This window comes from Rhodococcus gannanensis (assembly GCF_042681175.1).
Classification (GTDB): Bacteria; Actinomycetota; Actinomycetes; order Mycobacteriales; family Mycobacteriaceae; genus Rhodococcus_G; species Rhodococcus_G gannanensis.
In genome coordinates, this window is the sequence record NZ_JBHUFB010000004.1 from 1 (window position 1) to 49,217 (window position 49,217).

A 49,217-nucleotide genomic window follows, 5' to 3' on the forward strand; every position below is an offset into this window, starting at 1 on the left:
TCTTCGGTGCGGAGCCAGGATCCTTTGGCGGAGGTGAAGACGGTGGGCCAGGATCGGCTGTAGCTGCGGACCTCGGATTCGCGTTCGGTGAAGATGTCGGTGTCCGGAGCGGTGGATGTCAGGGTGGTCATCGGGTTCCGTTCTGGTGGATCGGGCCTACGGTGTACAGGTCCTCGGCGGCGTGGCCGTCCGGAAAGTGGCTCTCGGAGAACAGGGGTCGCGCGTAGATGTCGGTGCCGCGACTGTTCGCGAGCGCCGTGAACATCGCGAGCGATGCCGGGTTGTCGGCGGTGATCGTGGTCTCCAGGAATCGGACCGCGAAAGGCGTTGCCCGGCAGAGCATGTGGTCCAGCATGCTGACCCCGACGCCACGTCCGCGGGCCGCGGAATCGACGGCGACCTGCCAGACGAAGAGTGTGTCGGGGGACTCGGGCCTGATGAACCCGGTGGCGAAACCGGCGACTGTGGTGCCGATCTCGGCGACCACCGAGGTGGCGGCGAAGTCCCGGCACCACAACAGGTAGGCGTAGCTGGAATTCACGTCGAGGACGCCGGTGTCCTTCGCGATCCGCCACATGTGGCCCGCGTCGGACAGTCTCGGCCGGCGCAGGAAGACGGGATCGTCGCGCAGCTGTGCTGTGTTCCGGACTCCGGTGGTGGATCGGGAGGTGACGCGGTCGCGGACAGGGTCGTCGACGAGCTCGGGCACGAAGGCTCCTTCGGCTGTCCCGGGTACGGCGCATCCGTCCCCGGCGGCTGGGAACACCACCCTGCCCGAGCGATGTTGAGGTGATCCTGCCGACTGCTTTGCGATCCTGTTACGACAGTCGTCGGCTTCGTAACCGTGGCAGACGCAGCGTGAATCGGGCGCCACCACCAGGTCGATCACCACAGGTCACGGTGCCGCCGTGCGCGGAAACGGTCTCCGCGACCAGCGCCAGCCCGAGCCCGGTACCGGACCCGCCCGCGGTGCGGCGGGCGGGTCGACCGGTGGTGAACCGCTCGAATATCCGCTCCCGATCCTCCGGGGCGACACCCGGCCCGGCGTCGTCGACGTCGATCGCCACGAACTCACCGTCGCGGCGGACCGTCACGGCGACGAGCCCGCCGCCGTGACGGTCGGCGTTGTCCATCAGATTCACCAGCGCCCGTTCCAGGGACAGCTTGCGCGCGGCGACGCGGTCCTCGGTGGCCACCGTCAACAGGTCCGCCGAGCGTTTCGATCGGGTGAGGGTGTGGCTCAGCAGCGTCTCGACCGACACCGGTTCGAGGTCTCCGGGGTGCAGGCCCGCCTCCGACCTCGCGAGGGCGAGCAGGTCGTCGAGCAGTCTGCGGGTGTGGTCGAGTTCGGCGCTGATCAGGTCGAGTGCCCGCACCGACCGCTCCGGAAGGTCCCGGCGCTGACGCTCCAGAACGGACACGCTGGTCACCAGGGTGGTCAGTGGCGTCCGCAGTTCGTGACTGACGTCGCCGAAGAATCGCCGCTCGTGGTCGATCCGACGTTGCAGCGAGTCGACCATCGCGTTGAACGACGTGGTGATGGTGTCGAGGTCCCGGTCCTGGGAGCGGGCCAGCCGGGTGTCGAGGTCGCCGCCGGAGATCCGCGCGGCGGTGCCCGCCAGCTCGTGCAGGGGCCGTAGCACCCGGCGGCTGGCCCAGAACCCCATCGCGGCTCCGGCGGCCGTGGTGACCAGCGCCCACGAGAAGAGGGTGATGCGCAGGATGCGCAGTGTCGACTGCAGCTCGAGCACCGGTGACAACTCGTACAGGATGTCGCCGGCGTCGTTGAGGACCATCCGGGAGCCGATGTACGGATTACCCGCGACCGTGATGTACATGGTCGCGCTGCCGCCGTCGGTTCCGGATTCCTGCAACTCCGCCGGAATCGCTGACGGGATGAAGGCCACCGCCGGATCGGACGCCGACCACTTGCCGTTCTGATCGAGGAACAAGGTCGTGCCCACGGGGATGTCGAGAGCCTGCAGGACGAGGGCGGGTTTGGTGTCGGACGAATAGAGCACGCTCCGGACGAAGTCGGCGTGGCTCGCGGTCTGTCGCTCCGCGGACCGCTCCCGTTGCCCGACCAGGTACTCGCGGCTGGTGGCGAAGACCGCCGTGGACAGGGCCAGGGAGAGCAGCGCCGCGCCGAGCGCGAACGTCAGGATCACCCGGCCGCGCAGCCCGAGACGGCCCCGTAGGGACCGGAAAGTCGGGACCCTAACGCGGCGCATCGAACCGGTAGCCGAGGCCCCGCACCGTGACCACGATGCGTGGATCGGAGGAGTCCCGCTCGATCTTCGTGCGCAGTCGCCGGACGTGGACGTCGACGATCCGCTCGTCGCCGAAGAACCCGCGGTCCCACACCCGTTCGAGCAGGACGGCGCGGCTGAGGACCATCCCTGGTGACTGTGCGAGTTCGCACAGCAGTCGGAACTCGGTGAGCGTCAGGTGCACCTGCTTGTCGCCGCGGCGGACCACACCGCCCGCCGGGGAGAGCACCAGCGGTGCCTTCGGGTCGTCGTCGAGCACGATGTCGACCGGTGCGCTCGGTTCCCCTGCGACCCCGGCGCGTCGCCGCAACGCTCGCATCCGCGCGGTGATCTCCTTGATCTCGAACGGCTTGGTCACGTAGTCGTCCGCGCCTGCCTCGAGTGCGGCCACCACGTCGTGCGTGTCGTCGCGCGCGCTCACCACGATGATCGGGACGTCGTGGTCGCGGCGGACCTGGCGGATGCAGGTGAACCCGTCCATGTCCCCGAGCACCAGATCGACGATCATCACGTCGGGCGGACCGCACCGCTTGAGGTGGTCGAGGGCGGTTTCCGCGTCCGGGGCCTCGTCGACCTCGTAGCCCTCGTCCTCCAGTGCCATGCGGAGCGCTGCGCGCACCCGGTCGTCGTCCTCGACGATCAGCAGAGTTGCACCCATGCGCCCCATACTGGCAAATCGTGGCGGGGCGCCCCTCAGCCCCAGTCGAAAGCGCTGGTGACGGCCGAGACGGCGGCGGGGACGGCGTCGCTCTTGTCGGGTGCCAGGTCGTGGCCCCGGCCCTCGACGAGGACGAGCGTGTGCGGTGCGGTGACCAGTTCCATCGCCGCGCGCATCTCGTCGGGGTTGCCGAACGGGTCGCGGGTGCCGTGGACGAACACGGACGGGCATCGGAGGTCCGGCAGGTGTTCGGTGCGGGCGCGGTCCGGCTTGCCCGGTGGGTGCAGCGGGTAGGAGAAGAGCAGCAGTCCGTCGCAGATCTCGGGACGCTCGGCCGCGAGCATCGACGACTGCCTGCCGCCGTACGAGTGGCCGGCGAGAAGCAGTGGCGCGGAGGACAGTCCGCGCACCGCAGCGGCTGCGGCGGCGATGCCGTCACGGTCCTGCCCGGCGGTCGACGGACTCGGTGGGCCCTTCGGGCGGCGCTGCCGGAACGGGAGGTCGTATCGCAGGACCAGTAGGCCCGCGGCTGTGAACTCGGCGGCGGCGCGGCGCAGAATCGCGGCGTCGCGGTTGCCGCCCGCTCCGTGTGTCAACACCAGGGAGCCGACCGGCTCGCCGTCCGGCCGGTGCAGGTCGCCGATCACGCCGTCGCGCTCGAACAGCTCGCCCATGCCCCGAACCTACGCGATGGATCGGCTCGCCTCCCGATTGCTACATCGCGACGGTCAGCAGGAAGGCGACGTCCTCGACGGCCTCGACGCTGTGACGCATCGCGGGAATGACGAGGTGGTCACCGGTCGAGCCCTTCCACGAGTCCTCCCCGGCGATCAGCGTCAACGTGCCGGTCAACACCAGCAGTGTCGCCTCGCCGGGTGACGCATGTTCGGCGAGCTGCGACCCGGCGGTGAGCGCGACCACCGTCTGCCGCAGGCTGCGCTGGTGGCCACCGTAGACCGTCTGGGAACTGCGTCCGCTGGTGGCGGTTTTCGCCAGCTTGAGCTGTTGTCGCGCAAGTGCGGTCAGCGACTTCTTCTCCATGGGCGTGCCTCTCGCTGGGCCAGACCGGATCGTCGAACGTCGTGCCCCTGAAGTATGGCCCACTCCGAGCCTTCCGGCGCCGCACTTGCCTAACCGGGTCGCGTCCGGTTACGGCTTCGGCGCCGCGAACGAGGTCAGCTGCGGGGCGGTGTACGCCGCACGAAGCCGCTCGTACCGGTACCTGTTGTAGGCCAACGGTTCGAGCAGTGCCCACTTCGGCAGGTACTTCCGCCCCGCGCGAATCATCGCGGTGTAGACGCGGAACTCCAACGCGCGGCGCGAATTCCACTCGACACCCAGCAGTTCGCGCATGCGAGGGTGCGCGGCGGCCTCGGCGCAGATCCGTGCCGGTCGGGAGAGCAGTGGGGTGGCGACCCGCCACATCGGGGTGATGAGTACGTGCAGCCAGTGCGGGCCGAACAACGTCGGGACGGGCATCGCGTCGAAGCTCGCATTCGCCCACTGGAGGAAATCGTTGTCGGCGAGGTCGGTGGTGGCCACCGATTCGTAGTACTCCTCCATCTCGGCGACGGTCGCGGGAACGGCGGCCTGGTCGCTGTTGAGGTCGTAGTCGCTCATCGCCAGGATCGTCCGGTAGACGACCTCGCGCTGCTCGGCGTCGAGGCGCGCGCCGTAAGTGGAGACGTAGCCGGTGTAGAAGACGAGCAGGCTGCTGGTCCCGACCCACTTCCACAGTGCGGGCTTGAGCGCGCTGTACCTCTCGCCCTCGAAGTGCCCCCGGCCCCGGCCTCGCACCTGACCGTGCATGTCCTTGAGGCGGGTCGCCGTGGCCCGGCGGTCGCTGTCGTCGCCGAACAGCATGAGGGGTCCCCACATGTAGCTGCGGATGCCGCGATTGGTGAAGTTCTCGGCGAATCGTCCGCTGGCGTCGACGGCCGCCGCGACCTCACGGTAGGCGACCTGGTCGAGCGCGAGCCTGCCGTACAGGCCGAAGGCGAGCGGCATGCCCATCCACCACCGGACGTCGGCGGCGAGCTCGTGATGAGGCTGACCCGGATGCCACGGGGGGACCGTCGTCGTGCTGTCGGTGCCGGTCTCGGGTGGCTGAACGACGGAGCTGCTCACGGTTTCCCCCTCGATACGAATTGTGCAAACGCCTGTTGTCAGATTAACAGCGAGCCAATCTGATCACACGCGTATTCAGATCATTGTCGAGGGGTGCTCAACCGGATGCCGAGGCTGTTTCAGCGACGCGTGAAGGTGACGAAGCGGAACCGCACGTCGTCCCGGATCGACGTCTGCCAGTCGCCGGTGTCCGCGGCGACCCACTCGGGTCCGAGAGCGGGGGCGTATGCGTCACCGTCCACGTCGAGGTCCACCTCGGTCACCACCAGGCGGTCGGCGCGGTCGAGGGTGGCGGCGTAGATCTCGCCTCCGCCCATCACCCACGTCTCCCCGGTGCCGGCGAGGGCGAGGGCGTCGTCGACGGAGTGCACGACCTCGGCGCCGTCCGCCGACCACTCGCGGTCGCGGGTGACGACGATGTTGCGGCGGTCGGAGAGCGGCCGGAACCGGGGCGGCAGCGAATCCCAGGTGCGGCGGCCCATGATCACCGGGTGCCCACTGGTCACGGCCTTGAAGGCCGCCATGTCCTCCGGGATCCGCCACGGGATCGCGTTGTCGCGGCCGATGACGCCGTTGTTCGCCTGGGCCCAGATCAGACCGAGCATGAGGGTATGCCTCCTGAATTCTCGTGGATGCCACTGGTGAAGCGATCGCTGTCCCGCAAGGCGGAGGAGGAGTCGATACCGGGGTTGTATCGGCGACGACGACAACGCAGCGAGGCGGTGATCGAGCGCCGGGGGCGCTGCGCCCAGGATTCGGGAGGCATGCCCTAAATTGCGACCGGTGCCTTGATGCCGGGGTGGTGGAGGTAGCCGGTGATCTCGACGTCCTCGAAGGTGTAGTCGAAGATCGAGTCCCGCTTGTGCAGCGTCAACGTCGGGTACGGGTACGGCTCGCGGGACAGCTGCTCGGTGACCTGGTCGACGTGGTTGTCGTAGACGTGGCAGTCGCCGCCCGTCCAGATGAACTCGCCCACCTCGAGGCCCGTCTGCTGCGCGACCATGTGGGTGAGCAGCGCGTAGCTGGCGATGTTGAACGGCACGCCGAGGAACAGGTCCGCGCTGCGCTGGTACAGCTGGCAGCTGAGCCGGCCGTCGGCGACGTAGAACTGGAAGAAGGCGTGGCACGGCTGTAGCGCCATCGCGTCGAGCTCGGCGACGTTCCACGCCGAGACGATCATCCGGCGCGAGTCCGGGTTGGTCCTGAGTGTCTCGATCACGTTGGTGATCTGGTCGATGTGCTCGCCGTCCGGGGTCGGCCACGACCGCCACTGCACGCCGTAGACGGGACCGAGCTCGCCGTCCGCGTCGGCCCACTCGTCCCAGATCGTGACGCCGTGCTCGCGCAGCCAGCCGACGTTGGAGTCGCCGCGCAGGAACCACAGCAACTCGTAGACGATCGACTTGAGGTGCACCTTCTTGGTGGTGACCAGCGGGAAGCCCTCGCGCAGGTCGAAGCGCATCTGGTGGCCGAACACACTGCGGGTGCCGGTGCCGGTGCGGTCCGCCTTGGGGGTCCCGGTCTCCATGACCAGCCGCAGCAGGTCCTCGTACGGGGTGTGCACGGGGGCAGGCGTCGGGGAAGTCACGCCCCGATTCTAGGCCCGTGACCGCGGTCACCCACCTCACCGGGGCGGGAGCCGTGTCGGCGGACGGACTAGCCTGCGCTCATGCGTGAACTCCTCGTGATCGGCGTCGGTGCCGGCGACCCCGACCAGGTGACGGTGCAGGCGATCAAGGCGATGAACCGGGCCGAGGTGTTCTTCGTCATCGGCAAGGGGGAGCAGAAGCAGGACCTCGTCGACCTGCGCACCGGAATCCTCGATGAGCACGTCCGCGGCGACCACCGCGTCGTCGACATCGTCGACCCGCCGCGGGACCGCACGCCGTCGGATTACGAGGGTGTCGTCGACGACTGGCACGACCGCCGCGCCCAGGTGTTCGAGGAGGCGTTCGCGGCCGTCGACGGCGTCGGCGCGATCCTCGTCTGGGGTGACCCGTCGCTGTACGACAGCACCCTGCGGATCGTGGAGCGGGTGCTCGGCCGTGGTGTCGTCGACTTCGAGTACACGGTGATCCCGGGCGTGACGAGTGTGTCGTCGCTGGCCGCGCAGCACCGCATCGTGCTCAACCGGATCGGTGAGCCCGTGCTCACGACGACCGGGCGCCGGCTGCGTGAGGAGGGTCTCCCGGACGGCGTCCGGGACGCGGTCGTGATGCTCGACGCGGAGAACAGCTTCACCACCCTGACCGGGGACTGGGACATCTGGTGGGGCGCGTACCTCGGCACCCCCGACGAGACCCTGATCGCCGGCGACCTGCACAGCGTCGAGGACGAGATCGTCCGGACCCGCGCCGACCTGCGCGAACGCAAAGGTTGGATCATGGACACCTACCTGATCCGCAGGCGCTGACGCACTCCACCGGATCCGGTGCCCGGGGGCGTGCCCACTCCGAAGTCTGCTTGGGATCAAGGGACCAGCGGTCAAGAGACGGGCAACGCATTTCGCCGCAACGCTGAGTGCGCAGTGACTATCGCAATTAACGTCATAATATTTGTTATCGGTGGTTGACAATTATGCAATCGTGTTATTCCACGTAGGAGGGGAGGAGGAGGTCCTGACATTCCCTTGAAGATGCGCGGGCGCCCGACCTTTACGATTGTTCCTCCGTACTGGTCTAGTCTCATGGCCCATGACAAGCAGCGACGTCGGGACGGCTTCGACGCCCGCGAGTACGCCACGGTTGGGGCGTGCCCTGTTCTTCATTCATCAGCAAGTCCCAGTCATCTCCGATGCCGTGATCAAGGCCAAGCTCGAACAGCTCATCAGCGCAGGCGATGCGATGATTTATGCCGTTGCTCTCAAAGGCCACGGGAATGTGAGCCGCGAGATGGCGGTCGAGTTCGCAGCTCATGCCGGCATCGGACAGGGAAGGCTCTACAGGGAGATCTTGCCCAAACTGCAAGAAGCTGATCTCATTTCCTGGACTTTAGACCCCAGTGGCGACCTCGCGTGGATCGACGAGTTCGTCGGATTGTCGGGCCGAGTCATCGACCAGGCGATGAGGGTGGTTGAGAAGTACGGACCTACCCCTGTTGAGAGTGCGGTGCTGCATTGCACCGAAATTGCCAGTTGGGCGCCGCTCACGTGGGATCAGCACGCTGAGCAGTTGCATTCCCGTGGTTTTCCCGACGCGGTCATCGACGAAGCAATGAAACTCACTCTCGCAGCCGGGGTGAACCAGCGTGTGAAGTCGAGGGACCTCGGGGAGTACGTGATCTATAACCCGAATGTGTGGTCGGCGCAACACATCTCAATCGCGGCGTTCATCAAGGGCCTTCCGCCCGCCGAACGGGACTCATATCTTGGGTTGTGCGAACAGGCCGCGGCCAGCCCCGGATTGGTTCTGAACTCCTACGGGGGCCTTCAGTCCGGGATCTTGGCTTCGGCACGAAAAGTGGGACTGGTCCAGGCCGCAACTGTGAAGAGCAGCGTCACCGGTGGACAGCAGACCTACGTTTTCTCGCCAATGATGGAGTCCGAAGACGACAAGCTTCAGACGACCGAGGTCCTGCATCAGCGGAAGTTGTTCGTCGCCCATATCCTGTACGGGCACGAGATGGCCGTTGCTGGACGTGGCCGCATCATGGATCCGGGAGTCCTCGTTCGTGCCCTCCTGCGCAAAGGCAGCGTCGGGCCCGCCTCGAACATCGCCTCGGATTACCATCTGCTCGAAGCCAGTGGAATTGTGGCAGTGCGTCCATCCGACAGTGAACCCGGCCGGGCTTACCTTGAGCTCGTGAAGAAGGAGATCGTCGAAGGTGGCCTTGGTTGGATCGAAGCCTCACTCGGTGGCAGCGGAAACGGTGACGGCGCCGACCTGAGTTCGCTCAAGCCCCCACAGCTGTGGACCTCCCCGGAAGTTGACCGAGCGCACCTACCAGATACGGGAGCTGCGATGGAGATCGCAGACTCCGCGATCCTGCGGCTCCGCGAAGCGCGAAAGGAGGCGGCAAGTGCAGCGCGATACGACGCCCCCTGAGTCGAGTAGCGACGAGGCACTCTTCGAGCACCCGGCGCCCGCACCGGCGAGAGACTCGGCCCGAAGCCAGCCAGTTCGGCCTCCGCGGAATTCCTCCGAATCTCGTTCGTCAGTGGCCGGGAAAACTGGTTCGGACCGTCTAGACCCTGGTGACGAGCTAGAGATCCGGTTGGCGAGGATGCAGTTCTTCAAGGGTGCCTTCACCCGGCGAGGAATCAATCTTCAGCGACACTTTCACCCCGAGCCGCTTCTGGTCACAGATCTCGACTTGCTGTCCTTCGACATCACCGCGCGCCTTACTCTGTCCAAGACGATCGGTGAGGCGAAGAGCGGGACTGGAAAGAACGCTCCGAAGCCCCTCGATCGAGCCATCTGGGTTGCCGGCCTTATGCAACTCGTCGACGCAGATGGCGGCATCATCATCACGGCTCTACGCCCGTCCTCCACCGTCCGGGACACCGTGCGCAGCCTCGGCGTCACTGCGATGAGTGTTGACGAGCTCGACCGGTGGGAGGCGACCCACCTCCACAAGGACCTAGAAGACGTGGGCGCTCACGGCCCGGGCGCCTTCGCGGAGGATGCCCACACGCGCAAGTCTGTGAAGGGTGAACCGAGTTTGGAGCGCATCTATTGGTTTCTTCGTGCCGAGGTCTGGTTCCTCGACACGTGGCAGGCCACCAAACGTCTCATCGGGGCGCTCGGTGAACTACGCCGGTACTGGACCCCCGAAATCGACGATGACCAAGCTGCAGCTCTGCGCTGGATGTACGCCGAAGCGCTGTCCACCCTGACCCTCCAACTCGTAGTCCTCGTTGGCCGCTACCAAGCCACCGACCTTCGTGACTGGCGCACACTCGTGAATGATCGACTTGCGGAAGGTCCAGTCCCGGCCAACAATCAGCGTGCGCTCGCTGATGCATTCGACAAGTACCTGGCCCACATCCTCCGAGAGCTGAGAGCGCCGTCAGCTATGACTGTGGAATCGATGGGCGCGTTCCATCCGATCCCGCCGGAATGGACTGATGGGCTCATTGAACTCATCAGCAGACTCGAAGCATTGACCGGCCTTGCTGATCTACCGAGGCAATCTGACCTTGTCATGACTGAGCGGCTTGTTCGTCGCCGCCACGAGAATGAGGCGGCACTCGCTGCGGTCAGTAGTCGTGCGCCTGAAGAGTTCGCTCGAATGCGCCGCCAGATCGCAGCCTTTCTCCGTGGCGCCGTAGAGCTTCCGGAAGCGGTTGACAGGGCTCTCACGACTTGACCTGGCACCCCGCGGGGTGGGGGTGCCAGGTCATTGGTGCATCGGTATCAGCAGGTCGGGCTAGTTGTTGCGATAGATTCGACCGAAATCCTTCGCGGTCGTATGGGTAATCGCTTCAGTGGCCGCCCGAGCCGCATCGTCCGAGCCCCAGACGTCCGCCATGAATGCGGCGTCGAAGCTCCGACGTCGGCGTCGACTTCGCAGCGCCAGTATGTACAGACACACCGCCAGTGTCGCGGCGAGCCCGGATAGTTCTATGTGGGTGGAACCTCGCCTCGCTGCGCGTCGCCTCCACCGATTCGCTGACCGTGAGGTGCCGTTGACAGCGATCTGCGGCCGGCGGATCAGTCGACTCGGCGGACGCGGCCCAACCTGACACTTCCGTGGTCCGTAACTCGTCCGTGACCTACCCCGTCCGAACCTCCCCAGATGCTTGATCGGTGATGTCGACGCGGTTCAACGTCCCGTAAACCGCGCACGAGCGGCGAAGCCGCCTACCCTGGACCCATGCCCGAACTGCCCGAGGTGGAGGCCCTGGCCCAGTTCCTGCGCGACCACGCCGTGGGTGCGGTGATAGGCCGCGTGGACGTCGCTGCGCTCAGCGTCCTCAAGACGTTCGATCCGCCGATCGACGTGCTCGCCGGTCGCGACATCACCGGCGCCGCCCGGTTCGGCAAACATCTCGGACTGCGCTGCGGCCAGGAGGACGGACTGTGGCTGATCACTCACCTGTCCCGGGCCGGGTGGCTGCGCTGGCAGGACAACCCGAGCCAGACCCCGCCGAAGCCGGGCAAGGGACCGCTGGCGCTGCGCCTGCACCTGTTCGCGCCCGACGGCACCACACCTGCCATCGACCTGACCGAGGCGGGCACCCAGAAGCGGCTCGCGGTGTGGTTGGTGCGGATGCCGGCGGAGGTCCCGGGCATCGCGAAACTGGGACCCGACGCGCTGACGGTGCCCGAACCGGTGTTCGCGGAACTGCTCGCGAAGTCGTCGGCGCGGATCAAGACCGTGCTCACCGATCAGGCCGTGCTCGCAGGAATCGGCAACGCGTACTCCGACGAGATCCTGCACACGGCGCGGCTGTCGCCGTTCGCGACGTCGAACAAGCTGACACCGGAACAGGTTTCGGAGCTGCACGAGGTGATGCGGTCGGTACTCACCGATGCCGTCGAGAGGTCGTTGGGACAGGACGCGGCACGGCTGAAGGGGGAGAAGCGGTCCGGTATGCGGGTGCACGCCCGCACCGGGATGCCGTGCCCCGTCTGCGGAGACACCGTGCGAGAGGTGTCCTTCGCCGACCGCTCCTTCCAGTACTGCGCGACCTGCCAGACCGGTGGGAAGGTGCTCGCCGACCGTCGGATGTCGAGGCTGCTGAAGTAGTCCCGTCAGCGCCGGTGCCGGTACCCGATCCAGGCGCGGCGCGTGTCGCCGTCGGGATCGTTCTCGACCCGCGTCGGCGTGTCGATGATCAGGGTCTCGCGCTGTTCGGTGTCGTACGTCGGCCATCCGTCCCGGGGACGCCCGTGGCGCGCGAAGTGCAGCCAGTGCGACTGGACGACGTTCGTCGTGCCGCGCAACCCGTCGCGCCCGCCGAGTGCGGTTGCGGCTCTGCCGAGCGGGTGGTCGGACGATCCGAACACCGCGAACAGTTCGGTGGCGTGCGTCGCGCCGAAACCCGTCCAGCGCAGTAGGTTCGGCGCGAAGTCGTAGCGGTACGCATAGGTGGGCGCAATGCCCGAGTGACCCTGCGCGACGAGCACCGACGGCTCCCAGAACGAGATGTCGCCACCGAGTTGGACGGCTGCGCGACGGTCGGGGTAGCGCGGGTACGCCGCGAGCACCCGCGACTTCACCACGGGATCGGTCTCGGCGAACATCTTCTCGATCCGGACCCGATCGGTCGGGATGATGTCGAGGAATCGCGGAAAGATCGTCCCTTCGCGCGCGTTGGTGCCGACGATCAACGGGACGGGGTGCGACCGTCCCGTGGCGAAGGCGTCGAGGGGGTGGACCGGGAGCAGGTCGCCGTCGACGGTCGGTGCGAACGCCCTGGTGCCGGGCTCCTCGTCGGCGCCGCGGGCCGCGAGTGCGTCGCCGACCCGAACCAACTCGTCGGCGGACACCGTTCCGAGCGCCCGGACCGGGTCGGCCTCGTTCAGCATCTCGAGGAACTCGGCCGACCACGCGCGGGCGCGGTCGCGGCCGTAGACCGATGCGGCAGGCGGACTCTGGGCTATCGCCTGCCGGAACAGTCCGGCAGCGGCAGGAACGCACATCAGGGTGGTGACCGCATTCGCGCCCGACGACTCGCCGAACAGCGTCACGTTGTCGGGGTCGCCGCCGAAGGCCGCGATGTTGCGCTGTACCCACTGCAGCGCGGAGATCTGATCACGCAGACCGAGATTGGAGTCGAACTGGCGATCTGCGCTGGAGTACGCGGAGAAGTCGAGGTATCCGAGCGCGCCGAGTCGGTAGTTGAACGACACGTACACGATGTCGCCGCGCCGGACCAGGGCGTCGCCGCGGTACAGCGGAGTCGCCGGTGACCCGCCGCTGTAGGCGCCGCCGTGAACGAACACCATCACCGGCCGCGGTTCCGGCGACGGGCGTGCGGGCGCGAGGACGTTGACGGTCAGACAGTCCTCGGAGGTGCCGGTACGCGCGAGGCGGCCCGACTGTGGTGCCGCCGCACCGAACTCGGTGGCGACTCGAACACCGGACCAGGAATCCACCGGATCCGGCGCGCGGAGACGACGCTCACCGACGGGCGGAGCAGCGTAGGGGAGTCCGCGCCAGGTCCGCAGTCCGCCCAGTTCGCGCCCCAGTACCGCGCCGTCGGCGGTGTCGACGACGAGCGGATCAACCACGCCGGGCTTCCAGCAGTCGCAGCCAGAACTCGGACACCGTGGGGTAGGCGGGGACCGCGTGCCACAGTGCGCTCAGCGGCACCGAACCCGCCACCGCGACGGTGGCGGCGTGCAGCTGATCCGCGACCTCGGTGCCCACGAAGGTGGCGCCGAGCACGGTGTCGCGGGCGCGGTCGATCACGAGTTTCGCGTGCCCGGTGAAGTCGTCGCGTGACAGCGACGAGCCGGCGACGGCGATGTCGACCTCCACGGTGTCCACGTCGAACCCCTGTGCGCGAGCGACGGATTCGGTCAGGCCCACCGCCGCGACCTCCGGCGACGTGAAGACCACCTGGGGTACGGCCGTCCGGTCGGCGTCCGCCGAGAACCGGGCGCCGTCGAGGGCCCGGGACTCGGCGCGAGCCGCGATGACGTCGCCGCAGACCCGGCCGTGGTACTTGCCCATGTGGGTCAGCGGGGTCCGCCCGCTGACGTCGCCGACGGCGTACAGCCAATTGCCGTCCACCCCGGTGACGGTGAGCTGGTCGTCGGTGTGGACGGCGTCCAGGCCGACGTTGCCGAGGCCGAGTGCCGCGGTCGCGGGCCGTCGTCCGGCGGCGACGATCACCTCGTCGACCGTCAGCTCCGCACCGCTGTCGAGGGAGAGCGTGACCGTACCGCCGTGGATCGTGCCGATCCCGGAATCCTCGGGGGAGTCCCGCCGGACCGTGGTCGCCGTGGTGCCGGTGAGCACGGTCGCGCCGCGGTCGCGCAGTCCCGCTGCGACGGCGTCACTCGCGAACGGCTCGGCGGACGCGAGCAGTCGGGGACCGCGCACGAGCAGCGTCACCTCGGCGCCGAAGTCGAGCAGCCAGTTCGCGGCCTCGCAGGCGACCACTCCGCCGCCGACGATCGCGACCCGGCCGGGCACCTCCTGCAGGTTGGTCGCGTCCCGCGACGTCCAGGGCAGGGCCTCCCGCAGTCCTGGCGTCGGGGGGACTGTCGCGGTCGACCCGGTCGCGAGGACGACGGCGTGCCGGGCCCGCAGCGTCCGGGTCCCGCCGGCGTCGGTCACCTCGACGACGCGCTCACCGGCCAGCCTTCCCGATCCACGGATCACGTCGATTCCGACGCCTTCTGCCCACTCCACCTGTCCTACATCGGAGTGGTGCGCGGTGAACGAGTCGCGGCGCTGCAGGATCGCGGGGACGTCGAGCGCGCGGTCACCGACAGCCTCCCGCACCCCGGGCATCGCCCGGGCCGCCCCGAGGACGGTTCCGGGCCGCAGCAGCGCCTTGCTGGGCATGCAGGCCCAGTAGGAGCATTCGCCGCCGAGCAGCTCGTGCTCCACGATCGCGGCGGTGCGGTCCGAGCCGGCGATCGCGTACCGCGCCGCGTTCTCGCCTGCGGGTCCGCCGCCGATCACGACGACGTCGTACTCACTGTCCGCTGCCGCAGGGGCGTTGGTGGGAGCCATGGGACCACCGTAGAGCGGAAGGCGCTCGCGCGCCGCTATTGGAGATACCCCTCCACCTGTGTGGCCGGACTGACCGGTACCTCGTCGGCGGGCAGACCGGAGTCGATGCGGGCGCGGCGTTGCCGGAGCAGATCCCAGCACTGGTCGAGTGTCTGCTCGAGTGCGGCGAGCTGCGCCTGTTCCGTGGCGGGATCGAGGTCGCCGGATTCGGTTCTCGCACGCAGGGCGTGCTCCGCGTCGACGAGTTCGCGGATGCGGGCCAGAATGTCCTGTTCGCTCATCGGTGGACTCCACTCGTGTCGGATCGGACGGCGGGTCTGACCGCTCCACCCTATGCCGGGTCGTCCCAGCCGTGCGCGGTGATGCCGTGCGCGGCGAGCACCGCCGTCGTGCGTTCACGCAGTCCGAGATCCTTGGAGACCAGGGACAGGGTGTAGCGGTCGCCCAGGCGGCAGAGGTAGACGGACAGCCGGTTCGCGGACTCCGCGAGTTGTCGCGAATCGATGCCGGGATGCACGGCCCGGGCCGCGATCGCATCCGCGCTCGCCCCACCGAGAGTGGCGAGCCCGGCGGGGATCGCCCCGATGTTCGAGCACAGGACGTCGCGCTCGCCGGGATCGGGCGCGAGGCGGTACGCGACCCGGTCGGGGACCAGTTGGAGCAGCTCCGGAGGGAATCCGGCGGGACTCGACATCGGTGGCCGCAGGTAGGCCTCGCGAAGAAGGACCCGCGTGACGTCGGGGGTGTCGCCCAGACGGACCGTCAACTCCGTCATGTCGATGGCGTTCGACTCACCGTGCGCGCCGGTTCGCCGGCTGACGGGCACGCTGACCTGCACCGCGGCGCCGTCCCGGCGGGCGATCGCCGCTGCGACGACCACCAGCAGCGAATTGGGGGTGCCTCCGGCGCGGGCGGCCTCCGCATCCCACTGCGCGCCGTCGACGTCGACGATCAGCGCCTCAGGCACCTGTGCGCACTTTTGGTAGCCAGAGCTACCAAAAGTGCGCACAGGTGCGGAGCGCAGTTCGGTGCGGCGGGAGGGGTGCCTGATCAGGCCGGCGACGGCGCGGAGCGTGCGGCCACCGACGCCGGTGACCATCCGGGTCGCGTCGCGGAGGTCGTCGACGACGGGGTGCGTCGCATCCGGTGGGGGAGGCAGTGCACTGTCCGACATCGCGGCCGCGAGGATCGCGGCGAGCCCCTGGGCGTCGGCGATCACGTGCGAGCACACGAGCGAGACCACCGTCCCACCGTCGTGCAGCCGGGCCGCCGCGATCCGCCAGCCCGCACCCGCAGTCGGGTCGACGCTGCGCGCCGCGACGTCGTCCGCCCAGTCGACGATCGCCTCCCGGGCGATCGGCTGCGCCGCCCACTCCACCGACCAGGGTGCGGCTCCGGGCCTACGCCGGGGTCGTGCGCCGGGCACCCGGGGCCGAACGACGGTGTGCGAGAGGGGGCCTCGTGCCAGGATGTCGCACACGCGGGCGAGGTCGGCGGGGTCGACGACACCACCGCGCCACAGCCCCTGCATCACGACCGGGGTGCCGAACCCGCGGTGGGTGCGCAGGAACATCTCGTCGACCACGCTCAGACGTTCGGCGCGGGGTCGAGACACCCGCTCAGTCCGGGTCGGCGAAGTTGGCGGGGCGCTTCGTCATTCCCGCGCTGACGGCCTCCAGCTGGTTCGGCGAGCCCATGAGGGAAACCTGGAGTTCGCTCTCCAACAGCAGTGCGGCCGCCGGATCGTTGCCGGCCCACGTCTCGTCGTAGAGGCGCTTGGCCGCCTGGACCGCGTGCGGCGACTTCCCGGCGATCTCGCGGGCCAGGTCGAGCGCCGCCGCGAGCGGATCCTCGACGGTGCGGGTGACGATCCCGAGCGACTGGGCCTCGGTGCCGGACAGGATGCGTCCCGTGAACGTCAGTTCCTTCGCGACGTCGATTCCGACCAGGCGCGGCAGGCTCTGCGTGATCCCCATGTCGGGGACGAGACCCCACTTGACCTCCATGACCGACAGCTTCGCGTCCGGGGTCGCGTAGCGGATGTCGGCACCGAGCGCGATCTGCAGGCCACCGCCGAAGCAGTTGCCGGTGATCGCGGCGATCACGGGTGCGGCGACACGGCTCCAGTCGACGGACACCCGCTGCGCGAGGTTGGCGAGGTGGCCGTCCTCCCGGGCGAGCAGCTCGCTCGGGCCACCGTTCTCGCCGAGGCTGGAGATGTCGAGGCCGGAGCAGAAGCTCTTTCCGTCGCCGTGCAGCACGACGGCGCGTACCCGGCGGTCCCGTGCGAGCCGGTCCGCGGCGTCGACGATCGCGTCGAACATCGCGCGGTCCAGCGCGTTGTGCTTCTCGGCCCGGTCCAGGGTGACGGTGGCGACTCCGGCGTCGTCGACGTCGACGCGAATCCTGTGCTCGCTCATGGGTTCCGGTTCTCCTCGGGTGTCTCGGCCGTCGTCGGCGCGTGCCCACGCGGGTCGGGTGCGACTGTACAAGACGCCCGCGCCCCCGACGGCGGGGCGCGTCTCCACCCGAAGGTGGACAAAACTCACAGACCGTCCACAGGAAACGGGCGCATACTGGAGATTCACAAGCCGTTGACCAGCGGAGTCGGCGTTCGAGTTCGTTGTGGAGTGTCGTCATGACCCCGAGCACACAGTGGAACACCTGGGGAAGCGAGATAGAGGTGCGGGTCACCGAGTGGGCCGCCCTCGGTGAGGCCGCCGAGATCGTGCGATCGGCGCTGGAGCGGGCGCGCGACGTCTGTGACCTGGGGCGGGGCGATGCCGAGATCCACGAGGTCAACCAGGCGCAGGGAACTCCGGTCCGCGTGAGCCCCGAACTGGGCGGTCTGATCCGGGCCTCGCTGTGGGCGGCGCGGATGACCGGTGGCGCGGTGTCCCCACTCGCCGCACTGGACCCCGACGGCGTGCTCGGGTTCGAGGCGGGGACTCAGCCCGAACCGTCCTACACCGATGTGCGCGTCCACGGGGACACCGTGTTTGCCCCGTTCGGGGCCTTCCTCGACCTCACCGACCCCGCGAAGTCCGTCGCGGCGCACCGGGCCGCCCGGCGCGCCGCGGACACCCTCGAATGCGGCGTGTGCGTGCGCGTCGGAACGTCGGCGCCCGTGCCCGGCGGTGTCGACCTCGTCGCGACGTGGGGGCACTGCCCGATCGGGGGCTGGCAGGTGGACCTCGCGGGCCCGCCGGCAGCGGCCGAGGATCGGGTCGAGGTCCGGGCGGGCGGCGCGATCGCCACGGTGCGGACCGAGGCCGGCAGCGCCGAATCGGGTCTGGACAGCGTCACCGTCGCCGCCGACGACGGTCTGCTGGCGTACGCGGCCGCGGCGGCCGCTCTGGGGCAGGGGGTTGCGGCGTTGCGCTGGCTCACCGAACGTGACCTCGCTGCGCGCGTCGTCTATCGCCGCGGCAGCGTCCGGACCACTGACGCCTGGCTGCACCTGCCGCCGCACGACCACGCGGCGTGAGACCGCGGCCGGAATCGGAAACCGTTGTTCCTCACAGGATTTCCGATGCTCCAGCCAGCGGTGACCATCCGGCGGCGGTTCCGTTGCCCTGCGTCGTCGACGTGAAACGGGCCGGCCCCCGCCGACATGGGTCGACAGGGGCCGGTGCTTCAGTGGTGGCGTCTAGCTGGACCCGAAGAGTCCTGCAGCGGAGCTGTTCCCGTCGCCCGGGTCACCCGGATCGACGGGCGGTGCGCCCACTCCGACGACCTTGGTGAGGGTGATCGGGTTGCCGCCCGAGGTCACCTCGGCGGTCAGCGTGTGCGTGCCCTCGGTCGGCGTCCAGGTGCACGTGGCCGTGCCGCTGGCGTCGGCGTTCGCGGTGCAGAGGGTGTCGGCGCCGTTCTTGAGGACGACGTGCGAGTTCGCGTCCGCTCCGACGACTGCGACGGTCGTCGGGGAGCCTGCCGTCGGGCTGGCGGGATCGATGACGATGCTCGCGTTGCCGACCGGCGGTGCGGTGACCGTCACGGTCACCGGCGCCGAGGCGGGAGACGACCCGACGGCGTTGGTCGCTACGGCGGTCACGGTCAGCGTGCCGGTCGTGGTGGTGATGACGTTGCAGTGAAAGTCTCCGGTCGGGCCGGCGGTCGCCGTGCAGGTCTTGTCGCCCGCGGTGACCTTGACGCTCGAGCCCGGTTCCGCGTTACCTGCGACGGACACCCAGTTGCCCGCGATGACGGAGGTCGGGGTGACCGTGACGCCCGTCGGCGCGGCGGGCGGAGCCGGTGCGGCGGCGATGATTCCGGTCTGGGCGGCCGAGACCGAGGCTGCGCGAACGGAATCCCCGAGGTACTTGGCCGTGATCGCGAACGTCGCTCCGCCCTCGCCGGCCGCGGGCGTCCACGAGTAGACGGCGGTGCCGTTCGACACGTTGCCGGTGCCGAGGACGGTGCCGTTGTTCGCGAACTCGACCACACCGGTCGCGGCGACGGGGACCGTCGCCGTCAGCGTGCTGGCGCGGTTCGCCTGGGGTGCGGGGTTGACGCCGAGGGTGGTCTGGGTGGCGTCCTTGGTCACCGACACGTTGGGGCCGGTGTTGGTATTGGTGGAGCCGAGACCCTGGTTGGCGTTCACTCCGGCGCCGGTGGTCAGGGCGGTGTCACGGGCGCAGTCCGCGCCGACGATGTACTGGACCGAGTAGCTGATGTTGCGGTCGACGGCGCTGCGGATCCAGGAGCCGTTCATGCTCACCGTGGTCGCGTCGGGGTTGGTGGTTCCGACACCGTTCCCGTTGACCCGCGACGAGTCGGGGACGTAGGCCAGGCAGGCGGGGTGGATGTCCTTGAGCGCGCTGATGGTCGGGGCGAGGCCGCCGTTCCATCGGATGTTGTTGGTGACGGTGATCGTCTCGCCCGGGGCAGGGGTGCCGTTGCTGATCGTCCGGTTGAACGTCCACTGGCCGGAGTTCGCGGACTGGGACACCGGCGCGGCGGTCGCTTCGGTGACGCCGAATGCTGCGGCGAATCCCACGGCCATGATCGCCGTGCCCGTGCCGGCCGCGAGCCGTCGTAAGTTGCTGTTCCTCGACACTGTCGAACTCCTCCTCGGGTACCCGGGTCGTTAGCTGGACAAATGTCCAGATCAGTGCTACCTCGGGTACGGTACGGCATCGACCGCCCTGGTCGCGGGCGATTTGCCAGACCCGTTCGATAAAGGGTCGAGCCCGAGCTCAGACTGCGCGGCCCCGATGGCCGCGGTACCACCTGACGAGAGCGTCGGTGGACGAATCGCCGAGCTGCGCAGGCGGTTCCGGATCGGTGAGCGCGGGCTCGAGCTCGAGTGCCTGCACCTTCCCGAGTTCGACACCCCACTGGTCGAACGAGTCGATCCCGAACACGACTCCCTCCACGAACACCTGGTGCTCGTAGAGCGCGATCAGCTGGCCGAGTACCGACGGGGTGATCTTCGGTGCCAGGATCGTCGTGGTCGGCCTGTTGCCCGGCATCACCTTGTGCGACACCAGTTCCGGAGCCGTGCCCTCGGCGGCGATCTCCTCGGCGGTCTTGCCGAACGCGAGGACCTTGGTCTGCGCGAACAGGTTGCTCATCAGGATGTCGTGCATCGAGCCGGCGCCGTCGATCGTCGCGAGGTCGTCGGTGGGTTCGGCGAACCCGATGAAGTCGGCGGGCACGAGCCGGGTGCCCTGGTGGAGCAGTTGGTAGAAGGCGTGCTGGCCGTTGGTGCCCGGCTCGCCCCAGAAGATCTCGCCCGTCGGAGTGGTGACGGGGCTGCCGTCCGCGCGGACCGATTTGCCGTTGGACTCCATCGTCAACTGCTGCAGGTAGGCGGCGAACCGGCCGAGGTCGTTCGAATATGGCAGCACCGCACGGGAATCCGAGTCGAAGAAGCTCGAGTACCACAGACCGATCATGCCGAGCAGGACCGGAGCGTTCGATTCGAGCGGCTGCTCCGCGAAGTGCCGGTCCACGGTGTGGAACCCGGAGAGGAACTCGCCGAACGCCTCCCGGCCGATCACGCACATCAGCGACAGTCCGATCGCGGAGTCGACGGAGTAGCGGCCGCCGACCCAGTCCCAGAACCCGAACATGTGCGCGGTGTCGATACCGAACGCGGCGACCCGCTCCTCATTGGTGGACACGGCGACGAAGTGCTTCGCGACGGCGTCCTCGCCGAGCGCGTCGACGAGCCAGCGCCGCGCGGCGGTGGCGTTGGTGAGGGTCTCCAGCGTGGAGAACGTCTTCGACGCGACGATGAACAGCGTCGTCGCCGGGTCGAGACCGGCGAGCTTGCCGACCAGGTCGGCCGGGTCGACGTTCGAGACGAACCGGGCGGTGATCCCGCTGTCGACGTAGTGCCGCAGGGCCCGGAAGGCCATGACCGGGCCGAGATCGGAGCCGCCGATACCGATGTTGAGGACGGTGGTGATCCGTTCGCCGGTGGCACCTCGCCACTCGCCGGACCGGAGTCGGTCCGTGAAGGCGCCCATCTGGTCGAGCACCGCGTGCACGTCGGCGACGACGTCCTGGCCGTCCACGATCAGGCTCGCGTCCCGGGGGAGCCGCAGTGCGGTGTGCAGGACCGCGCGGTCCTCGGACGTGTTGACGTGTTCGCCGCGCAGCATCGCGTCCCGACGCTCCTCGACACCCGCCACCCGCGCCACCTCGACCAGGAGCCGCATCGTCTCCTGGTCCACGCGGTGCTTGCTGTAGTCGACGTACAGGTCACCGGCGGTGACGGTGAGCTCGTGTCCACGCGCCGGGTCCTCGGCGAACAGCTCTCGCAGGTGCCGCGCGCCCACCACGTCGTGGTGGGCGCGCAGCTTCTGCCAGGCGGAGGTCGTGGTGATGTCGAAGCTCATGCCTCGACCCTAATCGCAGCGGACCACGACCGCTGGAGTGCCGGGTACGGATTCGATCGAGCGTTCAGTTGAGTGCGACCAGCTCGTGGAGGGTCCGGCCGCGGCGCACGTCGGTGGTCCCGTCGCGGACGACCGACAGCTCGAACGACGACAGGAATCGGAAGTAGCCGGGATGACCGACGAACCGGTGCGCGAGTGGCCGGACCAGCCGGGTCCGGGCCACCGGGACGTCGTCGAGCAAGTCGTGCGCGTGCACCACGTCCTCGACGTCCAGCCGCAGGGACAGCCGGTCGGGAACCTCGATCGTCAGCCATTCCGGCCGGGTGCGTCCGGCTCGCTCGTCGAAGACGGGCGGCCCCTCGGTGAGCACGACCTTGCCGGTGCTCATGACGACCTCGCCCTGATACGCGAGCATCAGTGGCTGGCTGCGGTGCCGTCCCTGCTCCTCCTGGGTGAGAACGGAGGCGAACAGTAGCGAGTAGTCGTCGTCGTACAGGCGACCCCAGTGCCAGTGGTCGATCACCTTCGTCATGTCGCCGAAGCCCCAGTTGTGATCGGCGTAGCCGCGGCCGGTGACGTCGGTGCGGACGCCGTCGACGGTGACGCTGCCCGTCACCGTGGCGCGGGGCGCGCCCACGCACCAGCCGAACACCTCGGTGTTGCCGAAGCGGGTCTCGCCGCCACCCGGCATCCAACTGGGCAGCTCGTTGACGAACGTCAGGTCGAGGGTGATGCCGTCCTCGGAGACGTACACGCGGTGCACCGGTAGGCCGCCGTCGGGGAACTCGGCGTGTGCATGGTTGCCGCCGATCCGTACGTCGCACTTGCGGATCGACGCGCTCGCCTGCGACCGCGGGTACCGCCTGCGCACCTGCCTTCGGGTGCCGTCCGGCTGGTAGACGAGGATCTCGACGTTCGGCCGGGCCACGAGCGCCGGTTCCTCGGGGCGCCGCATGTTGAGGAAAGCGATGACGGTGCGCCCGTCGGCCAGGGTGGCGTCGAAGTACCAGTGCTCGAACGCCAGGTTTCGCGGCACCGGATGTGCCGCGTTGTGCCGGGGCAGCACGGTGGTGAGGACGTCGTCCTCGCCATCGATGCCGTTCCAGGCCTCGGTGATCTCCAGATCCGTTCCCGCGCTGGGGGACATGGGGGTGTTCCTCTCGGTGACGGTCATCTGCTCACAACCCCGTGTAGCCGATGTGGACGGTCTTCTCCTCGGTGTCGGCCTCGATGCCGGACTTACCGAGCTCGCGGCCGATGCCGCTGCCACCGCGACCACCCCAGGGGAGCGCCGGGTCGGGCACACCCCAGCCGTTCACCCACACCATGCCGACGCGCAGCTTCTCGACGACGGAGTGGATGCGGGAGATGTCGGAGGAGTAGATCATCGCGTTGAGGCCGAACTCGGTGGCGTTCGCGAGGGTCACCGCTTCCTCGGCGGTCTTGAAGGTCATCACCGTCGCGACGGGGCCGAAGATCTCCTCGCGGGCGATGGTGAGGCCGTTGTGGCCGCGGAAGACGGTGGGCTGCACGAAGAGTCCGGGTCCGTCGAGACGGTTGCCGCCGGTGACGAGGTCGGCGCCCTCGGCGCGGCCCTTCTCGATGTACCCCATCACCCGGTCCAACTGCTTCTGGTTGACGATCGTGCCCATCGTGCTGGCCTCGTCGAAGGGATCGCCGATGACAGCCTGCTCGGCGAAGGCGACGAGGCCGTCGACGACCTCGTTCGCGATGGACTCGTGCACGATGACCCGCGTGCCCGCGGCGCACACCTGGCCCTGGTGGTAGAAGTTGCCCATCGCGATCCACGGCATCGCCTCCTCCAGGTTGGCGTCCGGGAAGATCAGCTGCGGCGACTTGCCACCGAGTTCGAGCGTCACCTTGCGGAAGGTGCTGCCCGCGTAGCTCTGGATGCCGCGGCCGACGGCCGGGCTGCCGGTGAACGAGACCTTGTCGACGCCGCCGTGTCCGGCCAACGCCGCACCCGCGACGGAGCCGAGGCCGGTGACGACGTTGACCACACCGTCCGGGAGTCCGGCCTCACCGAGCAGGTCCACGAGATGCAGCGTGGACAGGGAGGCGTCCTCGGCCGGCTTGACGACCGCGGTATTGCCCGCGGCGAGCGCGGGCGCGAGCTTCCAGGCGGCGATGACGGCGGGGTTGTTCCACGGCGTGATCGCCGCGACGACACCGAGCGGCTGACGCATGGTGAAACCGAACCGCTTCTGCGGGCCGATGTCGCACAGGGACGCGGACTGCCCCGTCAGCTTGTCCGACCAGCCGGCGAAGTGCCGGAACACCGCGGCGGTGGCGGGGATGTCGCCGGCGACGGAATCCTTGTAGAGCTTGCCCATCTCGACGGCCTCGAGTGCGGCGAGTGTTTCGGCGTCCCGCTCGATGAGGTCGGCGGCGCGGTTCAGGATCTTGCCGCGCTCGGCCGCGGGCAGACGCGACCACTCGCCGTCCTCGAACTGTGCGCGGGCGGCGGCGACCGCGTCGTCGACGTCATGCGCGGAGCCCGCGGCCAGCTCGGCGACGACCTCGCCGGTGGTCGGGTCGGTGGAGGTGAACGTCTCGGCGCCTGCGCCCGCGGTGACGAGGCCGCCGATCCGGTGCGCCGGAGCGGGCAGGGTGAACTCAGGGGTGTTGCGCACGGTGGTGGTCATCGGCAGTCCTCTCGGTCGGGTCGAGCGGTGGTGTCGGGAGTGCGAGACGAGCTGTGGTGCAGGGTGTTCGGTCTGTCAGGGGACACGGAAGTGCCGGCGCAGGTCACGCCAGGAGGAGTCGTAGTCGGACTGCCGGTGATCGGACGCGTGCGCGAAGTCGGTGACGTGCAACGGTCGGCGCGTCTCGAACATGAACGGCAGCGACCCGTCCAGCTTCTGGGGCTTCAGATCCGCCGCGACCGCGAGCTCGTACGTCTCGGCGTCGGGTCCGTGCGGCGCCCACATGTTGTGCAGGCTCGCTCCGCCGGGGACGAATCCTTCCGCCTTCGCGTCGTGCACGCCGGTGACCAGGCCCATGAACTCGGTCATCGTGTTGCGGTGGAAATACGGTGGGCGGAAGGAGTGTTCGATGACGTTCCAGCGCGGCGGGAACACCACGACGTCGACGTTCGCGACGCCGGGCCGCTCCGACGGCGAGCTCAGCAGCGTGAAGATCGACGGGTCGGGGTGGTCCCAGGTCACCGAACTCATCACGTGGAACCGTGCGGTGTCGTACTTGTACACACCGTGGGTTCCGTGCCAGGCGACGACGTCGAGCGGCGAGTGGTCCAGTTCCGTCGCCCACAGGTGGCCGCCGAACTTGCGGACCACCTCGACGGTCTCGTCCCGGTCCTCGTACGCGGCAACGGGATACACGAAGTCGCGCGGGTGTGCGAGACCGTTGGCCCCGATCGGCCCGAGTTCCGGCAGGGCGAGGTAGGCGCCGTAGTTCTCCAGGACGTAGCCGCGGGCGGTGCCGTCCGGCACCGCGACGCGGAAGCCGATGGCCCGGCCGACGACCGCGATCTCGCCGGGTGCGACGTCGAGGATCCCGACCTCGCTGTGGATTCGGAGCGTCCCCGACTGCGGGACGATCAGCAGTTCACCGTCGAGGTCGAAGAAGTAGCGCGAGTCCATCGACAGGTTGCAGTGGTAGGTGTGAATCGCGATGCCCGACTGTTCGACGACGTCGCCGTTGGCGGCGAGAGTGTAGAGGCCGTCGAGGAAGTCGGTGCCGGGCGCGGGGTCCGGCATCGGGTTCCACCGCAACCGGTTGACGTCGAGGACACCGTCGGTGAGCGGAGCGGACCGCAGGTGCCCGTCGTCGATGCGCCGGAACGCGCCGTGCCGTGCCGACGGCAGGATCCGGTACACCCAGGTGCGCCGGTTGTGCACGCGGGACTCGGTGAACGCCGTCGCGGAGAGTTGCTCGGCGTACAGGCCGTGCGGCGCGCGCTGCGGTCCGTTCTGGCCCCACGGCAGGGTGCCCGGGACCGCTTCGCTATGGTGCTCGTTGCCGAAGCCGTGCAGGTACTCGAGCCCGGTCGTGGCGGTCATCGGCGCAGCCCTCCGTGCGCGTCGAATTCGGCCTGCCTGCCTGCCATCTGGGCGCGGTACCAGCTCTCCCGATGCCGGGTGGTGATCCGCTCCCACAGCCGGTTGACCCTCGGTGAGAGACGGCGCGCGTACTCCGCGACCGTCAGTAGCGGCCACCGCGCGATCACCAGCAGGATGCCGGGGAACGGCGACGGCATGTCGTGCTTGGCGCGGGTCGCCGGGCTCATGAACAGCGTGGTGTAGGCGGCGTACATGGCGTGCGTGTACCGGGCGCGCAGCCGTTCGAGGCCACGTTGGTCGGGTCGGGGTGCGAAGGCGGCGGGGAACGACTCGATCAGCTCACGGCCGGGGTCGCCCGCGTCGTAACTGCGGGAACACACCACCATGGCGTTCAGCCGCATCGAGTCGGCGATGGTCTCCGGGAACAGGGAGATGTCCACGCCCAGGAGGTAGCCCATGTACTTCTGGAAGTGCAGCAGCGCGTTCATGTCCGAGCGACTGGTGTGGATGCCGACGAGCCGCAGTGCCAGTGCAGGGACGGTGCTGCCGCCGAGCAGGGTGAGCATCTGGTAGCCCTGGCTGATCGGGTACCCCCACCGCGGGGTGTCCCACTCGGGGTGCCCGTCGACCTTGCGGCGCACCGCCACGTGCATCACCCGCACCCGCATGGCGGTCGCGCGGCCGGCGGACCCGGGAGTGAGCAGCGCACCCGGCTCGGAGACGTCGATCCAGAATCGGGAGGTCTCGAGGTACCGGCGCAGAGCGTTGTCGCCGGCGTAGCCGCCCGCCAGCGACAGCGGCGTCGCGACCGCGGCCTCCGTGTACATCTCCAGGGTGATGCCGCCCGCGACCGCGAACAGCATCGTGCCCCACCGTCGCCACACCGAGGCTCCGCGTTCGACGAGTTCCGGGTTCACCCAGTCCGGGACGGTCTCGAACTCGTCGAACAGGGCCTGCATGCTCGGCGCCGGATCCTCGATCGAGCCGAGACCCTGGGTCAGTGCCCGGTCGAGGAGTGCGCGGCCGGTCTTCGGGTCGCTCTTGTACACCTCGTCGACGAAGTCCTCTGCGAGCGGATCGCCGTGGAAGAGGCTCTCGCAGAAGCGTTCCGCGACGTCGTCCGGTGGGAACAGTTCCGTGCGCAGGGTGCGGCGCAGCAGCCGTTCGGCGCGCCGGACACGGGGCTGCTCCCGGGTCTCCCAGTACCGGAACCCCGTCGGGCAGTGCCGGTCGCCGGTCGGGTCGACGGGCACCGCACCGTCCGGGTCGGTGGTGGGCTGGATGGCCATGATGTGTTCTCCCCCAGGATGGTCGATGAGGATCGGTCGGGTCACGCGGCGAGCGCGTGGCCCGCCAGCCAGGTGCGGACCTCTCCGGTGACGTGCGAGACGCCGTGCGGCTGGTCGACGAGATAGTGGTTCAGCTCGGGCACCTCGACGAGGGTCGCGGGCGCGTTGGTGAGGGCGGCGTGCATGGCGCGGGACTCGGATGCGAACGCCGCCTGGTCCCCGAGCAACGGCATCACCAGCGTCGGGCAGGTGACGCCGGGGAGGTTGCGCAGGGCGTCGGCGTTGGTGTGGTCGATGCTCCAGGTGCTCAGCCAACTACGGACGGTGACGAACCGGGCGAGCCCGCCTGCGGCGGTGTTGGCGCGGGCCGGGTCGCCGTACATGCTGCCCGGCTTGCGATCGCTCGGGTCCAGGGTGACGTCGACGAACCGCGGGTCCGCGACGGTGCGGTGGACGACGAAGCCGTGGTCCGAGTCGCCGGTGCGGTTCAGTTCGTCGAGTCGCTCCAGTGCGAACGCGTCGATGCGCCGCATCCTGTCCAGCTGCGCCTGCCGGTACTCGAGCACCCAGTCGCGGTCCAGCGGTGTCGTGCGGCCCGGCGCGTACAGGTCGAGGCGGGCGTCGAGACGGTCCGGCTCGGATTCGTCGAGCGGGGAGGGGTCGATCCAGTGCCGCAGGACGTTCGCCCGGCCGGGATGGGCACCGATCAGCATCAGCGCGTCGGCCGGGGGCAGGTCCGCGTCGGCGAACCCGGTGGGGTCCCCGGCGGGGGTGTGGGTGACGCCGCGGTTCTCGGCCATGTCCTGGTAGAACGCGGCCAGGGATCCGCCGCCGCTGAACCCGAGCAGAATGACGCGCTCGAAACCGAGCCGGTCCTTCATCCAGCGCACGGCCGCGGCGACGTCGAGGGCGGCGCGTTCCATGATCAGTGCCGGCTCGTTGGACGTGTAGCGCGTGTTGACGCCCATCGCGGGAATCCCGGCCTCGGCGAACCCGCGAAGCAGGAAGTGGGACAGGAAGTCCGACGCCGGGTGCATCATCACGACCCCGACCGAGCGGTCGCCGTCGCGGGGACCGACGAGGTTCGCGTGCAGCGTGGGGTAGTGGCGGGACAGGCCGGAATGCATCTCGACACGGCCGTCGCGAGCGGGCTCGTACGGGATGCGCTGGAACTGGTCGACGATCACGGTCACACCTTCCGGAAGGACGGTAGAACACGGTGGGCGGCGCGCTGACAAGCAAACCGTACCGTACTCGATGGTATGGAGATAGGTTTTCACGATTCCCGCGGCTCCGCCGATGTGCGCGATTCTCACCCTCACCGGGGTGAAGATCACTCACAGGCGCGTCAGCGAGGTTCGGCGCCTGCCGCCTCCCGGCACATCTGCACCGTCGCCGCGCGCAGGCCCGGGTATTCGAGGCACGGAAGGTTGCGCGAGCCCCGAACGGACCTCGGATCCTCCGGCGCGACACTGCAGTACAGCCCTGGTGGTGTAGGGACCGTGTCCATCTCGGTCGGCGGGCGCCGCTCCGCCGCGGGCAGGAAGCCCGTCGTGCACGGCGGGGGATCGTTGAGCTGCGCGAGAAAGAAGGTGTTCTGGCCCGGGTCGTCGGCGTTCACCAGGCCCGCGCTCTGGGTGGACGCGAGTATCGGCGGATACAGCACCAGCAGCTGCTCGATCGCCGGGTTGTACACCTGCGCGACCTGCGCGACGCTCGTCAGGTTCGCGAGCAGCACCGGCAGGGTCGGGCGCAGTCGCTCGATCAGCGCGCGGGTCTCGTCCGCCGCGGGCGCGCCGCCTGCCAGCAGCGACCGCAGCGCCGGGTCCACGGACGCGACCTCGCCGGTCACGGTCGCCAGCGACGACGCCCACGACCGGATCGTGTCGCTGCTCGCCGCGAGCGGGTCGAGGACGGGCACGGCATCGGTCACCAGCGCCGCGAGCGGATCGCGGTCTGCCGCGGCGGCCTCGGCCAGATCGCCGGTCGAGGTCACGAGGTCGGCGAGGGTGGGCCCGGAACCGTCCACCGCGGTGAAGGATTCGTCGAGCACCCGCCGGAGTGCTTCCGGGTCCACCGACGACAGCGCCGCGTACAACCGGTCGAGGGTGGGCCCGACGCGCTGCGGCACCGACGTCCGGTCGCGCGGGATCACCGATCCCTCCACCAGGTACGGTTCGCCCGCCGAGGAGGGGATCAGGTCGACGAACTGCTCGCCGATCGCCGACATGCTGTGCGCCTCCGCGTCCACGTCGGCGGGCACCGGGACGTCGGAGTCGAGCGAGAGGACGGCGCGGGCGCCACCGGGGACGGCGTCGAGATCGGTGACCCGGCCGATCTCGGTGCCGCGGTAGGTGACGTTGGCCTGCGGGTACAGGCCCGCACCGTCCGGCAGTTCCAGCGTCACCGCGTACCGGCCGACGCCCGCCTGCTGGGGCAGCTGCGCGTACCGCACCGCGACCCAGACGACCGCGATCAGCCCCACGAGCCCGAACACCGTCAGGCGCAGGCGAAGTGAACGGGTCACGGTGTTCCTCCCGGAGTCACGGCGGGGAAGAGCATCCGGCCGAGGTCGGGCAGAGCGATCTCGGTGGTCGTCGCGGTGGCGGGAGCGAGCGCGCCGACCACGCCCTCCGGCCCGGCGAGCCTGCCCTGCAAGGGGGTCCCGAGGAGCAGTGCCCGGTCCAGGGTGGCGTTTCGTAGGTCGAGGGTGACCTCACCGTTGGCGTAGTCGCCGCGGACCGCGTTCTGGTACGTGTCGATCGGGAACGGGTACGTGAGCAGGTACCTCAGCGACTCGGTCAGCGACGGGCCCGAGTCGGCCAGGGCCTCCAGGACCGGTTGCAGGGAACGCAGGTTCGCTGTCAGGTCGTCGCCGGTGCTCGTCACCACCGCGGACGCCGACTCGCCGAGACGTCCGAGCGAGTCGAGAGCGCGAACCAGATCGGCGCGTCGCGTCGCGATGGTGTCGAGCGCGGGCGTGATCCCGTTGATCGCGCGGACCACGTCGTCGCGCCCTTCGGCGACCTCTCCGGCGAGCACGTCCAGTCCGTCGATGGTCCGGGTGATGTCGGACTTCTGGTCGTCGAGGGTGGCCAGCATGGTGTCGAGGCGGGCGAGCAGGCGGCGCACCGTGTCCTCGCGGCCACCGAGTGCCGCGTTCAGTTCACCCATGATCTCCTCCACCTGTGCCAAACCGCTGCCGCCGAGCACCAGCGACAGCGACGACAGGGTCTCCTCGGTGGTGGGGTAGGCGCCGGCCCGGTCGAGAGTGATGCGGGACCCGTCGGTGAGCCGGCCGGTGGGTGGTTCGTCGGCGGGCGCGGACAGCTCGACATGGGTCGATCCGAGGAGGCTGGTCTGACCGATCCGCGCGGTCGCGTTGGCGGGCAGATCGACGTCACCGTTCAGTCCGACGGTGAGGACGGCGTGGCCCGGGCCGAGCCCGATGTCGGTGACCGATCCGACGGTCACGTCGTCGACCATCACCCGCGAGTTCGGGGTGATCGTGGAGACGTCGGGCAGTTCGACTGTCACGGTGAACGCGTCGTCGCCGCGTCCCTCCGTGGCGGGCAGCGGCAGTGACTCCACACCGCGCCAGCCGCAGCCGGAGACGGCGACGGCGACGGCGAGCAGTGCCGCGGCCGCGCCGCCCCTCACCGGGGTTCTCCGCTCTGCACGACCTGCCCGGGCAGTGCGGTCACCCCGCGCGTCGGATTCGCCTGCAGCGGTAGGTAGTCCACCGCGAGGTTCGCGAGGACCGGGCCGAGGTACTGCACGCACAGTTCGGCGCCGCGCTGCGCGTCCACCTGCTCGGCCGCGGCGAGCGCCGAACAGATGAAATCGACGGGATTGGCGAAGTTGTTGGGAGCCAACGCGGAGACGACGGCGTTCTGCGCGGGCTGGTAGATGTTGCTCATGTTCGCGAGCGCGGTCGGCGCGACGTGCAGGATCTGCGCGATGCCGTCGCGCTGGGCGGCGAGGTTCGCGAGCACGTCCGACAACTGCTCGCCGGTCGTGCCGACCGCGTCCCGGTTGTCCCGGACGAAGCGCGTCACGTCGCCGACCGCGGCGTCCAGGGTGGTGATCGCCGATCCGATGGTGTCGGTGTTGGAGCCGAGCACGTCCGAGACCGTGGCCATCCGGTTGTTGAACTCCACGATCTGCTGATCGCTGCGCGAGAGCGCCGAGACGAACACCTGCAGGTTGCGCACCGTGGCGAACAGGTCGGTGCGACCGTCGGACAGGATGCGCATCGCGTCGGACAGTTGGATCAGGGTGGAGTGCAGGTCGGCGCCCTGCCCGTCGAGGGTGGCGTCCATAGCGTCCACGAGTTCGCCTGCGGGACCGTCTGTCGCGCCGTCCTGGGGAACGGTGTTTTCCCCTCCCTCCGGCCCCAGGGCGGCGGCGAGCCGGTCCAACTGTTCCGTCATCTGGTCCCACTCGACGGGGACCGCGGTGTGCGACAGCGGGATCAGTGCCCCGTCGTCCAGGCGGTCCCCGCCCGTGTATGCCGGCGCCAACTGCACGAACCGGGCTGCGACCAGGCTCTGCGAGACGATGATCGCGTCCGCGTCGGCGGGAATCGGCTGTGAGCGCTCCACCCGCATCCGCACCACGTTCGCCTCCGGGCCCGGCTCGATGGACTCCACCCGCCCGACGGTCACGCCCATGACGCGGACGTCGTCACCGGGATACAGGCCGGTGGTGCTGGTGAACTCGGCCGACACGACGATTGACGTGACCCGCGGCACGAGGACGTAGGAGATCGCGACCAGCACCGCGAGGGCGACGCCGATGACGAGCCAGGTGCGTCCGATGCGGCGGCCGGGGCTCGCGGTGGTGGTGCCGCTCATCGGTTCTCCGCTCATGGGGGCGTCCCGTTCAGGGCGGACAGGGGATTGACGGTGCTGTTGTCGCCCGGTGCGGGACCCATGCCGAGCGCGGCCCGGACGAACGGGGCGATGATCTGACCGGGGATCAGGTTCTGGATGTACGAGTTGAAGAACGGGCCGCTCGAGACCGCCTCCCCGAGTTCGGTGATGTACGGACCCAACCGCTCGATCGCCGAGGCGATCGAGTCCCGATTCGACTGCAGCACGACCAGAACCGACTGCAGCGATGCGAGGGTCGGCGCGATCTGCTGCTCGTTGTCGGCGACCAGACCCTCCAGGTGCCGCGACAGCGCTGTGACGTTGTCGAACAGGGCGTCGAGCACGGCTCGGCGGTCCTGCAGTTCACCGAGTACCGACGTGGCGTCGGTGAGCAGGCCGTCGATCTGGCCGCTGCGCTCTGCGAGCAGACCCGTCACCGTCTCGGCCGAGCCGAGGAGGTCACGCAGCGAGTCGTCCCGCTCGGCGACCGCCGCCGACAGGCGCCCCACCCCGTCCACGGCCGCCTGTACGTCGTCGGGGACGCGCCGCAACGTGGACGTCAGCACCCGCATCGACTCGGCGAGCTGATCGGAGTCGATCTGCTCGGACCGGTCGGTGAGCTCGCCGAGCGCCTCCGTCAACTGGTAGGGCGACGTGGTCGAGTCGGTGCCGATCGTGGCCCCGGGCCGAAGCTGTCCGTCACCGCCCGGTGTGACGCGAAGGTTCCGGGCGCCCAGGACCGTTGCGGTCGCGATGTCGACTCGGGTGCGCTCGCCCAGTCGTATCGGCGCATCGACGGTGAACGACACCGCGACCGCGGCGCCGTCGATGTCGATGCGGGTGACCCGGCCGGCGTCGACGCCGGCGATGCGGACCGCCGCACCGACCTGCAGGCCACCGGTCTCGAGGAACAGCGCCCGGTACCCGGCGGCCGTGGACACGATCGGCAGCGATCGCACCTGCAACGCCGCGAGGACGACCGCGAGCACGACCACCGTGCCGATGACGCCGAGCCGGAACACGTCGCGGCGCGCGTACCGTTCCATCATCGCGGCGCGCACCTCCCCGTGGGCTGCCCGAACAGCGGTGTGGTGACGTCGGCGCCGTCGGGCCCGGTGTACTTGACCTTCATCGCGCACAGGTAGTAGTTGAAGAAGTTGCCGTAGACGCCGAGCCGGCTCAGTGCCGCATAGGTTTCGGGGAGCCGGGACAACACGCTGTCGAGCGTGCCGCGACCGCTGTCGAGTTGCGCGGCGGTGCGGCCGAGTTCGGTGACCGTGCCCTGCAGCGGGGCCCGCGCCTCCTCCATCAACGCTGCGACGTCCGCGGCGGCGGTGTCGATGTGGTCGAGCGCCGAACCCCAGGTCTGCCGTTCCTCCGCCAGACCGCGGGACAGGTCCGCGGCCCGGTCGAGTGCGACGGCGAGGGTGTCGCGACGGCCTGCGAGGGCGGCGACGGTGGTGTCGAGGTTGTCGATCACGCGGCCGATCACCACGTCGCGGTCCGCGAGGGTGGTGGTGATCGAGGCGGTGTGCGCGAGAACGGATTCGACGGTGCCGTCCTGACCCTGGAGCAGCGCGATCACCTCGGCCGACAGGGCGTTCACCTGCTCGGGGGCGAGCACCCCGAACAAGGGCTTGAAACCACCGAGCAGTTCGTCGAGATCGAGGGCAGGGGAGGTCCGTTCGACGGGGAGGGTGTCGCCCTCATCGAGCGGACGCACACCCGATCCGGGATCGACTGCAAGATACCGGTCGCCGACCAGATTCTGGTAGCGGACGGCAGCGGTTGCCTGGTCGGTGATCAGCGCGGAGGTGTCCACCGTGAACTCGACGAGCGCGGCGCCCTCCGGGGTGAGCGAGACGTCGCCGACGCGGCCGGACTCGAGCCCGAAGACGCGGACGGGGTCACCGGAGTGCAGGCCGGACGCGTCCGTGAACAGTGCCCGGTAGCCGGTCGTCGGCTGGAAGCGGAACTCTCCGAACACGACTACCAGACCTGCGGTCACCGCCAGCATCACCGTCGCGAACAGTGCGACCCCGACCACACGGCCCCTCACCGTGCACCGGCCGGCGGCTGTGACGTCGGTGCCGCCGCCGGTGGCGTCGGCATCAGGATCGAGAACATCGTTCCCGGATCGATCGTCGGTCCGGTGCGATTGTGCGCGAAGACGTCCGCGCCGGTGTCCGCCGCCACGTACGGCGTCGGCACGTCGTCGAGGGTGACCTGGGGGAGGGCCCCGCAGCGCGGGCCGCCGGTGGCGCGGACCTCGGGCAGATCGTCCGGGTACGTGTAGGCGTCGACGCCCCACACGATGGTGCTGTTGAGCAGCATGGTCCGGCCGTTGCCGCCGGAGACCTTCTCGGCGCCCACCCGCGCGACGTCGGCGCCCTGGATGAAGCAGGTCAGTCCCGGCGAGTACTCCTCGAGCAGCGCCGTCGTGGGCCGCAGCAACTCGAGGGACGCGGTGAGCCCCGCGGTGTTGTCGGACAGTACGGGCGCGCCGACGTCGGCGAGGCCGGTCACGGCGACGAGGAGGGCATCCAGCGAGTCCTGTTGCGTGACCACGGTGTCGGCGGTGGTCGTGAGGGATCGAGCCGAGGCGAGAAGGTCCGGTGTCGCGTCGCCGAGGGCGTCGGCGACCTGCGCACCGGACCGCAGGTCGGCTTCGAGTGCGCCGAGCGTCGGTTCGAGCGCGGCGAGCACCGAATCCAGGTCGTCGAGCGCGGACCCGAGGGAGGCACCTTGACCGCGCAGCGCGGTGGCCGTCGCGGTGAGGGTGGCCTGGAGCCGGTCCGGCTGCACGACGGTCAGGATCCGGTGCAGGCGGTCGAGAATCGAATTCGTCTCGGCGGTGACCGAAGTCGCCGGGATCACGGTGCCGTCCGCGATGGGTGCGGACCCGGTGGTGGGTGTGGCGGAGTCTGTGAGCGTGACCTGCTTGGACCCGAACACCGTGGTGGCGGCGATGTCCGCGCCCACTCCGGCGGGGACGCCACCGGCGGTGTCCTCGGACAGTTCCACGTGAATCACCGCGAGATCGTTCTCCTGAACGACGTCCGCGACCCGGCCGACCTCGACGCCGTGGTACTTCACCAGTGAGCCGGTCTGCAGCAGCAGTCCCGCCCGGTCGGCCTGCACCTCGATCCGCACCGGTGTCCCGCTCAGCCGCCCCGCGTACGCCAGGTAGGTCGCCGCGGCGAGCCCCGCCAGCAACGCTGCGAGCGCGAACGCCGCGAGCCTGGTGGCGATCACGCGGCGAGGTGCACGGCGCGGGCGCTGCCGTACAGGGCCAGGGCGACCGCGAGGGTCACCGTCACCACCGCGATCAGGGACAGTCGCACGGCGCGGCCGGTGGCGGTGCCGACGCCCGCCGGGCCGCCCGTCGCGTGATAGCCGTAGTACGTGTGGATGAGCATCACCACGAACGCCATCACGATCACCTGCACGAACGACCACAGCACGTCCGCGGGCACGAGGAACGTCGAGAAGTAGTGGTCGTACACCCCGCCGGACTGACCGAGGACCAGGACCGTGGTCAGCCGGCTGGCCACGAACGACGTCACCAGCGCGACCGCGTACAGCGGGACGACGGTGGCCATCCCGGCGAGCAGTCGGGTGCCGACGAGGTAGGGGACGGACCGGATCGCCATCACCTCGAGCGCGTCGATCTCCTCGCTGATCCGCATCGCTCCGAGTTGGGCCGTCGTGCCCGCGCCGATCGTCGCGGCGAGCCCGATACCCGCCGTCACCGGGCACACCACCCGGACGTTCAAGTAGGCGGACAGGAATCCGGTCAGGGCCTCGATTCCGATGTCGCCGAGCGAGTTGTAGCCCTGCACCGCGACCGTCGCGCCCGCGAAGAGCGTGATGAACCCGATGATGACGACGCTGCCACCGACCGCGGCGAGCAGGCCGGTGCCGAGGCCGACCTCTGCAATCGCGCGCAGTGTCTCGGGACGGTACCGGCGGAGCGCCTTCCCGGTGGAGGCGATCGCGGTGCCGAAGAAGAGTGCGCGATGCCCGAACCGGTCGACGCCGCTCAGGGCCGAACGGTATCCCCGTCTGACGCGGTGCGTTGCCCGTCCGGTCAGGATGCTCGCCATGGAACCACCTCCTCGAAGAGCCCTCGGGTGTCGTCAGGGAGCGCTCAGTGCCAGCCCGATCGACGTCAGCAGCATGTTCACCAGGAACAGGGCGACGAACGCGAACACGACTGTCTCGTTGACGGCCTGTCCGACGCTCTTCGGGCCACCGGTCACCGACAGTCCCCGGTAGCAGGCGATCAGTCCGGCGACCGCACCGAAGACCGCTGCCTTCACCTGGGAGAGAAGGAGTTCCGGCAACCCGACGAGCAGGGTGAGTCCCTGGACGTAGGCGCCCGGGTTCACGTCCTGCAGGTACACGGAGAAGAAGAACCCGCCGACGAGGCCGATCGCGCAGACCGCGCCGTTGAGCAGCATCGCGATCACCGTCGCGGCGAGGACGCGCGGCACGATCAGCCGGTGCACGGGGTCGATGCCGAGCACCTCCATCGCGTCGATCTCCTCACGGATGGTCCGCGACCCCAGATCCGCGGTGATCGCGGTGGCGGCGGCGCCCGCGACGACGAGAACCGTCACGAGCGGGCCGATCTGCGTGATGGTCCCGAGCCCGGCGCCCGCACCCGACAGGTCGCTCGCGCCGATCTCGCCGAGCAGCGAGTTCAGCGTGAAGACAACGAGGACGGTGAAAGGAATCGACATCACGATCGTCGGGAGCAGCGCCACCCGAATCGTCGCCCAGCACTGGTCGAGGAACTCGACCCACTGGAACGGCCTGCGCCGCAACGCGACCGCGGTGTCGACCACCAGTGCGTAGAACTCGCCGACGGTCGAGACGGCGCCGCGGACGGCGCCGGGCGCCACGGGCGCGCTCACGAGACCACCCGGTAGCGCAGCATCATCTCGTGATCCTCGTGGTCGAGGATGTGACAGTGCCACATGTAGCCCTGCAGGTCCGGAGTGGTCGCGGCGGCATGCCCGTGCGCGGTCCGGGCGGCCACCTCGGGGGGAGTCGCGGGGCGGGGGAACAGGGCGTCGGGGTCGAAGCCCAACTCGTCGGCGGTGGGGAAGCGGACGAGGATCCGGGTGACGGTGCCGCGGTCCGCGCGCACCGTGTCCTTCCAGCCGGCCTCCCACGGTGCGGGCGGCAGCAGTGGTCCTGCGAGGAACGGCTCGGGGTCGGGTGTCCACCTCACGCCGAGCGGCGGCTGGATGTGGGTGGCCTGCAGTTCGACGGTCCGCAGCGGTTGCCTCCCGAGGATGCGGAACATCACCAGATGCAGATGGATCGGGTGCGGATCGTCTGTGACGTTGACGATGTTCCACTGTTCGACGGTTCCGGCCTTCGGCATCTCGATGTCCGGGTCGGTGTAGCGGAGGTTGTTGAGCGCCATGTAGGCGGGAGGTACGCGCAGGGCGTACGGCTGGCTGACCGAGACCGTCCGGACCGCCGTCGGAGAGGGCAGTGGGGGAAGGGGTTTCGGAGTGCGCCCGCCGCCGCGCAGCGTGCTCGGCACCGGGCCGGTGAAGCCGCGCGCCGAGCCGACGGTGAACCGGCAGAACAGCGGCATCGCCACAGCGCCGAGCATCGCCGCCTGGAACGGCGGCGCCTCGTCGTTGCACAGCATGACGTCGCCGTCGACCCCGGAGAAGTCGACGAGCAGGTCGTAGCGCTCACCTGGAGCCATCCGGATCGCGTTCGTCGGAACGGGGGCGTCGAGCAGGCCGCCGTCGTTGCCGATCACCCAGAACTGCATGTGGTTGCCGAAGTGCAGATTCCACACGCTGTACGAGGTGGCGTTGAGTGCCCGGAACCGGTACAGCCCACGCGCGACCGGGATGTCGGGCCACACGACCCCGTTGACGAGGCCGACGTCACCGACCGCGCCGCCCTCCCACGACCCCTCCGGCACGACCGGGGTGGAGCGCAGGTTCATCTGGCCGTCCTCGCGGAAGATCTTCTCCTGCAGGATCAACGGCATCTCGAACTCATTTGCGGGCAGGCCGAGCGGATTGTCGGGTCGTCCGGTGTCGAAGCGGTCCCGCAGCAGATACGTGCCGGCGAGCCCGGCGTAGGCGTTCGCACGGGTGATGCCCATGGCGTGGTCGTGGTACCAGAACTGCCCTGCTTCCTGCCGATTCGGGAAGCGGTACGTCAGCGACTGCCCCTGGTGGACGAGTTGCTCGGCGTGGCCGTCGCTGTCGGGGGGCGTCTTGCCGCCGTGCAGGTGGACCACGATCGGCGGAGTGGTTCGGTACGCCTCGTCGGCGCCGTGCAGGGTGGTGTCGATGTCCCGGGAGAACGGATGCGAGGTGAGGCGGTTCGTCACCGTCAGCTCGACGGTCTCGTCGGCCTGGGCCTCGATGGTGGGGCCCGAGTAGGTCGGTGTCTCCGAGCCGAGGTGGTACGCGAAGGTGTCCGCCGGGGCGTGGTCCGGGTGGAAGCGATGCCGGGCGTTGACCGCCGAGAGAGACAGTCGGGTACCGGAGACGACGGCGGGCTTCTCTCCGGCGGTGGCGAACGGCGTCATCGGCGGCGAGTGGAACAGGAGGGGGCTGTCGATGGGGGTGGCGCGCGCGGACTCGCGTGCGAAACCCTGTCCGGCCCCGAATCCCACGGTGGCCGACCAGCTCATCCCCGCGGTCGCGGCGCCGCCGATTCCGAGGGCGCGCAACAGCGTGCGCCGGTCCATGAACTGCTTGCTCACCGTGCACCCCCCGTCTCGGTCTGGGCAGTGACCGTACCACACCGTATGGTACGGTCAAGCGTCTGAAATGATGCTGGGAAAGGTCACTTTCGCGAAGGCGAGGAGAAGATCATGACGGCGAGACGGACCGCGTCCCGGGGTGCCCGTTCGGCGGGTGGATCCGGTTCCGGATCGCGATCCTCGCGGCTTTCGGTGGACGACTGGATCGAGGCCGCCTTCGACCTGCTGGTCCGCGAGGGCGTCACCGGCGTGAAGATCACCCGACTCTGCGAGGACCTCGGCGTCACCAAGGGCAGCTTCTACTGGCACTTCACCGACATCGACCACCTCATGAAGGCCGTCGCCGACCGCTGGTGCGCGATCCAGAACGAGACCCTCCTCGCGCTCAAGGAGACCACGTCGATTCCGGGTGACCAGCGGCTCGAGGCCATGGCCGTGCAACTGATGTCGCAGCGCGGCTGGGCGGTCGAGGTGGCGGTCCGCGACTGGGCGCGGACTGATGCGCAGGTTGCCGATTCCGTTGCCCGACTGGACAACCAGGTGTTCGACGTCGTCCAGAGCACCCTCCTCGACCTCGGCTTCGACGCCGAGGAGGCACGCCTGCGCAGCGGCGTCCTGGTCTACGCAGGCGTCGGCTTCCTGCATGCGCGAGGCCACCTGCCCGACCCGACGATCGACGAGGTGCGGCAGGTGTTCGCCCTGCTCACCAGCCGCGACTGAACTCCGCGAACTTTCTTTCGGCGAATCGGGAACCTTTCGGCCGTCGTGCGCATCTCACTGTCGAGAAGAGCGCAACCCCGGCAAGCACCCGACACGAAGGACGACACCGTGAGCAGCAACCAGTACACCGACGCAGACCGTGCCGAGTACGAAGCCGACATCGACGCCATCGCCACCGACCCCACGCTGTCGCCGGAGGAGAAGTCCGAGGCGCTGACCGATCGCTACGAGGAGGAGTTGGACGCGATCGATGCGAGCTTCGCCGACGGTACGGACGCCGCGACCGCGACCACGGGGAACGCGCCCGCGTCCGAGTCCGTCGAGGAGGGCGCGGCGACCGACTCGGCGCCCACCGATGCTGCCGAGACGGATCCCGCCACCGGAGGTGAGGCCGCGGTCGCGGACGGCGCAGAGCCCGCCGACGCCGCGTCGGCACCCACCTACTACTCGCCGCGCGACGTCGACGCGGACGGGAACGTCGACGTCGTCTACTCGACCGTCGACGGCGTCGACACCGTCACCCACCTCGACGACGACGGCAACGTCACCCTCACTGAACGGGACGTCGACGGCAACGGCACCTACGAGGAGGCGTCGACCGGAGTGCGCGAGGACGGCACGGTCCGCATCGCGGAGGACCGGGACGACGACGGCGCGGTCGACCTGGCGACGTTCGTCGATCCCGAGACCGGAAATCCGGTGCGCCAGGACGTCATCGAAGGATCGCAGATCACCGAGACGCTCCTCGACACCGTCGGGGACGGCCGGCCGGACACCCACCTGATCGACACCGACGGCGACGGCCGCTTCGACACCGTCCACCTCGACACCGACGCTGACGGCATGGTCAACGAGATCCTCGAGGACACCGACGGCGACGGCGCCTTCGACGTCTACACCGCCGACGCCGACAACACCGGCGACCTGGAGACCTACGTGACCGCCGACGAGGCTCCCGAGGGTCTCGGCAACATCAGCACCTACGAGAGCCACTTCCCCGAGGGTGATCACTACCAGGACCAGATGTAGGCAACTCCCGGCTCGTGCGCGGTTCGCGGGTTCCCCGACCTGCGGACCGCGCACTTAGGGTCTGCTAACGTGCGGCGACCGTTCTGACCTTGGGGAGTCGTGACATGCCCGGACACATCAGCCGACGCCGGCTGCTCGGTGCCGCCGCGCTGGGCGCCGCTGCGCCGCTGCTGCTGCGCAGCGGGATCTCGGCGCAGCCGACCGGGGGACCGCCGCCGTTCGTTCCGCCGCGCGGCCACGACCAACCGTCCATCCCTGGTATCCAGGTGTTCTCGTACCGGTCGCCGTATCTCGAACGCTACGTCGACCCGCTCCCGATCCTGCCCACGCAGGCCGCGACCGGGACGCTCACCGCCGGGTATGCGCTGCACCGGTTCCATCGCGACCTGCCGCCCGCGCCGAGCTGGGGGTTCGGCGGTGTCACCCACCTCGGTCCGGTGCTCGAGGCCCGCGCGGGCGAGCCGTCCGAGATGACGTTCGTCAACGACCTGCGCACCCACGTCCTCGCCGCCGACATCGACACCACCCTGCACGGCGCGCTGCCGATCGACCGGACCAGCCCGCCGCTGGTGGTGCACCTGCACGGCGCCCCCAACCGGCCGGAGCACGACGGGTACCCGACCGTCGCGATCCGACCCGGTCAGAGCGTCGACATGAGCTTCGGCACCGGCATGGAGGCGACGACGCTCTGGTACCACGACCATTCGATGGGCACCACGCGACTGTCGATGTTCGCGGGTCTCGCCGCGCCGTACCTGATCCGCGACGAGTGGGACACCGGACGCCCCGACAACCCGATCGGACTGCCGACGGGCGACCACGAGATCCCACTGATCGTCTGCGACAAGCTGTTCTACCCGGACGGGCGCCTCCGCTACGACAACACCCCGACCGTTCAGCAGGGGCACTGGGCGGGAGGCCTCTGCGGCGACGTGATGGTCGTCAACGGTGTCGCGTGGCCGTACCTGGACGTGGACCGCGGGGTTTACCGGTTCCGGATCGTCAACGCCAGTCAGCTCAACGACTACCGGCTGTCGCTGTCGAATCGCATGCCGTTCACCGTGATCGGCAGCGACGGCGGACTCCTGGACCGGCCGGTGTCGGTGGTCGAGTTCGACATCGCCCCCGCCGAGCGCTACGACATCCTCGTCGACTTCTCGCTCGTGCCCAGCGGCACCACCGTCGACCTCGTCAACGCCATGCAGATCTCGATCGCGGGACAGGCCAACGGCGCGCACATGATTCCGGACGTGATGCGCTTCCGCGTCGGTGGTCAGGGCACGTCCGTCCTGCCGGCGACACTGCGTGGTCCCGAACTGCGCCCGGAACTACCTGCCGTGGAGAAGCCCGAGATCACGCGCACCATCACGATGGGGGTGACGGCGAACCCGAACAACCTCACCTTCCTCGGTGTGTTGCACATGAATCTGAACAACCTGAACTTCCATGACGAGGACTTCGACAAACCCGTCCAGGGCACCGTCGAACAGTGGGACCTGATCAACGCCGACGCCACCTTCCAGGTGCACTCGATTCACCTGCATCTCATCCAGTTCCGCGTGATCGGACGCCAGGACTACGACAAGGTGCGGTACCTCGCGGAGAACCCGCCGCCGCTGCTCGGCACCCGGTGGACACCGTCCGCGGAGAAGTACGTCACCGGACCGCTGCAACCGCCCGCCCCGTACGAGACGGGATGGAAGGACACCGTCCGCTGCCCCCCGAACCAGATCACCCGCATCGCGGTCCGCTGGCCCACTGCGGAGGAACTCGGGTTCGACCCCGACGCCCCGTTCGTCGCGCCGGACGGCAGCACCCAACAGGGGTACGTCTGGCACTGCCACCTCACCGACCACGAGGACAACGAGATGATGCAGCGGTTGCGCATCGTGGCGCCGGATGGGTCGGGCACGGACGTACCGAGCGCTCCGGACGCGGCTGGGCACACCGGTCAGCACGGCGCAGATTCGCACGAGGCTGTTCCGCCCGCGGCGGTCCAGAGTCCGCCGCCCGCTGCGGGCGGTCACGCGGGGCATCACTGACGGGCCATGCGCCGCCGGCACCTGTGCGCACTTGTGGTAGCGGGAGCTACCAGAAGTGCGCACAGGTGCAACGTTCCTACGACGGATAGGGCTGGCGGGCACTGAGATTCAGGTCGACGCGCACCGGCCGGCCGATCTGTGGGAACGCCCGTTGCGCGCAGTCGGTGCGTTCGCAGATCTTGCATCCGGCGCCGATCGGATCCGGCGACATCTGCTCGTCGAGTCGCAGGCCTCGGGAGTACACGAGTCGGTCGGCGTGGGTGATGTCGCAGCCCAATCCGATCGCGAAGCTCCGCCTTGCGGTGCCGTACGGTCGGGGGTCGTCGTCGGTGGTGCGGGCGATCCACAGGTATGTCCGGCCGTCGGGCATCTGTGCGACCTGGGTGAGTATCCGTCCGGGCATTCCGAACGCATCGTGCACCACCCACAGCGGGCAGCTGCCACCGATGCGGGAGAAGTGGAACGCGGTGGCGGACTGTCGTTTCGAAATGTTGCCGGCTCGGTCGGTGCGGACGAAGAAGAACGGGATGCCGCGCCGGGTCGGGCGTTGCATCGTCGAGAGCCGGTGGCAGACCGTCTCGAATCCGACCTCGAACTGGAGCGCCAGCATCTCGATGTCGTAGTGCAACCGCTCCGCGGCGTCGAGGAACAGGGTGTACGGCAACAGCAGTGCCCCGGCGAAGTAGTTCGCGAGTCCGATCTTCGCCACCTCGCGGGAGCCCTCTCCGAGACCGGTGGCGGACTCGACGAGCGCGTCGATCGTGGCCGACTGGGTGAGGAAGGCGAGTTGGGTTGCGATCTGGAACGCCCGCTGTCCGGGTGTCAGGTGCCGGGACAGGGTCAGGATGCGGTTCGCGTCGTCGTACGAGCGTTTCGGTCCCGGCCGGTCGGGCGGATCGGTGCGCAACCTGACGACGATGTCGTGCTCCGATTCGAGGAGGGCCGTCAGCTGGTTGTCCAGAGAACCGGGCCGTAGGCCGCTTTCCGTGAACAATCGTTCGGCGGCGTCGTCGAGTTCGGCGATGTGATTGTGCCTGTCGTAGAAGAAGTCTCGGACCTCCTCGAACGGCATGGGCACAGACGGCTCCGACGTCGCCTCCGACGGCGCGGACAGCGAGACGCTGTACTGCTCCAGCCGTTCGGTTGCCGCCAGCAGCCGCCGGTGGACCCCGACCAGGGCGGTGCCGATCTCCGGCATTCTTGCGACCAGTTCGTCCACCGCGGCCGCACTGGGGGTACCGGACCCGACCGCTCGGAGCACGTCGTGGAGATCGGCCGCCAGCCTCGCGTCCTGATCGGCCGCGAAGAACTGCGGATCGAGGTCGAACGTGGCGTTCAGTTTGAGCAGGACCGGAACCGTCAGTGGGCGCTGATCGTTCTCCAACTGATTGACGTAGCTCGCCGAGAGATCGAGCGTCCGGGCCAGCTCCAACTGCGTCAGGCCCCGTTCCTCCCGCAGTCGGCGCAGTCGCGGTCCGCCGTAGATCTTCTGCATGGTGCGGTCCTTCGGGTCGAGGCCAGAGGCCGCCCACGAATGCGCACGCCCGAACAGGCCCCCGTCGCCACGTCTCGAGTCCGGGCACGGCGACAACTCGATCGGGTACGCACACCCAGTCCACGAGGCGGCACACCGCCGGGTACGGCGTACCCGGCGCAGCGGGCAGGTCTTCGGACTCGCAGGCGCTCGCCGGTGAGGCGAACCTACTGGCCGTCGCTTCCCGGACTCGTGTCCAGTGCTGGTGACGGCGGTCGTTCCTGCATACCGCTGCGGGACAGTTCCGGATTCACACCGGATTCCCTCTCGTGCCCTCGGGCACTTCGACGCCACCGAGGCCTTCGGGGCTCCTCACTGCCTCGGCGGCGAACCAACTGCACCGTCGATTCTAGAGACCTGCGATCGTGGGGTCATACCCCGGACCTGCGAACTCGGGTGTCGGGTTGCTCGGTCGGCGTTCTGACCTGGCCTGGCCGGGTGGCCCGTGTCAGATGAGCGCGAAGTCCCAGCACCGCTTGAGACGGCTGCGGAGTTCGAGCAGTTCCTGCGCATGCGCGGACGTGAGCGCATCGGCGTCCCGCGCAGCGACGATCGCCTCCCGCCGATACGTGGTCACGAGGTCGGCGTGGGCCTCGATCAACCGTTCCAGCTTGTCGTCGGAATCGAGGTCGGCCACTGCGATCGCCTCGACGCGGGCCAGAGCGTTCGTCGTGTACTCGCGGATGATGTCCCAGAGCAGCTGCTCCTTCGACGTGACGTGCGCGTAGAGCTCCACCGGTCGCAGCTCCATCCGGTTTCCGATCTCGGACATGCGGGCGGCCCGAAATCCGCATTCGACGAACAGGTCGAGCGCGATCTCACGGATGGCCGTCAGAGTCTCGTCGGTGGCGACCCGGGTGCATCGACCGGTAGCTCCGGGCCGGCTGGATCCGGTGATCGAAACCTTGTCGGTGTCGGTCATGTCGGCAGCGTACGGCCCGCGAACTGGCAGTGAAACGGTTCGATCCTGCGGACTTCAGTGGCGTGAATTCGCCTGTTCTGCAAAGTGTGTGGGGTCGGTCCGGTCAGGTTCGCAGCATTCGCAGAATTCGCCGACACACACCACCGAATTACGCAGGTTCAGTCTCTTCCCGTCACGTCGCGTCCTCCATACGCTGCGAACATCGCCGGGTCGATCGGTCGCTTCCCGGCCGAGTTCCAGTACCAGGCGCCGACACAATCGGAGGACATCATCTTGAAGACGCATCCCGTTCGCACCTACCGCTCCGCCGAGGACTTCCCGCGCAGCGAGCACCTCGCGTGGAAGATCGCCGAGGTCGCGACCGACGCCGTCGAGGTGCCCGCGGACACCGCCGAGATGATCGTCAACCGGATCATCGACAACGCTGCCGTCGCCGCAGCGTCCGTGACCCGCCGCCCGGTCGCCAACGCGCGGGCGCAGGCGCAGTCGCATCCGTACAGCCCCGGATCGACTGTGTTCGGCGTCGGCGGAAGGTTCTCCCCCGAGTGGGCGGCGTGGGCCAACGGCGTCGCGGTGCGTGAGCTCGACTTCCACGACACCTTCCTGGCTGCCGAGTACTCGCACCCCGGTGACAACATCCCGTCGATCCTCGCGGTCGCGCAGCACACGGGCCGCACCGGCAACGACCTGATCCGCGGTCTCGCCACCGGCTACGAGATCCAGGTCGACCTGGTCCGCGCCATCTGCCTGCACGAGCACAAGATCGACCACGTCGCGCACCTCGGCCCCTCCGCGGCCGCCGGTATCGGCACCCTGCTCGGCCTCGACACCGAGACCGTCTACCAGGCGATCGGTCAGGCACTGCACACCACCACCGCCACCCGTCAGTCGCGCAAGGGGGAGATCTCCAGCTGGAAGGCCTACGCCCCGGCCTTCGCCGGCAAGATGGCCGTCGAGGCCGTGGACCGTGCGATGCGCGGCGAGGGCGCCCCGTCCCCGATCTGGGAGGGCGAGGACGGCGTCATCGCCTGGCTGCTCGGTGGCCCGAAGGCAGAGTACAACGTCCCGCTGCCCGGCCCGGGCGAGGCCAAGCGCGGCATCCTCGACACCTACACCAAGGAGCACTCGGCCGAGTACCAGAGCCAGGCCCCGATCGACCTGGCGTTCCGCCTGCGCGAGCGGGTCGGCGACCTGAGCCAGATCGCGTCGGTCGTCCTGCACACCAGCCACCACACCCACTACGTGATCGGCACAGGCTCGAACGATCCGCAGAAGTTCGACCCCCAGGCGTCGCGCGAGACCCTCGACCACTCGATCATGTACATCTTCGCGGTCGCGCTGCAGGACGGCACCTGGCACCACGAGCGGTCCTACGCTCCGGAGCGGGCGCAGCGTCCCGACACCATCGAGCTGTGGCAGAAGATCTCCACCGCCGAGGACCCGGAGTGGACCCGCCGCTACCATTCCACCGACCCGAACGAAAAGGCCTTCGGTGCCCGCGCCGAGGTCACCCTCAAGAGCGGTGAGGTCATCGTCGACGAGCTCGCCGTCGCCGACGCGCACCCGCTCGGCGCTCGCCCGTTCGCCCGCGACCAGTACATCGCGAAGTTCCGCACCCTCGCCGAGGGCGTCATCGCACCGGCCGAGCAGGACCGCTTCCTCGACGCCGCGCAGCGCGCTCCCGAGCTGAAGGCCGGCGAGCTGAACGAGCTCACCTTCACCGTCTCCGACGAGGTGCTCGGTCGCTCGCCGAAGTCGCCGAAGGGCCTCTTCTGATGGCGGGGCTCATCGCCGCCGCGACGTCCGCGGGCGACAAGCGCGCCGCCTTCCGGGCGAGCCTGACGTCGGAGGGCATCACCCGGCTGCCGGGCGCGATCAACCCGCTGACGGCGAAGCTCGTCCAGGAGATCGGCTTCGAGGGCGTCTACGTCTCCGGTGGCGCGTTCTCGGCCGGACTCGGTCTGCCCGACATCGGGCTGACCACCCTCACCGAGGTCACGGCTCACAGCGCCCAGATCGCCGGTGTCACCGACCTTCCCGTCCTCGTCGACGCGGACACCGGATTCGGTGAGCCGATGTCCGCGGCCCGCACCGTCCTCGCCTTCGAGGACGCGGGCATCGCGGGTCTGCATCTCGAGGACCAGGTCAACCCGAAGCGGTGCGGCCACCTCGACGGCAAGGCGATCGTGCCGACCGACGAGATGGTGCGCCGCCTGCGGGCCGCGGTGACGGCCCGGCGTGACCCGAACTTCGTGATCTGCGCCCGCACCGACGCCGCCGGTATCGACGGCATCGACGCGGCCATCGAGCGGGCGAAGGCGTACGCCGACGCCGGGGCCGACATGATCTTCACCGAGGCACTGCACACCGAGGCGGACTTCGAGAAGTTCCGCGGCGCAGTGGACGTCCCGCTGCTCGCGAACATGACGGAATTCGGCAAGTCGCAGCTCATTCCGGCACAGACGCTGCAGAACATCGGCTACAACGCCGTGATCTACCCGGTCACCACCCTCCGTCTTGCGATGGGGGCGATCGAAGCCGGGCTCCGCGAGATCCACGCGAAGGGCACGCAGGAAGGTCTCGTCGAGCAGATGCAGACCCGATCGCGGCTGTACGAACTACTCGAGTACGAGCGCTACAACGAATTCGATTCCGGAGTCTTCAACTTCACCCTGGGCAGGAGCCAGTGATGACCGACACCGCAATTCCGACGATCTACAAGGGTCTGGCCGGCGTCGTCGTCGACACCACTGCCATCTCGAAGGTGGTGCCCGAGACCAACTCCCTGACCTATCGCGGTTACGCGGTGCAGGACCTCGCCGAGCACTGCAGCTTCGAGCAGGTCGCATTCCTGCTGTGGAACGGTGAGCTTCCGACCGAGACCGAACTCGAACAGTTCGTCCAGCAGGAGCGGGCCAACCGCCGCGCCGACCGGTCGCTGCTGCAGCTCGTGGCGAAGATGCCGGACAGCTGCCACCCGATGGACGTGGTGCGCACGGCCATCAGCTACCTCGGCGCCGAGGACCCACAAGAGTGGGACAACGACGCGAAGGCCAACCGGGAGAAGTCGCTTCGGATGATGGCGGTGCTGCCGACCATCGTCGCCGCCGACCATCGCCGCCGGCACGGCCAGGACCCGATCGCACCGGACAGCAACCTCGGCTTCGCCGAGAACTTCCTGAACATGTGCTTCGGGAAGGTGCCGGACAAGGAGATCGTCAAGGCCTTCGAGGTCTCGCTGATCCTGTACGCGGAGCACAGCTTCAACGCCTCCACGTTCGCGGCGCGCGTCGTCACCTCCACCCTCTCGGACATCTACAGCGCGGTCACCGCAGCCATCGGCACCCTCAAGGGTCCGCTGCACGGTGGTGCCAACGAGGCGGTCATGCACGACATGATCGAGATCGGCGAGCCCGAGAACGCCGAGGAGTGGATGCGCGGCAAGCTTGCCCGCAAGGAAAAGGTGATGGGCTTCGGTCACCGCGTCTACAAGAACGGTGACTCCCGCGTTCCGACGATGCGCAAGGCGTTCCTCGACGTCGCCGAGCACACCGGCGGCGACAAGTGGGTCACGATGTACGAGATCCTCGAGCGCACCATGAACGACGCCACCGGGATCAAGCCGAACCTCGACTTCCCCACGGGCCCAGCGTATTACCTGATGGGCTTCGACATCGAGGTGTTCACCCCGATCTTCGTGATGAGCCGCATCACCGGGTGGACGGCACACATCATCGAGCAGGGTGAGTCGAACGCTCTCATCCGGCCGCTCAGCGAGTACACCGGCGTGCCGCAGCGCGCAGTGGGAGCCTGAGCCTCACGAACTGCGTCCCGGGGACTGGTCATTGCAGATTCACCGTCTCTCGGAAACCGGGGCGCACCCTTTGAACACAGTGGCCCGCACCACAAGTGCGGGCCACTGTGCTGCCGGGACAACGACGTCGCAGCAGCTCCACTCGACAGCGAGGTACACACCATGTTCAACAAAGTTCTCGTTGCCAATCGCGGCGAAATCGCGATCCGGGCATTCCGCGCCTCCTACGAGCTGGGCGCGGGAACCGTCGCCGTTTTCCCGTACGAGGACCGCAACTCGGTCCACCGGCTGAAGGCGGACGAGTCCTACCAGATCGGTGAGGAAGGCCATCCGGTCCGGGCGTACCTGTCCGTGAACGAGATCGTCGCCGCCGCGAAGAAGGCCGGCGCCGACGCGATCTACCCCGGATACGGCTTCCTGTCCGAGAACCCCGACCTCGCTGCCGCGTGCCGGGCGGAGGGCATCGCCTTCGTCGGCCCGTCCGCCGAGGTCCTGGAGTTGACCGGCAACAAGGCGCGCGCGATCGCGGCGGCGAAGGCGGCCGGTCTGCCGGTGCTGACGTCGTCGGAGCCGTCCTCCGACGTGGACACCCTGCTTGCCGCGTCGGAGAGCATGGAGTTCCCGATCTTCGTGAAGGCCGTTGCCGGTGGTGGTGGTCGCGGT

43 protein-coding genes, 1 pseudogene and 1 riboswitch are annotated in these 49,217 nt (G+C 68.9%); of the genes and pseudogenes, 12 read left to right on the plus strand and 32 right to left on the minus strand.

Annotation, left to right across the window (positions count from 1 at the left end):
* The 9 genes and pseudogenes from ACFSJG_RS02575 to ACFSJG_RS02615 form a co-directional block, all read right to left on the minus strand.
* Positions 1-131: pseudogene (locus ACFSJG_RS02575) on the minus strand (diaminobutyrate--2-oxoglutarate transaminase); the annotation flags it as partial.
* Complete coding sequence (gene ectA, locus ACFSJG_RS02580; protein WP_378483647.1) at positions 128-709, minus strand: diaminobutyrate acetyltransferase; 582 nt, start codon at positions 707-709, stop codon at positions 128-130. The gene ectA and the pseudogene ACFSJG_RS02575, both read right to left, overlap by 4 nt.
* 109 nt (positions 710-818) lie before the next feature.
* Positions 819-2,231 (minus strand): HAMP domain-containing sensor histidine kinase, encoded by a 1,413-nt coding sequence (locus ACFSJG_RS02585; protein ID WP_378483648.1) that lies wholly within the window; start codon positions 2,229-2,231, stop codon positions 819-821.
* The gene (locus tag ACFSJG_RS02590) at positions 2,218-2,928 is read right to left on the minus strand and encodes a response regulator (RefSeq protein WP_378483649.1); all 711 of its coding nucleotides are present in this window, start codon (positions 2,926-2,928) and stop codon (positions 2,218-2,220) included. Before ACFSJG_RS02590 ends, ACFSJG_RS02585 begins: the two co-directional genes overlap by 14 nt.
* A gap of 35 nt (positions 2,929-2,963) precedes the next feature.
* Positions 2,964-3,602: an alpha/beta hydrolase family protein gene (locus ACFSJG_RS02595; protein ID WP_378483650.1), complete on the minus strand. Its 639-nt coding sequence runs from the start codon at positions 3,600-3,602 to the stop codon at positions 2,964-2,966.
* A gap of 40 nt (positions 3,603-3,642) precedes the next feature.
* Positions 3,643-3,969, minus strand: coding sequence for a cupin domain-containing protein (locus tag ACFSJG_RS02600; RefSeq protein ID WP_378483651.1), 327 nt, complete (start codon positions 3,967-3,969; stop codon positions 3,643-3,645).
* 108 nt (positions 3,970-4,077) lie between these two features.
* Positions 4,078-4,935 carry an oxygenase MpaB family protein gene (locus tag ACFSJG_RS02605; RefSeq protein ID WP_378483687.1) on the minus strand — a complete coding sequence of 286 codons (858 nt, stop codon included), beginning with the start codon at positions 4,933-4,935 and terminating at the stop codon, positions 4,078-4,080.
* 239 nt (positions 4,936-5,174) lie between these two features.
* Positions 5,175-5,660: a dihydrofolate reductase gene (locus tag ACFSJG_RS02610; RefSeq protein WP_378483652.1), complete on the minus strand. Its 486-nt coding sequence runs from the start codon at positions 5,658-5,660 to the stop codon at positions 5,175-5,177.
* Between the two features lie 164 nt (positions 5,661-5,824).
* Positions 5,825-6,619: a thymidylate synthase gene (locus tag ACFSJG_RS02615; RefSeq protein ID WP_378483688.1), complete on the minus strand. Its 795-nt coding sequence runs from the start codon at positions 6,617-6,619 to the stop codon at positions 5,825-5,827.
* A gap of 105 nt (positions 6,620-6,724) precedes the next feature.
* Between ACFSJG_RS02615 and cobF the strand changes: the two genes are divergently transcribed.
* From cobF to ACFSJG_RS02635, 4 genes are all read left to right on the plus strand, one after another.
* Positions 6,725-7,468, plus strand: a complete 744-nt coding sequence (cobF, locus tag ACFSJG_RS02620; protein ID WP_378483653.1) for a precorrin-6A synthase (deacetylating) — start codon at positions 6,725-6,727, stop codon at positions 7,466-7,468.
* 280 nt (positions 7,469-7,748) lie between these two features.
* The gene (locus tag ACFSJG_RS02625; protein WP_378483654.1) at positions 7,749-9,098 is read left to right on the plus strand and encodes a hypothetical protein; all 1,350 of its coding nucleotides are present in this window, start codon (positions 7,749-7,751) and stop codon (positions 9,096-9,098) included.
* Positions 9,099-9,276: 178 nt separating this feature from the next.
* The gene (locus ACFSJG_RS02630; RefSeq protein WP_378483655.1) at positions 9,277-10,362 is read left to right on the plus strand and encodes a hypothetical protein; all 1,086 of its coding nucleotides are present in this window, start codon (positions 9,277-9,279) and stop codon (positions 10,360-10,362) included.
* A gap of 507 nt (positions 10,363-10,869) precedes the next feature.
* Positions 10,870-11,745, plus strand: coding sequence for an Fpg/Nei family DNA glycosylase (locus ACFSJG_RS02635; protein ID WP_378483656.1), 876 nt, complete (start codon positions 10,870-10,872; stop codon positions 11,743-11,745).
* A 5-nt stretch (positions 11,746-11,750) separates the two neighbouring features.
* On the opposite strand, the gene ACFSJG_RS02640 is transcribed toward ACFSJG_RS02635, so the two are convergent.
* The 5 genes from ACFSJG_RS02640 to ACFSJG_RS02660 are packed head-to-tail and all read right to left on the minus strand — an operon-like array spanning position 11,751 to position 17,108.
* The gene (locus ACFSJG_RS02640) at positions 11,751-13,232 is read right to left on the minus strand and encodes a carboxylesterase/lipase family protein (protein ID WP_378483657.1); all 1,482 of its coding nucleotides are present in this window, start codon (positions 13,230-13,232) and stop codon (positions 11,751-11,753) included.
* Positions 13,225-14,688: a dihydrolipoyl dehydrogenase family protein gene (locus ACFSJG_RS02645; RefSeq protein ID WP_378483658.1), complete on the minus strand. Its 1,464-nt coding sequence runs from the start codon at positions 14,686-14,688 to the stop codon at positions 13,225-13,227. The genes ACFSJG_RS02640 and ACFSJG_RS02645 overlap by 8 nt, the downstream gene beginning before the upstream one ends.
* A 35-nt stretch (positions 14,689-14,723) precedes the next feature.
* Positions 14,724-14,969 carry a DUF2630 family protein gene (locus ACFSJG_RS02650; protein ID WP_378483659.1) on the minus strand — a complete coding sequence of 82 codons (246 nt, stop codon included), beginning with the start codon at positions 14,967-14,969 and terminating at the stop codon, positions 14,724-14,726.
* 50 nt (positions 14,970-15,019) lie between these two features.
* The gene (locus ACFSJG_RS02655) at positions 15,020-16,303 is read right to left on the minus strand and encodes a hypothetical protein (protein ID WP_378483660.1); all 1,284 of its coding nucleotides are present in this window, start codon (positions 16,301-16,303) and stop codon (positions 15,020-15,022) included.
* Positions 16,304-16,307: 4 nt separating this feature from the next.
* A complete protein-coding gene (locus ACFSJG_RS02660) occupies positions 16,308-17,108 on the minus strand; it encodes a crotonase/enoyl-CoA hydratase family protein (protein ID WP_378483661.1) in 801 nt (266 codons plus the stop codon).
* 218 nt (positions 17,109-17,326) lie between these two features.
* On the opposite strand from ACFSJG_RS02660, the gene ACFSJG_RS02665 reads away from it, so the two are divergent.
* A complete protein-coding gene (locus ACFSJG_RS02665; protein WP_378483662.1) occupies positions 17,327-18,175 on the plus strand; it encodes an FAD:protein FMN transferase in 849 nt (282 codons plus the stop codon).
* 162 nt (positions 18,176-18,337) lie between these two features.
* Here the strand turns inward: ACFSJG_RS02665 and ACFSJG_RS02670 are convergent, their stop codons facing one another.
* The 16 genes from ACFSJG_RS02670 to ACFSJG_RS02745 form a co-directional block, all read right to left on the minus strand.
* The gene (locus ACFSJG_RS02670; protein ID WP_378483663.1) at positions 18,338-19,747 is read right to left on the minus strand and encodes an Ig-like domain repeat protein; all 1,410 of its coding nucleotides are present in this window, start codon (positions 19,745-19,747) and stop codon (positions 18,338-18,340) included.
* A gap of 139 nt (positions 19,748-19,886) precedes the next feature.
* A complete protein-coding gene (gene pgi / locus ACFSJG_RS02675) occupies positions 19,887-21,536 on the minus strand; it encodes a glucose-6-phosphate isomerase (protein ID WP_378483664.1) in 1,650 nt (549 codons plus the stop codon).
* A 64-nt stretch (positions 21,537-21,600) separates the two neighbouring features.
* The gene (locus ACFSJG_RS02680; RefSeq protein ID WP_378483665.1) at positions 21,601-22,683 is read right to left on the minus strand and encodes a lipocalin-like domain-containing protein; all 1,083 of its coding nucleotides are present in this window, start codon (positions 22,681-22,683) and stop codon (positions 21,601-21,603) included.
* A gap of 31 nt (positions 22,684-22,714) precedes the next feature.
* Positions 22,715-24,202: an aldehyde dehydrogenase family protein gene (locus ACFSJG_RS02685; RefSeq protein WP_378483666.1), complete on the minus strand. Its 1,488-nt coding sequence runs from the start codon at positions 24,200-24,202 to the stop codon at positions 22,715-22,717.
* Positions 24,203-24,277: 75 nt separating this feature from the next.
* Complete coding sequence (hmgA, locus tag ACFSJG_RS02690; RefSeq protein WP_378483667.1) at positions 24,278-25,579, minus strand: homogentisate 1,2-dioxygenase; 1,302 nt, start codon at positions 25,577-25,579, stop codon at positions 24,278-24,280.
* Positions 25,576-26,868, minus strand: coding sequence for an oxygenase MpaB family protein (locus tag ACFSJG_RS02695; protein ID WP_378483668.1), 1,293 nt, complete (start codon positions 26,866-26,868; stop codon positions 25,576-25,578). The genes hmgA and ACFSJG_RS02695 overlap by 4 nt, the downstream gene beginning before the upstream one ends.
* Positions 26,869-26,909: 41 nt before the next feature.
* Complete coding sequence (locus tag ACFSJG_RS02700) at positions 26,910-28,055, minus strand: alpha/beta hydrolase (protein ID WP_378483669.1); 1,146 nt, start codon at positions 28,053-28,055, stop codon at positions 26,910-26,912.
* Between the two features lie 161 nt (positions 28,056-28,216).
* Entirely contained in the window at positions 28,217-29,395 is a 1,179-nt protein-coding gene (locus ACFSJG_RS02705; RefSeq protein WP_378483670.1) for an MCE family protein, read from the minus strand.
* Positions 29,392-30,528: an MCE family protein gene (locus tag ACFSJG_RS02710; RefSeq protein WP_378483671.1), complete on the minus strand. Its 1,137-nt coding sequence runs from the start codon at positions 30,526-30,528 to the stop codon at positions 29,392-29,394. The genes ACFSJG_RS02705 and ACFSJG_RS02710 overlap by 4 nt, the downstream gene beginning before the upstream one ends.
* Positions 30,525-31,724 carry an MCE family protein gene (locus ACFSJG_RS02715; protein ID WP_378483672.1) on the minus strand — a complete coding sequence of 400 codons (1,200 nt, stop codon included), beginning with the start codon at positions 31,722-31,724 and terminating at the stop codon, positions 30,525-30,527. The genes ACFSJG_RS02710 and ACFSJG_RS02715 overlap by 4 nt, the downstream gene beginning before the upstream one ends.
* Positions 31,725-31,735: 11 nt before the next feature.
* On the minus strand, positions 31,736-32,791 hold the full coding sequence (locus ACFSJG_RS02720) for an MCE family protein (RefSeq protein WP_378483673.1): 1,056 nt from the start codon (positions 32,789-32,791) through the stop codon (positions 31,736-31,738).
* Positions 32,788-33,801, minus strand: coding sequence for an MCE family protein (locus ACFSJG_RS02725; RefSeq protein WP_378483674.1), 1,014 nt, complete (start codon positions 33,799-33,801; stop codon positions 32,788-32,790). Before ACFSJG_RS02725 ends, ACFSJG_RS02720 begins: the two co-directional genes overlap by 4 nt.
* Positions 33,798-34,997, minus strand: coding sequence for an MCE family protein (locus ACFSJG_RS02730; RefSeq protein ID WP_378483675.1), 1,200 nt, complete (start codon positions 34,995-34,997; stop codon positions 33,798-33,800). The genes ACFSJG_RS02725 and ACFSJG_RS02730 overlap by 4 nt, the downstream gene beginning before the upstream one ends.
* Positions 34,994-35,848 (minus strand): MlaE family ABC transporter permease, encoded by an 855-nt coding sequence (locus ACFSJG_RS02735; protein ID WP_378483676.1) that lies wholly within the window; start codon positions 35,846-35,848, stop codon positions 34,994-34,996. Before ACFSJG_RS02735 ends, ACFSJG_RS02730 begins: the two co-directional genes overlap by 4 nt.
* A 33-nt stretch (positions 35,849-35,881) precedes the next feature.
* Positions 35,882-36,661: an MlaE family ABC transporter permease gene (locus ACFSJG_RS02740; RefSeq protein WP_378483677.1), complete on the minus strand. Its 780-nt coding sequence runs from the start codon at positions 36,659-36,661 to the stop codon at positions 35,882-35,884.
* Positions 36,658-38,478, minus strand: a complete 1,821-nt coding sequence (locus tag ACFSJG_RS02745; protein ID WP_378483689.1) for a multicopper oxidase family protein — start codon at positions 38,476-38,478, stop codon at positions 36,658-36,660. Before ACFSJG_RS02745 ends, ACFSJG_RS02740 begins: the two co-directional genes overlap by 4 nt.
* 126 nt (positions 38,479-38,604) lie before the next feature.
* Here ACFSJG_RS02745 and ACFSJG_RS02750 point away from each other — a divergent pair, with 126 nt between their 5' ends.
* The 3 genes from ACFSJG_RS02750 (at position 38,605) to ACFSJG_RS02760 (ending at position 42,284) form a co-directional block, all read left to right on the plus strand.
* Positions 38,605-39,213 carry a TetR/AcrR family transcriptional regulator gene (locus tag ACFSJG_RS02750; RefSeq protein ID WP_378483678.1) on the plus strand — a complete coding sequence of 203 codons (609 nt, stop codon included), beginning with the start codon at positions 38,605-38,607 and terminating at the stop codon, positions 39,211-39,213.
* A gap of 108 nt (positions 39,214-39,321) precedes the next feature.
* A complete protein-coding gene (locus ACFSJG_RS02755) occupies positions 39,322-40,242 on the plus strand; it encodes a prolipoprotein diacylglyceryl transferase (RefSeq protein ID WP_378483679.1) in 921 nt (306 codons plus the stop codon).
* A gap of 104 nt (positions 40,243-40,346) precedes the next feature.
* Positions 40,347-42,284, plus strand: a complete 1,938-nt coding sequence (locus ACFSJG_RS02760; RefSeq protein WP_378483680.1) for a multicopper oxidase family protein — start codon at positions 40,347-40,349, stop codon at positions 42,282-42,284.
* A 76-nt stretch (positions 42,285-42,360) separates the two neighbouring features.
* Here the strand turns inward: ACFSJG_RS02760 and ACFSJG_RS02765 are convergent, their stop codons facing one another.
* Both ACFSJG_RS02765 and ACFSJG_RS02770 read right to left on the minus strand, forming a co-directional pair.
* Positions 42,361-43,779 carry a short-chain fatty acyl-CoA regulator family protein gene (locus ACFSJG_RS02765; RefSeq protein ID WP_378483681.1) on the minus strand — a complete coding sequence of 473 codons (1,419 nt, stop codon included), beginning with the start codon at positions 43,777-43,779 and terminating at the stop codon, positions 42,361-42,363.
* 165 nt (positions 43,780-43,944) lie between these two features.
* A riboswitch (cobalamin riboswitch) is annotated at positions 43,945-44,101 on the minus strand.
* Between the two features lie 165 nt (positions 44,102-44,266).
* Positions 44,267-44,740: a TetR/AcrR family transcriptional regulator gene (locus tag ACFSJG_RS02770; protein ID WP_378483682.1), complete on the minus strand. Its 474-nt coding sequence runs from the start codon at positions 44,738-44,740 to the stop codon at positions 44,267-44,269.
* 273 nt (positions 44,741-45,013) lie between these two features.
* Here ACFSJG_RS02770 and prpD point away from each other — a divergent pair, with 273 nt between their 5' ends.
* The 4 genes from prpD to ACFSJG_RS02790 all read left to right on the plus strand — a co-directional run.
* Entirely contained in the window at positions 45,014-46,516 is a 1,503-nt protein-coding gene (prpD, locus tag ACFSJG_RS02775) for a 2-methylcitrate dehydratase PrpD (protein ID WP_378483683.1), read from the plus strand.
* On the plus strand, positions 46,516-47,430 hold the full coding sequence (gene prpB, locus ACFSJG_RS02780) for a methylisocitrate lyase (protein ID WP_378483684.1): 915 nt from the start codon (positions 46,516-46,518) through the stop codon (positions 47,428-47,430). Before prpD ends, prpB begins: the two co-directional genes overlap by 1 nt.
* Positions 47,430-48,554, plus strand: a complete 1,125-nt coding sequence (locus ACFSJG_RS02785; protein WP_378483685.1) for a bifunctional 2-methylcitrate synthase/citrate synthase — start codon at positions 47,430-47,432, stop codon at positions 48,552-48,554. The genes prpB and ACFSJG_RS02785 overlap by 1 nt, the downstream gene beginning before the upstream one ends.
* Before the next feature lie 162 nt (positions 48,555-48,716).
* Positions 48,717-49,217 (plus strand): biotin carboxylase N-terminal domain-containing protein (locus tag ACFSJG_RS02790; protein WP_378483686.1); only part of this gene is annotated, 501 nt, incomplete at its 3' end.

Excerpts from the sequence above, each read along its gene's own strand:
- ACFSJG_RS02785 (WP_378483685.1), top strand. The coding sequence starts at position 47,430 with ATGACCGACACCGCAATTCCGACGATCTACAAGGGTCTGGCCGGCGTC.
- ACFSJG_RS02660 (WP_378483661.1), bottom strand. The coding sequence starts at position 17,108 with ATGAGCGAGCACAGGATTCGCGTCGACGTCGACGACGCCGGAGTCGCC.
- ACFSJG_RS02715 (WP_378483672.1), bottom strand. The coding sequence starts at position 31,724 with ATGAGCGGCACCACCACCGCGAGCCCCGGCCGCCGCATCGGACGCACC.
- prpB (WP_378483684.1), top strand. The coding sequence starts at position 46,516 with ATGGCGGGGCTCATCGCCGCCGCGACGTCCGCGGGCGACAAGCGCGCC.
- hmgA (WP_378483667.1), bottom strand. The coding sequence starts at position 25,579 with ATGACCGCCACGACCGGGCTCGAGTACCTGCACGGCTTCGGCAACGAG.
- ACFSJG_RS02680 (WP_378483665.1), bottom strand. The coding sequence starts at position 22,683 with ATGTCCCCCAGCGCGGGAACGGATCTGGAGATCACCGAGGCCTGGAAC.
- ACFSJG_RS02650 (WP_378483659.1), bottom strand. The coding sequence starts at position 14,969 with ATGAGCGAACAGGACATTCTGGCCCGCATCCGCGAACTCGTCGACGCG.
- ACFSJG_RS02735 (WP_378483676.1), bottom strand. The coding sequence starts at position 35,848 with ATGGCGAGCATCCTGACCGGACGGGCAACGCACCGCGTCAGACGGGGA.
- ACFSJG_RS02760 (WP_378483680.1), top strand. The coding sequence starts at position 40,347 with ATGCCCGGACACATCAGCCGACGCCGGCTGCTCGGTGCCGCCGCGCTG.
- ACFSJG_RS02770 (WP_378483682.1), bottom strand. The coding sequence starts at position 44,740 with ATGACCGACACCGACAAGGTTTCGATCACCGGATCCAGCCGGCCCGGA.
- ACFSJG_RS02720 (WP_378483673.1), bottom strand. The coding sequence starts at position 32,791 with ATGATGGAACGGTACGCGCGCCGCGACGTGTTCCGGCTCGGCGTCATC.
- ACFSJG_RS02625 (WP_378483654.1), top strand. The coding sequence starts at position 7,749 with ATGACAAGCAGCGACGTCGGGACGGCTTCGACGCCCGCGAGTACGCCA.
- ACFSJG_RS02665 (WP_378483662.1), top strand. The coding sequence starts at position 17,327 with ATGACCCCGAGCACACAGTGGAACACCTGGGGAAGCGAGATAGAGGTG.
- ACFSJG_RS02695 (WP_378483668.1), bottom strand. The coding sequence starts at position 26,868 with ATGGCCATCCAGCCCACCACCGACCCGGACGGTGCGGTGCCCGTCGAC.
- ACFSJG_RS02585 (WP_378483648.1), bottom strand. The coding sequence starts at position 2,231 with ATGCGCCGCGTTAGGGTCCCGACTTTCCGGTCCCTACGGGGCCGTCTC.
- cobF (WP_378483653.1), top strand. The coding sequence starts at position 6,725 with ATGCGTGAACTCCTCGTGATCGGCGTCGGTGCCGGCGACCCCGACCAG.
- ACFSJG_RS02600 (WP_378483651.1), bottom strand. The coding sequence starts at position 3,969 with ATGGAGAAGAAGTCGCTGACCGCACTTGCGCGACAACAGCTCAAGCTG.
- ACFSJG_RS02595 (WP_378483650.1), bottom strand. The coding sequence starts at position 3,602 with ATGGGCGAGCTGTTCGAGCGCGACGGCGTGATCGGCGACCTGCACCGG.
- ACFSJG_RS02765 (WP_378483681.1), bottom strand. The coding sequence starts at position 43,779 with ATGCAGAAGATCTACGGCGGACCGCGACTGCGCCGACTGCGGGAGGAA.
- ACFSJG_RS02685 (WP_378483666.1), bottom strand. The coding sequence starts at position 24,202 with ATGACCACCACCGTGCGCAACACCCCTGAGTTCACCCTGCCCGCTCCG.
- ACFSJG_RS02750 (WP_378483678.1), top strand. The coding sequence starts at position 38,605 with ATGACGGCGAGACGGACCGCGTCCCGGGGTGCCCGTTCGGCGGGTGGA.
- ACFSJG_RS02745 (WP_378483689.1), bottom strand. The coding sequence starts at position 38,478 with ATGGACCGGCGCACGCTGTTGCGCGCCCTCGGAATCGGCGGCGCCGCG.
- ACFSJG_RS02630 (WP_378483655.1), top strand. The coding sequence starts at position 9,277 with ATGCAGTTCTTCAAGGGTGCCTTCACCCGGCGAGGAATCAATCTTCAG.
- ACFSJG_RS02635 (WP_378483656.1), top strand. The coding sequence starts at position 10,870 with ATGCCCGAACTGCCCGAGGTGGAGGCCCTGGCCCAGTTCCTGCGCGAC.
- ACFSJG_RS02590 (WP_378483649.1), bottom strand. The coding sequence starts at position 2,928 with ATGGGTGCAACTCTGCTGATCGTCGAGGACGACGACCGGGTGCGCGCA.
- pgi (WP_378483664.1), bottom strand. The coding sequence starts at position 21,536 with ATGAGCTTCGACATCACCACGACCTCCGCCTGGCAGAAGCTGCGCGCC.
- ACFSJG_RS02605 (WP_378483687.1), bottom strand. The coding sequence starts at position 4,935 with ATGCCGCTCGCCTTCGGCCTGTACGGCAGGCTCGCGCTCGACCAGGTC.
- ACFSJG_RS02645 (WP_378483658.1), bottom strand. The coding sequence starts at position 14,688 with ATGGCTCCCACCAACGCCCCTGCGGCAGCGGACAGTGAGTACGACGTC.
- ACFSJG_RS02610 (WP_378483652.1), bottom strand. The coding sequence starts at position 5,660 with ATGCTCGGTCTGATCTGGGCCCAGGCGAACAACGGCGTCATCGGCCGC.